This window comes from Streptomyces sp. NPDC030183, assembly GCF_055573455.1.
Genome location: NZ_JBVIBK010000016.1, coordinates 183,158 through 227,138 on the forward strand (window position 1 = coordinate 183,158; position 43,981 = coordinate 227,138).

At 72.7% G+C, this 43,981-nt stretch carries 32 protein-coding genes and 1 pseudogene; 26 read left to right on the forward strand and 7 right to left on the reverse strand.

Going from position 1 to position 43,981, the window contains the following annotated elements:
• Window positions 1-262 precede the first annotated feature (262 nt).
• The 7 genes from ACZ4Z2_RS20880 to ACZ4Z2_RS20910 all read left to right on the forward strand — a co-directional run bounded on the left by ACZ4Z2_RS20880 (window position 263) and on the right by ACZ4Z2_RS20910 (window position 10,558).
• Window positions 263-1,408 carry an ROK family glucokinase gene (locus ACZ4Z2_RS20880; protein ID WP_468078076.1) on the forward strand — a complete coding sequence of 382 codons (1,146 nt, stop codon included), beginning with the start codon at window positions 263-265 and terminating at the stop codon, window positions 1,406-1,408.
• Window positions 1,405-1,986 carry a sugar kinase gene (locus tag ACZ4Z2_RS20885; protein WP_468078078.1) on the forward strand — a complete coding sequence of 194 codons (582 nt, stop codon included), beginning with the start codon at window positions 1,405-1,407 and terminating at the stop codon, window positions 1,984-1,986. Before ACZ4Z2_RS20880 ends, ACZ4Z2_RS20885 begins: the two co-directional genes overlap by 4 nt.
• 137 nt (window positions 1,987-2,123) lie before the next feature.
• On the forward strand, window positions 2,124-5,000 hold the full coding sequence (locus ACZ4Z2_RS20890; protein WP_468078080.1) for a DEAD/DEAH box helicase: 2,877 nt from the start codon (window positions 2,124-2,126) through the stop codon (window positions 4,998-5,000).
• 287 nt (window positions 5,001-5,287) lie between these two features.
• Entirely contained in the window at window positions 5,288-7,423 is a 2,136-nt protein-coding gene (locus tag ACZ4Z2_RS20895; RefSeq protein ID WP_468078147.1) for an SWIM zinc finger family protein, read from the forward strand.
• 260 nt (window positions 7,424-7,683) lie between these two features.
• Complete coding sequence (gene pcaDC, locus ACZ4Z2_RS20900; protein WP_468078082.1) at window positions 7,684-8,985, forward strand: bifunctional 3-oxoadipate enol-lactonase/4-carboxymuconolactone decarboxylase PcaDC; 1,302 nt, start codon at window positions 7,684-7,686, stop codon at window positions 8,983-8,985.
• A gap of 95 nt (window positions 8,986-9,080) precedes the next feature.
• Window positions 9,081-9,716: an MBL fold metallo-hydrolase gene (locus ACZ4Z2_RS20905; RefSeq protein WP_468078148.1), complete on the forward strand. Its 636-nt coding sequence runs from the start codon at window positions 9,081-9,083 to the stop codon at window positions 9,714-9,716.
• A 62-nt stretch (window positions 9,717-9,778) separates the two neighbouring features.
• Window positions 9,779-10,558: an exodeoxyribonuclease III gene (locus tag ACZ4Z2_RS20910; RefSeq protein ID WP_468078084.1), complete on the forward strand. Its 780-nt coding sequence runs from the start codon at window positions 9,779-9,781 to the stop codon at window positions 10,556-10,558.
• Window positions 10,559-10,576: 18 nt separating this feature from the next.
• Here ACZ4Z2_RS20910 and ACZ4Z2_RS20915 read toward each other — a convergent pair whose 3' ends face one another.
• Entirely contained in the window at window positions 10,577-12,337 is a 1,761-nt protein-coding gene (locus tag ACZ4Z2_RS20915; RefSeq protein ID WP_468078086.1) for an SGNH/GDSL hydrolase family protein, read from the reverse strand.
• Window positions 12,338-12,502: 165 nt separating this feature from the next.
• On the opposite strand from ACZ4Z2_RS20915, the gene ACZ4Z2_RS20920 reads away from it, so the two are divergent.
• Together ACZ4Z2_RS20920 and ACZ4Z2_RS20925 are read left to right on the forward strand one after the other, a co-directional pair.
• The gene (locus ACZ4Z2_RS20920; RefSeq protein WP_468078087.1) at window positions 12,503-12,967 is read left to right on the forward strand and encodes a DUF6278 family protein; all 465 of its coding nucleotides are present in this window, start codon (window positions 12,503-12,505) and stop codon (window positions 12,965-12,967) included.
• Between the two features lie 172 nt (window positions 12,968-13,139).
• The gene (locus tag ACZ4Z2_RS20925) at window positions 13,140-13,883 is read left to right on the forward strand and encodes an amino acid ABC transporter ATP-binding protein (RefSeq protein ID WP_468078089.1); all 744 of its coding nucleotides are present in this window, start codon (window positions 13,140-13,142) and stop codon (window positions 13,881-13,883) included.
• Between the two features lie 156 nt (window positions 13,884-14,039).
• Here ACZ4Z2_RS20925 and ACZ4Z2_RS20930 read toward each other — a convergent pair whose 3' ends face one another.
• Together ACZ4Z2_RS20930 and ACZ4Z2_RS20935 are read right to left on the reverse strand one after the other, a co-directional pair.
• On the reverse strand, window positions 14,040-15,632 hold the full coding sequence (locus ACZ4Z2_RS20930) for a CocE/NonD family hydrolase (protein WP_468078091.1): 1,593 nt from the start codon (window positions 15,630-15,632) through the stop codon (window positions 14,040-14,042).
• A gap of 122 nt (window positions 15,633-15,754) precedes the next feature.
• On the reverse strand, window positions 15,755-16,507 hold the full coding sequence (locus ACZ4Z2_RS20935; protein ID WP_468078093.1) for a hypothetical protein: 753 nt from the start codon (window positions 16,505-16,507) through the stop codon (window positions 15,755-15,757).
• A 218-nt stretch (window positions 16,508-16,725) separates the two neighbouring features.
• Here ACZ4Z2_RS20935 and ggt point away from each other — a divergent pair, with 218 nt between their 5' ends.
• Window positions 16,726-18,534 (forward strand): gamma-glutamyltransferase, encoded by a 1,809-nt coding sequence (gene ggt / locus ACZ4Z2_RS20940; RefSeq protein ID WP_468078095.1) that lies wholly within the window; start codon window positions 16,726-16,728, stop codon window positions 18,532-18,534.
• On the opposite strand, the gene ACZ4Z2_RS20945 is transcribed toward ggt, so the two are convergent.
• Both ACZ4Z2_RS20945 and map read right to left on the reverse strand, forming a co-directional pair.
• Window positions 18,531-21,125 (reverse strand): ATP-dependent Clp protease ATP-binding subunit, encoded by a 2,595-nt coding sequence (locus ACZ4Z2_RS20945; protein ID WP_468078097.1) that lies wholly within the window; start codon window positions 21,123-21,125, stop codon window positions 18,531-18,533. The genes ggt and ACZ4Z2_RS20945 overlap by 4 nt on opposite strands.
• Before the next feature lie 273 nt (window positions 21,126-21,398).
• Window positions 21,399-22,166: a type I methionyl aminopeptidase gene (gene map, locus ACZ4Z2_RS20950; RefSeq protein ID WP_468078099.1), complete on the reverse strand. Its 768-nt coding sequence runs from the start codon at window positions 22,164-22,166 to the stop codon at window positions 21,399-21,401.
• 82 nt (window positions 22,167-22,248) lie between these two features.
• Between map and ACZ4Z2_RS20955 the strand changes: the two genes are divergently transcribed.
• From ACZ4Z2_RS20955 to ACZ4Z2_RS20995, 9 genes are all read left to right on the forward strand, one after another.
• The gene (locus ACZ4Z2_RS20955; RefSeq protein WP_468078101.1) at window positions 22,249-22,524 is read left to right on the forward strand and encodes a helix-turn-helix domain-containing protein; all 276 of its coding nucleotides are present in this window, start codon (window positions 22,249-22,251) and stop codon (window positions 22,522-22,524) included.
• 226 nt (window positions 22,525-22,750) lie between these two features.
• Window positions 22,751-24,304, forward strand: a complete 1,554-nt coding sequence (locus tag ACZ4Z2_RS20960; protein ID WP_468078103.1) for a hypothetical protein — start codon at window positions 22,751-22,753, stop codon at window positions 24,302-24,304.
• Window positions 24,305-24,503: 199 nt separating this feature from the next.
• Window positions 24,504-25,346, forward strand: a complete 843-nt coding sequence (locus ACZ4Z2_RS20965) for a nitrilase-related carbon-nitrogen hydrolase (RefSeq protein ID WP_468078105.1) — start codon at window positions 24,504-24,506, stop codon at window positions 25,344-25,346.
• A 61-nt stretch (window positions 25,347-25,407) separates the two neighbouring features.
• On the forward strand, window positions 25,408-26,694 hold the full coding sequence (locus ACZ4Z2_RS20970) for an aspartate aminotransferase family protein (RefSeq protein ID WP_468078107.1): 1,287 nt from the start codon (window positions 25,408-25,410) through the stop codon (window positions 26,692-26,694).
• 30 nt (window positions 26,695-26,724) lie between these two features.
• Window positions 26,725-28,287, forward strand: a complete 1,563-nt coding sequence (locus tag ACZ4Z2_RS20975) for a PucR family transcriptional regulator (RefSeq protein ID WP_468078109.1) — start codon at window positions 26,725-26,727, stop codon at window positions 28,285-28,287.
• 155 nt (window positions 28,288-28,442) lie between these two features.
• Window positions 28,443-29,285 carry a nitrilase-related carbon-nitrogen hydrolase gene (locus ACZ4Z2_RS20980; RefSeq protein ID WP_468078111.1) on the forward strand — a complete coding sequence of 281 codons (843 nt, stop codon included), beginning with the start codon at window positions 28,443-28,445 and terminating at the stop codon, window positions 29,283-29,285.
• A gap of 165 nt (window positions 29,286-29,450) precedes the next feature.
• Window positions 29,451-30,854, forward strand: coding sequence for a dihydropyrimidinase (gene hydA / locus ACZ4Z2_RS20985; RefSeq protein ID WP_468078113.1), 1,404 nt, complete (start codon window positions 29,451-29,453; stop codon window positions 30,852-30,854).
• Window positions 30,855-30,865: 11 nt separating this feature from the next.
• A complete protein-coding gene (locus ACZ4Z2_RS20990) occupies window positions 30,866-31,885 on the forward strand; it encodes a TIGR03842 family LLM class F420-dependent oxidoreductase (RefSeq protein ID WP_468078115.1) in 1,020 nt (339 codons plus the stop codon).
• A 158-nt stretch (window positions 31,886-32,043) separates the two neighbouring features.
• Window positions 32,044-33,597: an NCS1 family nucleobase:cation symporter-1 gene (locus ACZ4Z2_RS20995; protein ID WP_468078117.1), complete on the forward strand. Its 1,554-nt coding sequence runs from the start codon at window positions 32,044-32,046 to the stop codon at window positions 33,595-33,597.
• A 50-nt stretch (window positions 33,598-33,647) separates the two neighbouring features.
• Here the strand turns inward: ACZ4Z2_RS20995 and ACZ4Z2_RS21000 are convergent, their stop codons facing one another.
• Entirely contained in the window at window positions 33,648-34,319 is a 672-nt protein-coding gene (locus ACZ4Z2_RS21000; RefSeq protein WP_468078119.1) for a hypothetical protein, read from the reverse strand.
• 198 nt (window positions 34,320-34,517) lie between these two features.
• Between ACZ4Z2_RS21000 and ACZ4Z2_RS21005 the strand changes: the two genes are divergently transcribed.
• The 3 genes from ACZ4Z2_RS21005 to ACZ4Z2_RS21015 all read left to right on the forward strand — a co-directional run bounded on the left by ACZ4Z2_RS21005 (window position 34,518) and on the right by ACZ4Z2_RS21015 (window position 38,136).
• A complete protein-coding gene (locus ACZ4Z2_RS21005; protein WP_468078121.1) occupies window positions 34,518-35,228 on the forward strand; it encodes a DUF4232 domain-containing protein in 711 nt (236 codons plus the stop codon).
• Between the two features lie 130 nt (window positions 35,229-35,358).
• Window positions 35,359-37,185, forward strand: a complete 1,827-nt coding sequence (locus ACZ4Z2_RS21010; RefSeq protein WP_468078122.1) for a gamma-glutamyltransferase family protein — start codon at window positions 35,359-35,361, stop codon at window positions 37,183-37,185.
• 105 nt (window positions 37,186-37,290) lie between these two features.
• Window positions 37,291-38,136 carry an inositol monophosphatase family protein gene (locus tag ACZ4Z2_RS21015; protein ID WP_468078124.1) on the forward strand — a complete coding sequence of 282 codons (846 nt, stop codon included), beginning with the start codon at window positions 37,291-37,293 and terminating at the stop codon, window positions 38,134-38,136.
• Here the strand turns inward: ACZ4Z2_RS21015 and ACZ4Z2_RS21020 are convergent.
• Complete coding sequence (locus ACZ4Z2_RS21020) at window positions 38,072-38,674, reverse strand: hypothetical protein (RefSeq protein WP_468078126.1); 603 nt, start codon at window positions 38,672-38,674, stop codon at window positions 38,072-38,074. The two genes, ACZ4Z2_RS21015 and ACZ4Z2_RS21020, sit on opposite strands and share 65 nt — an antisense overlap.
• Window positions 38,675-38,805: 131 nt before the next feature.
• Between ACZ4Z2_RS21020 and ACZ4Z2_RS21025 the strand changes: the two genes are divergently transcribed.
• From ACZ4Z2_RS21025 to ACZ4Z2_RS21040, 4 genes and pseudogenes are all read left to right on the forward strand, one after another.
• On the forward strand, window positions 38,806-40,218 hold the full coding sequence (locus tag ACZ4Z2_RS21025) for a phytoene desaturase family protein (RefSeq protein ID WP_468078149.1): 1,413 nt from the start codon (window positions 38,806-38,808) through the stop codon (window positions 40,216-40,218).
• Between the two features lie 158 nt (window positions 40,219-40,376).
• The gene (locus tag ACZ4Z2_RS21030) at window positions 40,377-41,366 is read left to right on the forward strand and encodes an SCO3242 family prenyltransferase (protein WP_468078128.1); all 990 of its coding nucleotides are present in this window, start codon (window positions 40,377-40,379) and stop codon (window positions 41,364-41,366) included.
• Window positions 41,367-41,411: 45 nt separating this feature from the next.
• Window positions 41,412-42,260, forward strand: a complete 849-nt coding sequence (locus ACZ4Z2_RS21035) for a sugar phosphate isomerase/epimerase family protein (protein WP_468078130.1) — start codon at window positions 41,412-41,414, stop codon at window positions 42,258-42,260.
• Window positions 42,261-42,560: 300 nt separating this feature from the next.
• Window positions 42,561-43,810, forward strand: a pseudogene (locus ACZ4Z2_RS21040) (alkaline phosphatase family protein); the annotation flags it as partial.
• Window positions 43,811-43,981: the final 171 nt, after the last annotated feature.

Here is a 43,981-nt window from a genome sequence, read left to right on the forward strand (position 1 = left end):
GGACGAAACCCAACACGAAACCCCACACAACCGATCACAGAACCTGCACCCCCCCTTCGAGAAACCCCCCCCCCCCCCCCCCCCCCCCCCACAACCCCCCCCCCCCCCCCCCCTCCCCCCCCCCCCCCCCCGGGACTGTGACATATGCGGCTCCGCCGCGTGGGCGCGACCAGTCCCCACCGGACCCGCACCCGAGAAACAACCCGTGGCACCCCCCGCCCCCACGCCGCACCGAGCGGAGCGCTAAGGCAGAATCGGCCCGATGAGCACTTACCGCGACTTCACCCACCGCGGCTCCGCGCGGGCCACCGTCCTGCGTACCGTCGGCACGCGCGAGCGCCGCTCGCACCTGACGGCGCCCCGCGTCCCCACCGTCGGCATCGACATCGGCGGGACGAAGGTCATGGCGGGCGTCGTGGACGCCGACGGCAACATCCTGGAGAAGCTCCGCACGGAGACCCCGGACAAGTCCAAGAGCCCCCAGGTCGTCGAGGACACGATCGTGGAGCTGGTGCTGGACCTCTCCGACCGGCACGACGTGCACGCGGTGGGCATCGGCGCCGCCGGGTGGGTGGACGCGGACCGCAACCGCGTGCTGTTCGCCCCGCACCTGTCCTGGCGCAACGAACCGCTGCGCGACCGGCTCGCCGGCCGCCTCGCCGTGCCCGTGCTGGTCGACAACGACGCCAACTCCGCCGCCTGGGCCGAGTGGCGCTTCGGCGCCGGCCGCGACGAGGACCACCTGGTCATGATCACACTCGGCACCGGCATCGGCGGCGCGATCCTCGAGGACGGCCAGGTCAAGCGCGGCAAGTTCGGGGTCGCGGGAGAGTTCGGCCATATGCAGGTCGTGCCCGGCGGACACCGCTGCCCGTGCGGCAACCGCGGCTGCTGGGAGCAGTACAGCTCAGGGAACGCGCTGGTCAGAGAGGCCCGCGAGCTGGCCGCCGCGGACTCCCCGGTCGCCTACGGGATCATCGAGCACGTCAAGGGCAACATCGGCGACATCACCGGGCCGATGATCACCGAGCTGGCCCGCGAGGGCGACGCGATGTGCGTCGAGCTGCTCCAGGACATCGGCCAGTGGCTCGGCGTCGGAATCGCCAACCTGGCGGCCGCCCTCGACCCGTCCTGCTTCGTCATCGGCGGCGGTGTCTCGGCCGCCGACGACCTGCTCATCGGCCCCGCCCGCGACGCCTTCCGCCGCCATCTCACCGGCCGCGGCTACCGCCCCGAGGCCCGTATCGCCCGCGCCCAGCTCGGCCCCGAGGCCGGCATGGTCGGCGCCGCCGACCTCGCCCGCCTGGTCGCTCGCCGCTTCCGCCGCGCCAACCGCCGCCGGGTCGAGCGCTACGAGCGGTACGCGCGGTACGTGGAGGCCCGCCGCACCACCGAGGACTCCGCATGACCGCGTCCGTGCCCCGCCAGGGCACCTCACCCGAGGAACCCGGGCAGCCCGCCGAGGACCGCCGCCACAAGATCCGCCGGCGCGCGCTCACCCTGGCGATCATCGTGCTGCTCATCGGCGTCCCCGCCGGCTATCTGGTGATCTCCGCGAACCAGAGCCGGGACAGCGGCAAGGACAAGGAAGCGAAGTACTCGGCGACCGGCCTCACCGCGCACTGGCCCTCCCGGCTCCAGCAGCGCCTCTACGACGTCCCGGTCCCGCCGTACTCGAAGCACCTCGCGTACTACGAGACCAACAACTGGCGGACCAGCCGTCTGTACGTGCAGTTCTACACGAGCAACGAGGGCCTCGAACGCTTCCTCGACCAGATCGGCACCAGCACGGCGGCGCTGAAGAAGGGCGAGATGGCCATCCACGCCCGCGACCGGCGGATCGTCGGCTGGGACTTCGGCGGCCCCGGCCCCTGGTACGGCCTCGTCAACAAGCGGAAGAGTCCCGCGCCCACCCACGACATCGTCGTGAACCGGTCCAACCCGGACCATCCGATGGTGTACGTGGTGTCCCGGACCGTGCCCTGACCTGCGTGTATCCGGGCCCGCGCGGGCCCGCGCACGGTCGGCGGGACCGAATGTCAGACCCCGCCCGTAGAGTCGGAGACAGCTGATCGGAGCCGGAGACGGCTCATCCGACCATGGGCGGGGAGGTGACCGGACACATGTGGGACATGGCTGTTCCCGAGGCCGTCACGGCCGTTCCCGAGGCCCCTGCGGCCGTTCCCGTGACACCGGCCGCCACCGGTCCCCTGACCGTACCCGTCCGGCTGGCCGCCGTCTTCCTGCCGGCGCCCCTGCCCCGCCACAGCCGGGTCGCCTTCTGGGACCCGGACGGCGACACACCACCGCCGGGCCGCACCGAGGACCTCACCGTCGTCCGACGGCACGGCACCACCGGGGTCCGCAGAGGCGCCGTCCCCGCCCTGTCCCTGTCTGTCGCCGAGGCCCTGCCCCTGCTCACCCGGGCCCGCCGCGACCCGGCCGCCCACCCCGCCACGGCCTGCTGGGGCGCCGCCGCCCTGCACGCGCTGCGGCTCGTCGCACGGGGGCGCCTGCTGCCGGGGCTCACCGCCGACGGGTTCGACGCCTGGCGGGCCGGACCGCTCGACCCGGACGACATCGCCCACCTCAGGGCCGTCGCCGCCGCCCTGCCGTACGAGGGCCACGCCGTCCCACTGCCCGGCAAGGGCCCGCTCCGGCTGCCCGAACCGGAGGCGTTGATGCGGTCCTTCCTGGACGCCGTCGCCGACACCCTGCCCCGCGGCCCGGCCGCGCCGTACGTCTCCGGCAAGCCCTTCGCGGCGAGTTCGGGCCAGCGGCTCCCCGGCGCCCGCGACTGGGCCGCCGAGGTCGCCGCCGGCATGGACGCGGGCGTCCGGATCTCCCTGCGCCTCGACCTGTCGGCGTACGACCTGTTCGACGACAGCGAGGGAGGCCGCCGGGCGGGCGCCGCCGTGGTCCAGGTGCACAGCCTCGCCGACCCCACGCTCGTCGCCGACGCGGCGGCCCTGTGGGCGGGCGACGCGGACGAGGCGTTCGGGCCCCGCGCCCGCGTGGACGCCGCCCTCGCCGTACGCCGCGCGGCCCGCGTCTGGCCGCCCCTGGACCGGCTCGCCGACCAGGACGTCCCCGACGTCCTCGCGCTCTCCGAGGACGAGCTGTCCGACCTCCTCGGCGTGGCCGCGACCCGGCTGACCGCGGCCGGGGTCGCCGTGCACTGGCCCCGCGACCTCGCCCAGGACCTGAGCGCGCGGGCCGAGGTGCGCCCGGCGCCCGGCTCGGCCACGGACGGCACGGGCTTCTTCGACAGTGAGGAACTGCTCGGCTTCCGCTGGCAGCTGGCGCTCGGCGGTGACCCGCTCACCGACGCCGAGATGGACGCCCTGGCCGAGGCCCACCGCCCGGTCGTCCGCCTGCGTGACCAGTGGGTCCTCGTGGACCCGGCCCTCGTCCGCAAGGCCCGCCGGCGCGAACTGGGCCTGCTCGACCCGGTGGACGCCCTGTCCATGGCCCTCACCGGCACCGCCGACGTGGACGGCGAGACCGTCGAGGCGGTCCCGGTGGGCGCCCTGGCCGCGCTCCGTGACCGGCTGACGGCCGGTGTCGGCCCGGTAGACCCGCCCCCGGGCCTCGCGGCAACCCTCCGCGACTACCAACTCCGGGGCCTGGCCTGGCTGGACCTCATGACCTCCCTCGGCCTCGGCGGCTGTCTCGCCGACGACATGGGCCTCGGCAAGACCATCACCGTCATCGCCCTGCATCTGCGCCGGGCCCGCCCCGAGCCCACCCTCGTCGTCTGCCCCGCCTCCCTGCTGGGCAACTGGCAGCGCGAGATCACCCGTTTCGCCCCCGGCGTGCCCGTCCGCCGCTTCCACGGCCCCGACCGCTCCCTGGACGACCTCGGCCCCGGCTTCGTCCTCACCACCTACGGCACGATGCGCTCGACGGCACCCCAACTCGCCGAGCGGCGGTGGGGCATGGTCGTCGCCGACGAGGCCCAGCACGTCAAGAACCCCTACTCGGCGACGGCGAAGGCCCTGCGCACCATCCCGACGCCCGCCCGGGTCGCCCTCACCGGCACGCCGGTGGAGAACAACCTGTCCGAGCTGTGGGCCCTCCTCGACTGGACCACCCCCGGACTCCTCGGCCCCCTCAAGTCCTTCCGCGCCCGCCACGCCCGCGCCGTGGAGAACGGCGAGGACGAGGAGGCCGTGACCCGACTCGCCCGGCTGGTCCGTCCCTTCCTGCTCCGCCGCAAGAAGTCCGACCCCGGTATCGTCCCCGAACTCCCGCCCAAGACCGAGACCGACCACCCCGTCCCCCTCACCCGCGAACAGGCCGCGCTGTACGAGGCCGTCGTCCGGGAGTCGCTGCTGGCCATCGAGACGGCGGAGGGCATCGCCCGCCGGGGCCTGGTCCTGAAACTGCTGGGCGCCCTCAAACAGATCTGCGACCACCCGGCGCTGTATCTGAAGGAGGAAGCGGCCGGCCACGGAGACCGCCTGTCCGCACGCTCCGGCAAACTCGCCCTCCTCGACGAGCTGGTGGACACCCTGCTCTCCGAGGACGGCTCCGCCCTGGTCTTCACCCAGTACGTCGGCATGGCCCGCCTGATCACCGCGCACCTCGCCGCCCGCGCGATCCCGGTCGAACTGCTCCACGGCGGCACACCGGTCAAGGAACGCGAGGCGATGGTGGACCGGTTCCAGAGCGGGGCGACCCCGGTCCTGGTCCTCTCCCTCAAGGCGGCCGGCACCGGCCTGAACCTCACCCGGGCCGGCCATGTCATCCACTTCGACCGCTGGTGGAACCCGGCGGTCGAGGAGCAGGCCACCGACCGCGCGTACCGCATCGGCCAGACCCAGCCCGTCCAGGTCCACCGCCTGATCACCGAGGGCACCATCGAGGACCGTATCGCCGAGATGCTCGAAGCGAAGCGGGCGCTCTCCGACGCCATCCTCGGCTCCGGCGAGGCCGCCCTGACGGAACTGACCGACCGCGAACTGACCGACCTCGTCTCCCTGCGGAGGTCGGCATGAGCGCCGCCGGCCACCCCGCCCCCCGCCCCGCGGACGCGGCCCGCCAGGCGTTGCGCGCTGCCCGGGAACGGGCGCTGCGGGGCACGGACCAGGAGGAGGAGCCGACTGCTTCGACATCGGCGCCGGACAGCGCGGGGTCCACGCCCGGGGGAGGCGTCGGCGCGTCCGGTGACGCGGCGGAGGAGCTCGGGGGCGTACCGGAGGGTGGCGGCGCGACTTCCGCGCCGACCGCGGGTGAGGCCCGGGCCCCGCGCGGTGCCCGGCCGGGCGACGCGGCCCGGGAAGCGCTGTGGCGGGCCGCGGACGCCAGGGCGGCGGCCGTACCCGAGGGACCGTCAGGGCAGCGGGGCCCGCGGGCCCCGCGTGCCGCTGAGGCCGCGCGCCCCGGGGGGACGGTCGCGGCGGGCGGTGCCCGGCCGGGTGACATCGCCCGTGCGGCACTGCGCGCCGCACGGAGCGCGGCCGAGCGGGCCCGCTCCGAAGCGGAGGCCCCCGCCAGGCCCGGGGGAGCCGCAGCCGAGACCGGGACAGGGGCGGGGACAGAGGCAGAGGAAGAGACCGGGACAGGGGCGGAGACAGAGACAGGGGAAGAGACCGGGACAGGGGCAGGGGCAGGGCCAAGGGCAGGGACGAAGACAGGTGAACCCGAAGGCAGGCGCGGGGGCGCGCCCGTAGGCCGTGGCGCGGATGCGTCGCCGATCCGCCGCCCGGCGCGGCAGGAGCGGCCGGGCCGTCGCGCCGACCGGGGTGAGGGACACCACCGGGTCCGAGAGGTACGCGCCTTGCAGCCGGAACCAACCGAACCGGAAGCCGAAGCGCACGCCGAAACCGAAGGGCAAGCCGAAACCGAAGCACAAGCCGAAGCCCAAGCCCCAGTTCGAGCCCCAGCGGAAGCCGAAGCCCAGGCCCCAGTTCGAGCCCCAGCGCAAGCCCGAGCCGAAACCGAAGCCCTGGCCCCACCCCCAGCGCAAGCCCGTACCGGGACCCAAGCCGGAAGCCAAGCGGGAACCGCCCGACCCGGCGGCTCCGCCACCCCCCGCGTCCCCAGCACCATGGCCGCCCCGTCCCGTGACGGGGAACTCCGCCGTACCTTCCGGGCCTTTCCGCCCCGCAGCTCGGCCGGGGAGGCGTTCGCGGGGAGCTGGTGGGGGAACGCCTGGGTGACGGCGTTGGAGGAGGGCGCCCTGGACGCGGCCCGGCTCGTACGGGGGCGGGCGTACGCCGACAAGGGCCACGTGGACGCGATCACGGTCACGCCGGGGCTGGTGCTGGCGTACGTCCACGGCAGCCGCCCCCGGCCCTACCGGGTACAGGTCCGGCTGCGGACACTGGACGACGACGAGTGGGACCGTTTCCTGGACACGGCGGCCGAACGCCCCGCCGACATCGCCGCCCTGCTCGACAAGGAACTCCCGCAGTCCCTCGCCGGGACCGGCAGCGGTCCTGACACCGGCACAGGCACAGCCACAGCCACCGGCACAGGCACAGCCACAGGCACTGGTGGTGATGCCGCGTCCGTGTCCGGCGCCCGGAACCGTCGCGGGACGCGACTGCTGCCCGGCCCCGGGGAGTTGGAGCCCCATTGCAGCTGCCCGGACCGAGGGCACCCCTGCAAGCACGCGGCGGCGCTCTGCTACCAGACGGCACGGCTGCTGGACGAGGACCCCTTCGTACTGCTCCTGCTGCGCGGCCGGGGCGAGCGGGAACTGCTCGACGCGCTGTCGCGGCGCAACGCCGCGCGGGCGGCGCGTGCCGCCCAGGAGCAGCGGCCGGCGACCCTGCCCGGTGTCCGCGCCAGTGAGGCCCTCGCTCCCCGCGCGCTCCCGCCGCTTCCGGCCCCGCTGCCCCCGCCCCCGCACCCGGAGCAGCCGCCGGTGTATCCGGGGGTGCCGGGCGGCCCGGACCCGTTCGCGCTGGACCAGTTGGCCACCGACGCGGCGGCCCGGGCGCACGCGTTGCTCATTACCGGACGCGACCCGGTCGCCCAGCTGACGCTCTGGCAGGACGCGGTACGGCTGGCCGCGGCCCGCCCCGGCTCCGGGCTGACCGCCACCACCCGCGCCCTGTACTCGTCGCTGGCCGCCGCCACCGGCCGGACCCCCGCCGACCTGGCCCGCGCGGTCGCCGCCTGGCGCCAGGGCGGCCTCGAAGGGCTCGCCGTCCTGGAGGAGCCGTGGGACCCGCCGGCCGGCCGCTTCGACCGTGCCCGCCCGCTGCTCCTCGCCGCCGACCTCCCGGCGTTCCGCCCCTGGCGCAACCACCTCACCCACCCCCTCGGCCATGTCCAACTCCGCCTCGGCCGCGACGGCCTGTGGTACGCCTACGAGTCCGAACCGGGCCACGACGACTGGTGGCCGCGGGGGACACCGGACCTCGACCCGGTGGGCGCCCTGACGGGCCTGGGGTCGACGGACACCGGCTGACGCCCGCAGGCCCCCCGGGCGCCCCGAGCCAACCCGGAACCGCCCGAGCCGCACCCGCCGACGCGACCCCACGCAACGCACGACATGGTGGGAAGTTTGTTCGACGGATGGTCCGTCATCGTGCCCCGGCCGCGCGCCCGCGGCGTGACCTGCGCTTCGGTGAAGACGGTGTGGAAGTTGCCCGTCGATGTCCGGGAGCCGCACGGGCGGATTCCGGTCCCCGGGACAGAGCACCGGGGGCGGGACGTTAGCGTGTAGCGGTGAGTGAGACGACGACCCCCGCCCTCCAGTACCGCTTCGACGGGCCGGACGACGCCCCGGTCCTCATCCTCGGGCCCTCGCTCGGTACGACATGGCACATGTGGGACAGGCAGATCCCCGAGCTGACCAAGCAGTGGCGGGTCTTCCGGTTCGACCTGCCGGGCCACGGCGGTGCCCCCGCGTACCCCGGCGGTTCGGTGTCCGAGCTGGCCGCCCGGCTGCTGGCCACGCTGGACGCGGTCGGCGTGCAGCGCTTCGGCTACGCGGGCTGCGCGCTCGGCGGCGCCATCGGCGCGGAGCTCGCGCTGCGCCACCCCGACCGCCTCGCCTCGCTCGCCCTGATCGCCGCCTCGCCGCGCTTCGGCACGGCCGACGAGTTCCGCCAGCGCGGGGTGATCGTGCGGACGAACGGCCTCGACCCGATCGCCCGTACCTCCCCGGACCGCTGGTTCACCGCCGGGTTCGCGGCGGCGCAGCCCGCGATCACCGAGTGGGCCGTGCAGATGGTCCGCACCACCGACCCCGGCTGTTACATCGCCGCCTGCGAGGCCCTCGCCTCGTTCGACGTCCGCGCCGAACTGGGCCGTATCGGGGTGCCCACCCTGGTCCTCGTCGGCTCCGACGACCAGGTCACCGGGCCCGCCGAGGCCCGTACCCTCGTCGCGGGCATCCCCGACGCCCGGCTCGCCGTGGTCCCCAGCGCCTCGCACCTGGTCCCCGTCGAGCAGCCCGCCGCGGTCACCGACCTCCTCGTCCGGCACTTCTCCACGGCCTGGCAGCCCGCGTACGACTCGACCACCGGCCAGATCGCCATCCCGGCGGCGCCGGCCAAGCCGGCCCTCGCCGTCGCCGTGCCGCCGCAGAGCGGCCCCGTCGCCGAGATCGCCCCGGCCGCCCTCCAGCCTGAGGCGACGGGAAGACCGGACCCGTACGAAGCGGGGCTCAAGGTCCGCCGCGAGGTGCTCGGCGACGCGCACGTCGACCGGGCGCTCGCCACGGCGGACGAGTTCTCCGGCGACTTCCAGGAGTTCATCACCCGCTACGCCTGGGGCGAGATCTGGGACCGGCCGGGCCTCGACCGCCGCTCCCGCAGCTGTGTCACGCTCACCGCACTCGTCGCCGGAGGACACCTGGACGAACTGGCCTTCCACACCCGGGCCGCCCTCCGCAACGGGCTCACCCCGAACGAGATCAAGGAAGTCCTCCTCCAGGCCGCCGTGTACTGCGGTGTCCCGGCCGCCAACAGCGCCTTCAGGGTGGCCCAGCAGGTCATCCGGGAGGAAACCACCCCCGAGGAATGACCCCGGCAGCGGGCCCGCGAGGCCGCCGATCCGGCCGTGGGGCACCGGTGAGCGATCCCTCGGCCGCACCGCGGGGGCAGGATGGACCCATGACCTTGAAGCTCACGAAGAAGTCGCACGCCTGCGTCCGTCTGGAGAAGGACGGACGCACGCTCGTCATCGACCCCGGCGGGTTCAGCGAGGAGGACGCGGCGGTCGGCGCGGACGCGGTCCTGGTCACGCACGAGCACCCCGACCACTTCGACGAGGGCCGGCTCCGCGCGGCCCTGGAGGGCAACCCGGCCGCCGAGATCTGGACGCTGCGCTCCGTCGCCGAGAAGATCTCCGCCGCCTTCCCCGCCCGGGTGCACACCGTCGGTCACGGCGACACGTTCACGGCCGCGGGCTTCGACGTCCAGGCGCACGGCGAACTGCACGCCGTCATCCACCCCGACATCCCGCGCATCACCAACGTCGGCTACCTCGTCGACGGGGGCCGGGTCTTCCACCCGGGCGACGCCCTCACCGTCCCCGATCACGCGGTGGAGACGCTGATGCTCCCGGTCATGGCCCCCTGGAGCAAGATCTCCGAGGTCATCGACTACGTCCGCGAGGTCAAGCCGCGACGGGCGTACGACATCCACGACGCCCTCCTCACCGACCTGGCCCGCCCGATCTACGACCGCCAGATCGGCGCCCTGGGCGGCACCGAACACCTCCGGCTCGCCCCCGGCACCTCGGCGGACCTGTAGGGCCCTGGGGCGGGAGACCGGGCGGGGCGGCGCTGTCGGACCCGCCCGGTAAGTTGTGGGGCATGCGTATCGCCACCTGGAACGTGAACTCGATCACCGCCCGCCTCCCACGGCTCCTCGCCTGGCTGGAGAGCACCGGCACGGACGTGCTCTGCCTCCAGGAGGCCAAGATCGCCGAGGACGCCTTCCCCTTCGACGCGCTGCGGGAGAGGGGCTACGAGGCCGCGGTGCACGCCACCGGCCGGTGGAACGGCGTGGCGGTGATCTCCCGCGTCGGCCTGGAGGACGTCGTCAAGGGCCTGCCCGGCGACCCCGGCTACGACGGCGTCGTGGAGCCCCGCGCGATCTCCGCCACCTGCGGCCCGGTCCGCGTCTGGTCCGTGTACGTGCCGAACGGCCGCGAGGTCGACCACCCGCACTACGCGTACAAGCTCCAGTGGTTCGAGGCCCTGAAGGCCGCCGTCGCCGGTGACGCCGCCGGCAGCCGCCCCTTCGCCGTCATGGGCGACTACAACGTGGCGCCCACCGACGACGACGTGTTCGACGTCGCCGCCTTCGAGGGCGCCACCCATGTCACCCCCGCCGAGCGCGCCGCCCTCGCCTCCCTCCGCGAGGCGGGTCTCTCCGACATCGTCCCGCGCCCCCTGAAGTACGAGCGCCCCTTCACGTACTGGGACTACCGCCAGCTCTGCTTCCCCAAGAACCGCGGCATGCGCATCGACCTCGTCTACGGCAACGAACCGTTCGGGAAGGCCGTGAAGGACGCCTACGTGGACCGCGAGGAGCGCAAGGGCAAGGGCGCCTCGGACCACGCGCCGGTCGTGGTGGACCTGGACGTGTAGCGGCCCGCGGGCTGCCGCTCAGAGCAGCCGCAGATCCACCGACTCGGCCAGCGCGGCGAGTCCCGCCTCGCCCGGATGCAGATGGTCCCCGCTGTCGTACGCGGGGAGCATCCGCGCCGGCCGGTCGGGGTCGCGCAGCACCCGGTCGAAGTCCAGCACCCCGTCGAACGTGTCGGTGCCGCGGATCCACTCGTTGACCGCGACCCGGTGGGCGTCGGCGGCGGCCGTGCAACGGGCCTCGCCCTCGCAGGGCGCGATCGTCGCCACCAGCATCCGCAGGCCCCGCGCGTGACCCCGGGCGGCGATCTCCCGCAGCCCGGCGACGACCTGGTCCGCCGTGGCCCCCCAGCGGACGTCGTTGACGCCCTGGAAGACGACGGCGGTACGGGCGGAGGTCTGGGCGAGGACGTCACGGTCGAAGCGGTTGAGGGCGCTGACGCCGCCCGTGTCGGTGGAGACGCCGTCGCCCGGATAGCGGTCGGTGACCACCCGGTTCGCGGAGATCCCCTGGTTCAGGACCCCGTAGCGCGGGACCTCGCCCTGCCGCAGCAGCCGGTCGGCCAGGACGTCCGGCCAGCGGCGGTTGCCGCCCACCGTGGTCCTCTCCCCGTCGGTGATCGAGTCGCCGAGGAGGACGACCGACCCGGGCCCGCCCCCGACGTCGACGCCCGTCAGCAGCGGCCAGGTCGTGATCGTCGACGTGTAGGCCGCAGCCGAGCCGTCGCCCGCGTGATCGCCGGGTTCGCTGACGTACGAGGTCTGCTGGGCAAGCCGGTGCACCGGCGCGGCCGGCACCGTGCCGGGCAGATGGAAGCTGACCAGCAGATCGCTGTCCGGCGGCACCCCGAAGTCCAGCGGATCGCTGAACGCCTGCGCGCCCGCCGGGAGCTCGGTGCCCGTCCGGCCCTTGAACGACAGCGGTACCGGCGCGCCGACGGCGGCGGCTCCCTCCGCCCGCAACGCCACCGTCGCGCCGCCGACCCGTACCGGCGCCGACGCGAAGGTGTTGTCGAGCCGGATCCGCACGCGAGGCCCGCCCCCCGAGGTGTGCACCACCAGCCGCAGGGTGCGGTCGGTCCACGGGCCGACGGCGGTGTAACCCGAGGTGGAGGCCGCCCAACTGCCCGTCCAGCCCCGTGACTCGGGCCGCACCGACAGGGCGAACACATGCAGGTCCCGGTCGCGCGGCAGCGTCACGGACGCCACCTGACGACCTCGGAGCAGGGGCACGGTGACGACGTACAGCCGCGCCTTCTCGGCGAGTTGACCGCCGGGCGTGTTGACGTGGGGGAGGGCGACGGCCTTGGTGGCGAGCGGGCCGGTGCGCCAGTCCGGGGCGGTCAGCCGGTACGAGGAGCGGGCGCCGCCCGAGTAACGGACGGTGCCGGTCCCTGTCGCGTCGGCGCCGCCCGTCGCGGCGACGAGGAAGGCGAGGGCGTCGCCCCGGCCCCGTACCCGCACGGACTGGCCGTCGGCCCGTACGTTGTCCGGCTCGCCCGGAGCACGGTCCGGCCAGGTCAGACGGGCGCCCTGGACGGTCAGCGCACGGCCCGGAGTCCAGCCGGCGGCCGCCAGGTCCCGTGCCGGGAGCGAGCCGCCCGCGCCGTCGAAGTCGGCCTCGGCGGGCCGGGCGTCGTCACTGACGGCCCGGTTGTCGAACAGCCGTGCAAGCGGAACCGGTTCGCCCGCCCCGCCGGTGGCGGCGCGGGCGGAGGCGACGGGAGCGAACGCCGCCAACAGGCCCAGTACGACAGCCGTTCCCCAGACGCGTCGACGCACGCGCGACCCTCCCGTTCCCCTGATGACGACGGATGCGCCACGAAACTAAAGAGGCGTCAGGAACCCGTCAATGAGGCGGGCGGGAACCCCGTGCGAACTCCGGGCGAACAGGCGACTTCCGCGCGCCTGTGGTGCGAAGGCCGGTGCGAATGACACGCTGACCGCATGAACATCCCTTTCCTGGGCAGCTGGCGCAAGAAGCGTGGTCCCGCCCTGGGGGTCGCGGTGATGTCCGTCGGTGACGGCGAGGGGGACGACAACGGTCAGTCGCGCCACGAACGTATCGTCGAACTCCTCTCCGAATGCGAGCTGCTGCGTGCGCAGGCCCAGCAGGCCGGTGTGGAACTCGACGACTCCGCCGCCTCGTTGGAGGCGCTCGACCAACTGGTGCCGCGCTGGCGCGACGACGAGGAGACCGCCACCTGGCTGGGCAACGACGCCGGGCTCTACCTCGGCACGGTCGTCGTCCGCAGCGTCCCGGGCGCCCGCTGGGAGATCTGGCCCAACGGCCAACCCGTGGTGCGGCTGGCCTCCGGACGGGAGGTCGACGTCGTCGAGGCGGGACACGAGTGGGCCGACAACGGCGCACCGGAGCTGTCGCAGCTGTACGCCGAGATCGCGGAGGGGTGAGCGCCCGGGAGGGTGCCGGGGCGGCGAGGCCCCGGCTCGTGCCTGACATCCCGTGCCTGACAATACGGCTAATCCCCGCCGGTGCGTGTCCGCGTCCGGAGCCACCTTCCGTGCGGATAGTTTGCGGCACCTGCGACACGACACGGCCGAGAGCGAACAGGGCGGGCAGGGCATGGCTGTCGATCCGCTGATCGAACTGCATGGTGTGAACAAGTACTTCGGTGACCTGCATGTCCTCCAGGACATCGAGCTCACCGTCGGCAGGGGGGAGGTGGTCGTGGTCATCGGCCCCTCGGGGTCGGGGAAATCGACGCTCTGCCGGGCCATCAACCGGCTGGAGGCCATCCACTCCGGGGAGATCCTGGTCGACGGACAGCCGCTGCCGACGGAGGGCAAGGCCCTCGCGGCACTCCGCGCGGACGTCGGCATGGTCTTCCAGTCCTTCAACCTCTTCGCGCACAAGACGGTCCTGCAGAACGTGTCGCTCGGTCAGGTCAAGGTCCGCAAACGGAAGAAGGAGGACGCCGACAAGCGCTCCCGTGAACTCCTCGACCGGGTCGGCCTGGCCGACCAGGCGCCGAAGTACCCAGCTCAGCTCTCGGGCGGCCAGCAGCAGCGTGTCGCGATCGCGCGGGCGCTGGCCATGGATCCCAAGGTCATGCTCTTCGACGAGCCCACCTCCGCCCTCGACCCCGAGATGATCAACGAAGTCCTCGAAGTCATGCAGCAGTTGGCGCGCGAGGGGATGACCATGGTCGTGGTCACCCACGAGATGGGCTTCGCCCGTTCCGCCGCCAACCGCGTCGTCTTCATGTCCGACGGGCGCGTCGTCGAGGACCGCGCGCCCGACGAGTTCTTCACGAACCCGGACAGCGACCGTGCCAAGGACTTCCTGTCCAAGATCCTCAAGCACTGACCGCCGCCGCTGGACCGGGCGCGGGCCTCGACTACGATGAGCGGTTCCTCCACTTGGGGGTGACCGAGGCCGAGGACTCCATCCCGGTCACACAGAAAACGCTGCTGCCAGGCGCGCAGTAGCCAGGGGCCAGGCCCGCCCGGCGGCAGCCGGAGATCACTGCTCGCGCAGCGGGATCGACACGTACGACGGGTCGTTCAGCGGCGAGGAGAAGGTCAGCTGCGCGCCGGACGGGTTGTGCTCGATGTAGAGCGGGTCGACCGTGTCGACGACCAGGGCGAGACGGTGGCCCGCCGGAACGTCGTAGGCCGTGGAGCACAACTCCAGGTCCACGCCGAACGGCTTGCCCGGCGTCTCGCCGTGGAAGGTGTACGGCGCGTTGCTGACCAGCTTGCCGAGGCCGAGCGGGCCCACGTCGTACAGATAGGCGACGAGGGTGCCGCTCTCCTTGGTGGCCGTCACCGTGGTGTGCAGCTTGGCGGTGCCCCGCACCCGCTGCGAGGTCCGGTACTTCTCCGACTGCCACACGGCCGCCCAGCGGCGCGGCAGCAGCGGCATCGAGGCCATGGGCGGCAGTTGGACGACCTGGTCGAGGACGCTGGACAGGAAGACGACTCCGCCGTTCGCGCCCGAGTCGACGTTCGCGTGGATCGTGGTACCGCTCGCGAGGGCGATCTTCTTGCGGGTCGCGGTGACCGACTTCCAGTCCGGATACCCCTCGAAGGCGCCCCCGGTACGGGACTTGAGCTGGACGGGCTGCTCGTCGTCGATGCCGTTGTCCTGGCCCCGCAGATGGTGGTCGAACCAGCGCCGGGTGTCCGTCCACACGTCGTTGGGCAGCCCCAACAGGCCCGTCAGTTCGGTGGTGGCGTGGTCGCCGGGCCGCAGTTCGAGGCGCTTGGGGCCGGTCAGCTTCTCGTAGAAGTCGGCGTACTGGTTGGGCGGGAAGATCGAGTCGCCCCAGCCGTTGGCGAGCATGACGGCCGTGCCGTTGGCGTTGATACGGTCGACATAGGTCACGGGGGAACGTTTCTTCCCCCACTCGATCATGTCCTGCTCCTTGGCCAGGTTGGACGCGTAGAAGTTCTTGAAGATCTCCTGGAGTTCGGGGCCCTGGCGGCCGGTGATCCGGCCGGCGCCGTCCAGCAGACCGGCCGCCTGGAGGTGCTGGGTGCGCCCGGAGTAGATGGAGTCGATGAGATCGGCCCAGCCGCTGAGCGCGGCGACCGCCTTGACCCGCTTGTCGTGCGCGGCGGTGAGCAGACTGATGCCCGCGCCGTACGACAGCCCCGCCATCCCCACGCGCCGCGCGTCGGCCGGGGTGTGGGCGAGCGCCCAGTCGATCACCTCGGAGGCGTCGGCTATGTCCGGTGGCCCGGCCACTTCTATGTACCCGCCGGACTCCCAGAAGCCGCGCACGTTGTAACTGACCACGACGTACCCGGCCTTGGCGAGCTGCTGCGCCTGGGCCAGGTACTCGACCCGCGGAAGCCCCCAGCTCGTGGGGAGCACCAGCAGCGGGTACGTGCGGGAGGCGTCCGCGGGGGCGACGACATTGGCCTTGAGGACCGTCCCGTCGGCGCCCGTGATGTCGACGAAGCGGGTGGTGGGGGCGTCCGCCGCGGCCGCCTGGGCGGCGGGGGCGAGGCCGAGGGCGGTGCCGGCGACCAGGGTGGCCGACAGGGCTCCCACGGTCGTCGTGCGCAGGGTCTTGGCCGTGCGCGATGCGGTGCCGTGCGGGTGTCTCACGGGTCGCTCCTCACTCGTGTCAGTGCAAAGTGACCCGACGGTAACCGTGAGGGCTTACCAGAGGTAACTCCTCGGTAAGTTACGTGACGGTAACAGTTGAACGCGGCCCCGACCGCCCGCCCTCATGATGCGCGGTGCGACGCCGGGGCCGGAACCGGAGAGGCCGGCGTCTGGGCCGCGCGTGTGACGTCGGCCACGAGTTCCACCACGTCGGGGCCGTACGCCTGGGAGTTCACCACCTTCAGGAGCAGGACGAAGCTGCCCGTGCCGTACTTGCGGTGCAGACGCTCGTGATGGCGGGCCAGATAGCGGGTCGCCGCCTGGTTGTCGATCGCGCGCTGGCCGCAGAAGAGGAAGACCGGGCGGCTCCGCTCCTGACCCGTGGTCAGCCGGGCCAGGATGACGTGCTCGTTGACACCCGGCTCCAACCGGTAGCACTCGCCGCCGACATACAGGGCACCCCGGTCGGGACCCGGTTCGGGGCTGGGATTGAACCGTACGCCCGGGAGCAACGCCCCCAGGTGGGCCGCCACCCGGCGATTCGAGCCGGGCCCTCCCACGCAGAACTCGGTGCGTTCGCCGAAACCCTGCTGCGCGGCGTCCTGGGTGACGATCTGCGCGTGCGCGCCGCAGTCCTTGATCAGGGCGGACAGCTCCAGCAGGGCGAACACGTCGAAGCGGTGCACCGCCAGATCCGCGCTGGAGGGGTCGCGGTTGACCACCAGCAGCGACTCGGAGCTCTCGGGCAGCCCGAAGAACGCCTGCTTGCGGCGGAGCCTGCGCTTCCACAGATAGGTCCGGACGAACCAGCCCACCGAGGCACTGATGCCCGCCGCGATCACGCCGAGGACGATATTGCGCACGTCGTCATTCATGGCCGCGCATGGTAGCGGGCGCGACGGAACGCTGTCCGAATCCCTGTCCGATTCTGTGGACGGCCGCGTCCGGTCGTCCACTCGGTCACCTGTGCGGTTCTCCCCGTACGCCGTCCTCCGGCGGGCGGGTCGCGGGACGGCCAGTTGGCCGAGACGCCGCTGACGGGGGCGCGGCGGCCACGTTAGTCTGCGCGAACGGTCGTTGACTGGAGGTACTGATGCGTCTGCGTCGCCCTGTCGCGCGGAAACTGACGGTTCTGGCGGCGGTGTCCGCCGTGGTGTCCGTGGGGGCGGCGGCGCCGCCGACGTCCGCCGCGACCGACCCCGTCGAGAAGGTGCCGGTCGCCGTCGGCTACGGCGGTGCCGTCGCGAGCGTCGACCCGGACGCCTCGGCCGCCGGGATCGAGGTCCTCAGGAAGGGCGGCAACGCCGTGGACGCGGCCGTCGCGACCGCCGCCGCCCTCGGGGTCACCGAGCCGTACTCGGCCGGCATCGGCGGGGGCGGCTACTTCGTCTACTACGACGCCGCGACCCGCAGGGTCCACACCGTCGACGGCCGCGAGACCGCGCCGCTCAGCGCCGACGAGGGCCTCTTCCTGGAGAACGGCACGCCCATCCCGTTCGCCGAGGCCGTGACGAGCGGACTGGGCGTCGGCACGCCCGGCACGCCGGCCACCTGGCGGACCGCGCTGCGCAGCTGGGGCAGCAAACCGCTCGCCACCCTGCTCAAGCCCGCCGAGAGGCTGGCCCGCGACGGCTTCACCGTCGACGCCACCTTCCGCGCCCAGACCGCCGCCAACGAGGCCCGGTTCCGCAACTTCCCCGCCACCGCCGACCTCTATCTGCCCGGCGGACAACTGCCGGTGGTCGGCTCGACGCTGAAGAACCCCGACCTGGCCCGCACGTACGCCGAGTTGGGCCGCGAGGGCGTCGGCGCGCTGTACAAGGGCGAGATCGCCCGGGACATCGTCGACACCGTCAACAAGCCGCCCGTCGACCCCGCTTCGGGCTACAACGCCCGCCCCGGCGACCTGACCACCGCCGACCTCGCCGCGTACCGCACCAAGCGCCAGGCGCCCACCAAGGCGTCCTACCGCGGACTCGACGTCTACGGCATGGCCCCCTCCTCCTCCGGCGGCACCACGGTCGCCGAGGCGCTCAACATCCTGGAGCGGACCGACCTGTCGAAGGCGAGCGACGTCCAGTACCTGCACCGCCTCATCGAGGCGAGCCGCGTGTCGTTCGCCGACCGGGGCCGCTGGGTGGGCGACCCCGCTTTCGAGGACGTACCGACGAGGGAACTGCTGTCACAGCGGTACGCCGACTCCCGGGGCTGCCTGATCAAGGACGACGCGGTGCTCACCAGCCCCGTCGCTCCCGGCGACCCGCGCCACCCGGCGGCCTGCTCCACCGGCGGCACGGCCGCGCCCACCACCTACGAGGGCGACAGCACCACCCACCTCACCGTCGCCGACAAGTGGGGCAACGTCGTCTCGTACACGCTCACCATCGAGCAGACCGGCGGCAGCGGCATCACCGTGCCCGGCCGGGGCTTCCTGCTCAACAACGAGCTGACGGACTTCTCCTTCGCCCCGGCCAACCCGGCCGTGCACGACCCCAATCTGCCGGGGCCGGGCAAGCGGCCGCGCTCGTCGATGTCGCCGACCATCGTGCTGGACAAGCACGGCAGGCCGGTGGTGGCGCTCGGCTCGCCGGGCGGCGCCACCATCATCACCACCGTCCTGCAGAACCTCACCGGCTTCCTCGACCGGGGCCTGCCGCTGGTCGACGCCATCGCCGCGCCCCGCGCCAGCCAGCGCAACCAGACCACCACCGAACTCGAACCCGGCCTGTGGAACAGCCCTCTGAAGGGCCGCCTCGAAGCCATCGGGCACGCTTTCCGCCAGAACCCGGAGATCGGCGCGGTCACCGGCGTCCAGCGGCTGCCGAACGGCAAGTGGCTGGCCGCCGCCGAGACGGCCCGCCGCGGCGGCGGCTCGGCGATGGTGGTGCGCCCGACGCGTTAGCCCGCGTCTCGTCCACTCGGAGCAGAACCCCGGGCGGGCGGCGTCGTCGTACGGAAGGCGAGCCGCCCGTCCTCCGTCTCCACCCGCACCCTGCTGCCCGACGGCAGCCGGCCGTCGAGGAGGAGGCGGGACAGGGGGTTGTCGACCTCCCGCTGGATCGTGCGGCGCAGCGGCCGGGCCCCGTACTCCGGCTGGTGACCGTGGCGGGCGAGCCAGTCGACGGCCTCGTCGGTGAACTCGACGCCGACGCCCTGCGCGTGCAGCCGCTGCCGGGTCCGCATCAGCAACAGGTCGGTGATGCGCCGCAGTTGGTCGGCGGTGAGCTGCCGGAACACCACGATCTCGTCGATGCGGTTGAGGAACTCGGGTCGGAAGTGCTCCCTCAGCGGCCTGAGGATCCGCTCGCGCCGGTCCTCCTCGGCCGCCTCGGCACCGCCCGCCCCGAAGCCCAGCCCGGCCCCGCGGCGCGTGATCGCGTCCGAGCCCAGATTGCTCGTCATGACGATCACCGTGTTGGTGAAGTCGACCGTACGGCCCTGGGAGTCGGTGAGCCGGCCGTCGTCGAGGACCTGCAGCAGGATGTTGAACACATCCGGGTGCGCCTTCTCCACCTCGTCCAGCAACAGCAGCGAGTACGGGTGCCGCCGTACGGTCTCGGTGAGCTGCCCGGCCTCCTCGTGGCCGACGTAGCCGGGCGGGGCGCCGACCAGCCGGCTGACCGTGTGCCGCTCCTGGTACTCGCTCATGTCGAGGCGGACCATCCGGTCCTCGCTGCCGAAGAGGGCCTCCGCCAGCGCGCGGGCCAGCTCCGTCTTGCCGACACCGGTCGGACCGAGGAAGAGGAAGCTGCCGATGGGCCGGTCGGGGCTGGACAGCCCGGCGCGCGAGCGCAGCACCGCGTCGGCAACCGCGCCCACCGCCTCGTCCTGCCCGACGACCCGCCGGTGCAGGTGCTCCTCCAGCCCGAGCAACCGTTCCTTCTCCTCCTGGGTGAGGCTGCTGACCGGGATGCCGGTCTGCCGGGACACCACCTCGGCGATGTCCTCGGCGGTGATCGCCAGGCTCTGCCCGTCGTCGGCCCGGTCCTCCTCCCGGCCCTCGGCGACCCGCTCCTTCAACTCGGCTATCCGGTCCCGCAGTCGCGTGGCCTGCTCGTACTGCTCGCTCGCGACCGCCTGCTCCTTGTCCCGGGTCAGCTGCTCGATCTCCCGCTCCAGGGCGCGAACGTCCGTCCCCTTCGTGCGGGAGCGCAACCGCACCCGGGCGCCCGCCTGGTCCATCAGGTCGATCGCCTTGTCGGGCAGCCGCCGGTCGGAGAGGTACCGGTCGGACAGGTCCACGGCCGCCGTCAGCGCCTCGTCGGTGTAACGGACCTGGTGGTGGGCCTCGTACCGGTCGCGCAGTCCGCGCAGGATCTCCAGCGCGTCGGCGACGGACGGCTCGGAGACCAGCACCGGCTGGAACCGGCGGGCCAGCGCCGCGTCCTTCTCGATCCTGCGGTACTCCTCCAGCGTCGTCGCACCCACGACGTTCAGTTCGCCGCGCGCCAGGGCCGGCTTGAGGATGTTGCCCGCGTCCATCGCGCCGCTCTCGCCGGAACCGGCGCCCACGACGGTGTGCAGTTCGTCGATGAAGACGATCAGCTCCTCCGAGTGCGCGCGGATCTCGTCGACGATGTTCGTCAGCCGCTCCTCGAAGTCGCCCCGGTAGCGGGTGCCGGCGACCACCCCGGACAGGTCCAGGGCGACCACCCGGCGCCCGGCCAGCACATCGGGCACGTCGCCCTCCGCGATGCGCTGCGCCAGCCCCTCCACGATCGCGGTCTTGCCGACGCCCGCCTCGCCGATGAGGACCGGGTTGTTCTTGCCCCGCCGCGACAGCACCTCGACGGTCTGCTCGATCTCCTCGTCCCGCCCGATCACCGGGTCGATACGGCCCTGGCGCGCCTGCTCGGTCAGATCGCGCCCGTACTTGTCGAGGGTCGGCGTGGCAGCGCGGCGCGGCAGTTCGGACTGTGGGTACACGGGGCGCGGCAGGCCGGGCTGGGCACCGTTCGCCGGCGGCTCCGACGCCTCGGGCGGCAGTGACGCGGCCGACAGATGCGCGGCGTTCAGGATGTGCCCGGCCGCCGAGTCCGGGTTGGCGGCGAGGGCGCTCAGGACGTGTTCGGGGCCGATGTAACCGGAGCCGGTGGAGCGGGCCAGCTCGTGGGCGTCCAGCAGGGCCCGTTTGACCGCCGGGGTCAGGGCGAGCGACGCGGGCGCCGGCCCTTGGCCGGGTTTGTGCCGTGCCGGGCCCGACCGCTCGTCGATCTCGCCGGCGAGCGCGTCCGGATCGGCGCCCGCGCGGGCCACCAGACTTCGGGTCGGCTCGGCGGTGAGCGCGGCGCGCAGCAGATGCTGGGTGTCCAGGTCGCTGCTGCCGTGCTGCGCCGCGTACGCCGCCGCGTCCGCCACCAGCTGCCGGGCCTGGCCGCTCATCAGCCGGCCGATCTCGATGCGCTGGGGGCGGGGGCCGCCGAAGAAGCGTGCGAAGAACTCACTGAAGGGGTCCGGACCGTAGCCCTGGGGCCCCGGGAATCCGCTGTTCATTGGCACGCGAGTGCCCTGTCGCCGCGCGGCTACACCCCGGGGGCGCCGTTGGGGTGGGGGTGCGTGGGTCGGTTGCGGGTGGGTTGTGGCTGCTCGCGCAGTTCCCCGCGCCCCTGACGCGCAGTTCCCCGCGCCCCTGAAAAGCGACCGGGCTGCGCCCGTGCTTTTCATATGAAGGGCGGGCCGCAGGCCCGTTCCTTCAGGGGCGCGGGGAACTGCGCGAACAACCCCACGCACCCGCAACCGGAACCGCGTCGGTGGGCCCGCGGCGCTCTACCGTGCGGTCAGTACCCTCGGCCCCGCGTCCGTGACGGCCACCGTGTGTTCCACGTGGGCCGCGCGGGAGCCGTCGTCCGTGCGGAGGGTCCAGCCGTCCGGGGCAGCGTGGTACCCGTCCTGGCCGCCGCCGGTCAGCATCGGCTCGATCGCGAGCACCAGGCCGTGCCGCAGGGGCAGCCCCCGGCCGGGACGCCCCTCGTTCGGAACGGACGGGTCCTCGTGCATCTGGCGCCCGATGCCGTGCCCGCCGAAGCCGTCGGGGACGCCGTACCCGGCGGCCCGGCACACGGAGCCGACGGCGTGGGCGATGTCGCCGATCCGGTTGCCGACGACGGCGGCCTCGATGCCCGCCTCCAGCGCCCGCTCCGCGGTCTCGATCAGCCGCAGGTCGGCCGGGCGCGGCTCGCCCACGACGAAGCTGATCGCCGAGTCCCCGGCCCAGCCGCCCAGCCGGGCCCCGCAGTCGATGGAGACGAGGTCGCCGTCGCGGAGCCGGTAGGAGGTCGGGATGCCGTGCACGATCGCGTCGTTCACCGAGGCGCAGATCACCGCCGGGAACGGCGTCGGCGCGAACGAGGGCCGGTAGCCGAGGAACGGCGACGTGGCGCCCGCCCCACGCAGCACCCCGCGCGCCACCTCGTCCAGTTCGAGCAGGGAGACACCCACGTCGGCGGCCTTGCGCACCGCGGAGAGCGCCCGTCCCACGACCTGCCCGGCCTCGTACATCGCGTCGACGGACGCGTCCGTCTTCAGTTCCACCATGCCAATTACTATACCGGTCGATGCCCAATTCTAATGCCGGTCATCCGGGTCCGGGGGCGGGGCGCGGTATTAGAATGGGCGCATGGTGCGCACCCCTCTGACCCCCGAAGAGCGCGAACGCGGCGAGCGGCTCGGCCGGTTGCTGCGGGAGGCCCGCGGCGGTCGCAGCATGGCGGAGATCGCCGCGGGCGCGGGCATCTCCGCGGAGACGCTCCGCAAGATCGAGACCGGCCGCGCCCCCACCCCGGCCTTCTTCACGATCGCCGCCCTGGCCCGCACGCTCGGCCTCTCCATGGACGAACTCGCCGGACGCTGCACGCCGGTGGAGGCCGTGCCGCCGCCGGCGGCGGTGGCCTGAGCGGGCCGAGGCGCGCTCTTCGTGCGGGCACCTGGCTGGAGGCGCGCCCTTCGTACGGGCACCTGGCCGGAGTCCGTCCTCGCGTGGCCTGAAGCCCTCACGCACGGGCGCCGGACGGCCGCGCACAGCACTCCGCGTCCGGTCCGAAAACTCCGCGTAGCCTCCCTGTAACACGGCTGGTGTTTTCTGGGCGGCCGGGGCACTCCAGTCGGCCGGGGAGCGTGCGATGGCTGTGGATCAACTCCCGGTCGAGGTTCGGGAGTTCGCGGGATACCTGAACAAGCTGATGACGAAGCTGGACCAGGGCGGCGGCTGGTGCGCCGTCTTCTGGCGGCGCGACCCCGACGGCATGCGGGCCTGCCTCGACGGCCTGGAGGTTCCGCCGTGGGACGTCGTCGAAGCGCTGATGCACGACCTCCGCACCGCGTACGGTCCTGCGGCCGCCGTCCAGGAGACCGAGCGGGCCCGCGCCCTGCACAGCGCCTCGCTCGCCGCGTACGACGCCCGGCCCGGCGGCCGGGACGCCCTCGGCGACCGGCTCGACGTCATGCTCCGCGAGCAGCGCTACGCCGCCGAACGCACCGCCGAACTGAACCGCCGGCTCCCTGCGGCCACCACCCGGGAGGAGGCCGAGTCCCTCCGTCTCGACCTGGCCTGGGCCCACGACGACCACGAACGGGCCAGGGCCCGCTGCGCCGAACTGCGCGCCCGCATGGAGACCCTCGACCGTCGCGCCCCGCACCTGCCTGTGCGGGGCGCGACGCGCTTTCCGGACCATTCCCCCGGTGACGTCCCCCCGGAGGCGGAAGAGCGCGGGCCGGGCACGGCGGCACCCGGCGGCCGGACGTATGCCCACGCCCACGCCCACGCCTTCCCGGCCCCCGGCGGGCCCGCCCCGGACGGTGATCCCCTCTTCGGTGCGGCGCCCCATCGCCCCGCTCCCGAAGCCTCGACTCACGAATCGTCAGCTCCCGAACCGACCGCTCATGAAGCGACCGCCCACGAACCCTCCGCTCCCGACGCTGAGGAGGAGGCCCCCGTCAGGAAGCGGTCCAAGCGGCGCCCTCGTGGCGGTGCCCGTTTCGCGGGTGCCGTCGAGCCGGAGGAGGCGCCCGTCGTCGTGCCCGAGAGCGCGCCCGCGCAGGCAGCCGTACCCAAGCGCCGTGCGCCCCGGGGCGCACGCTACGCCGGGGCCGCCGAGAAGGCCGCGTCGCCGCAGCGGGAGGAGGGGCCGGCCCGGCAGCCGCTGGACGACGAGGCGCGGCGGGAGGTCGCCGGGACCGTCGAGCGGCTGCTGCGGCTGCGTCAGGAGGGGCGCAGCGGTCAGGCGCACGCCCTGCTCGTGGAGGTCGCCCACTGGCCCGCCGCCCGCTTCCCCCTGCTCGCGGCTGACATGCACCGGGCAGGACTGGCCGCCGACTGGGCGACCCTGCTGTGGGAGGCCGCCTCGCTGCCCATGGACGGGCTGGTCGCCGTCGTCGACGCCCTGAACGCCGTCGGGCGCGGCGCCGACGGCGAGCAACTGCTGCGGCAGGGCGTCGCGCGGCCCGCCGAGGAGATCGGCGAGGCGGCGCTCGAGCTCACCGAAGAGGGGCGCGAGCGACAGGCGCGTGCGCTGCTCGACGCATATGTACGCATGCGCACGCCCGAGGAAGCGGCGCGCGTCGCGGAGGCGCACCCGCAGCGGCTGACGCGTATGGTCGTGGAAGCGGCCCGCGCCGTGTCGCGGGACCGCCACCGGGACGTGGCGCACGCCCTGCGCGTCGCCGGACTCGCCTGACGGCCACCCGCGCCGCGGCGGGTCCTCCGCGCGGGGACGCGGAGGTGATCACCCACTGGAGTGCGAAACGTGATCGACTCGGCCGGTTAACGGCGATGGTCTTGCCCAGCCCGTCGGCGAGGCTTACTTTCGAGCCTCTACGGGCCCGCTTCTACGGGCGTAGAGGCTCTCTGACTTCCCGGTCGAAGGAGCAGCTGACATGGCCAACGTCGTACGCGCCGCCCTCGTCCAGGCGACCTGGACCGGCGACACGGAATCCATGGTCGCCAAGCACGTCGAGCACGCCCGCGAGGCGGCCCGGCAGGGCGCCGAGGTGATCGGCTTCCAGGAGGTCTTCAACGCCCCGTACTTCTGCCAGGTGCAGGAGCCGGAGCACTACGCCTGGGCGGAGCCCGTGCCCGACGGCCCGACCGTCACACGGATGCGGGAGCTGGCCCGCGAGACCGGCATGGTGATCGTCGTCCCGGTCTTCGAGGTCGAGCAGTCCGGCTTCTACTACAACACCGCCGCCGTGATCGACTCCGACGGCACCTACCTCGGCAAGTACCGCAAGCACCACATCCCCCAGGTCAAGGGCTTCTGGGAGAAGTACTACTTCAAGCCCGGGAACCTGGGCTGGCCGGTCTTCGACACCTCCGTCGGCAAGGTCGGCGTCTACATCTGCTACGACCGCCACTTCCCGGAGGGCTGGCGCCAGCTCGGCCTGAACGGCGCCCAGCTCGTCTACAACCCCTCCGCCACCCACCGGGGACTGTCCTCCCACCTCTGGCGGCTCGAACAGCCCGCCGCGGCCGTGGCCAACGAGTACTTCGTCGCCGCGATCAACCGGGTCGGCGTCGAGGAGTACGGCGACAACGACTTCTACGGCACCTCGTACTTCGTCGACCCGCGCGGCCAGTTCGTCGGCGACCCGGCGAGCGACCGGCACGAGGAGCTCGTCGTACGCGATCTCGACTTCGACCTGATCGAGAACGTGCGCACGCAGTGGGCGTTCTACCGGGACCGCAGGCCGGACGCGTACGAAGGACTCGTACAGCCCTGACGTGGGCACGTACAGCCCTGACACGTCACACCCGTACCGCCGTGAAAGGAGTGGTGCAGCCGTGACCGACGAACTGCTCGGCCGCCACAAGGCCGTGCTGCCCGACTGGCTCGCGCTCTACTACGCGGACCCCCTGGAGATCACCCACGGTGAGGGCCGCCACGTCTGGGACGCCGCCGGCAACAAGTACCTCGACTTCTTCGGCGGCATCCTCACCACGATGACGGCGCACGCGCTGCCCGAGGTCACCAAGGCGGTGAGCGAGCAGGCCGGGCGGATCATCCACTCCTCCACGCTCTACCTCAACCGGCCGATGGTGGAACTGGCCGAACGCATCGCCCAGATGTCCGGCATCCCCGACGCCCGGGTCTTCTTCACCACCTCCGGCACCGAGGCCAACGACACCGCGCTGCTGCTGGCGACGACGTACCGGCAGAGCAACCAGATCCTGGCCATGCGCAACAGCTACCACGGCCGCTCCTTCAGCGCCGTCGGCATCACCGGCAACAAGGGCTGGTCGCCGACGTCGCTGTCCCCGCTCCAGACGCTGTACGTGCACGGCGGCGTCCGCACCCGAGGCCCCTACGCCGACCTCGGTGACGCCGACTTCATCGCGGCCTGCGTGGCCGACCTGGAGGACCTGCTCGGCCACGTCCGCCCGCCCGCCGCGCTGATCGCCGAGCCGATCCAGGGCGTCGGCGGCTTCACCTCACCGCCGGACGGCCTGTACGCGGCCTTCCGCGAGGTGCTCCAACGGCACGGCGTGCTGTGGATCGCCGACGAGGTGCAGACCGGCTGGGGCCGCACCGGCGACAACTTCTGGGGCTGGCAGGCGCACGGCCAGAACGGACCGCCCGACATCATGACCTTCGCCAAGGGCATCGGCAACGGCATGTCCATCGGCGGTGTCGTCGCCCGCTCCGAGGTCATGAACTGCCTCGACAGCAACTCCATCTCCACCTTCGGCGGCACCCAGATCACCATGGCCGCCGGCCTCGCCAACCTCAACTACCTGGTCGAGCACGACCTCCAGGGCAACGCGCGCCGCGTCGGCGGGCTGCTCATCGAGCGGCTCCGGGCGATCACGGCGCAGGTCCCTGCGGTGAAGGAGGTCCGCGGGCGGGGTCTGATGATCGGTGTCGAGCTGGTGAGGCCGGGCACCGAGGAGGCGAACCCGGAGGCGGCCGCGGCCGTCCTCGAAGCCGCCCGCCGGGAGGGCCTGCTGATCGGCAAGGGCGGCGGCCACAACACCAGCGCCCTGCGCATCGCGCCTCCGCTCTCCCTGACCGTCGCCGAGGCGGAGGAGGGCGCCGACGCCCTGGAACGTGCTCTGAGGAGCATTCGGTAACGCCACAAGAGCAGATCTGGGGAACGCCGCATGACCACCGCCTTGGAACCCGTCCTGTCGGTACGCCAGGTCCTCAGCCTGGACCGGGTCCTCGCCGGAGAGCCCGAGGTGGTGGCCGGGGCCGGCCAGCTCGACCGGCCCGTGCGCTGGGTGCACGTCGCCGAGGCCCCCGACGTCGGCGTCATGCTCACCGGGGGCGAGATGGTCCTCACCACCGGGGTCCTTCTCGCCGGCGACGAGGAGGCGCAGGCCGAGTACATCCGCTCCCTGCACCGGGCGGAGGCCGCGGCCGTCGTCCTCGGTCTCGGCCGGGCCTTCCCGACGCCGCCCGACGTGATGCGCCGTGCGGCGGAGCGCTGCGGACTGCCCATGGTGGTGCTGCACCGGCCGTTCCCCTTCGCCGAGCTGACGGAGGAGGTGCAGTCCCGGCTCGTGCGGCGGAAGTTCGCCGCCGTGAGCCTCTCCGAGTCCGTACGGACCGCGCTGACCGGCCTCATCACGGCCGGCGCCCCCCTGCAAGGGCTGCTCGACGAAATCGCCCAGCACGCGGGCTGCCCGCTCGTCGTCACCAACCTCGCCCACCGCGTCCTCGCCACGGCGGGCGAGCGGCCCGCCGTCGACGACGTGCTGCGCGACTGGGAACGCATCTCACGCCAGGCGGGCGGCACCGAGGGCGACGGCTGGATCCGCGCCGAACTGGGCGGACGCGGAGAGCGCTGGGGCCGGCTCGTGCTGTGCGGCTACCGCGGCGACACGGCCACCGGGCGGCTCCTCGCCGACCGGGCCGCCGAGGCACTCGTCCTGCACCGCATGCTCGGCGGCACCGCCCACAGCTGGGAGGAGCAGTCCGCGCAGAGCCTGCTGACCGACCTGGTCTCCGGTGTCGTACCGGCCCGACAACTGCTGCCGAGGGCGCGGGCGGCCGGGCTGCCCGTCAACCGCCGGACGTTCGTGCCGCTCGTCGTGCGCGACGGCGACCCCGCCCAACTCGACCGCGTGCTGCGGATACTGGGCCTCGCCGGGCTCGTCGCCGAACTCGCCGAGGGCGCCACCGCCGTCCTGCTGAGCCTCGCCCGGGACCAGGACGCGCAGGCGCTCACCGCGCACTTCGCGACCCGGCTGCGCTCGGAGTCCGGGGTGCGCGGCACGGTCGTGGCGGCGGCCGAGCCGCGCATCACCTGGGAGGAGGTACCGGCGGGACTGCGCGAGGCGCGGCATGTCGCCGACGCCGTCGCCCAGTCGGCGACCGGGCTCGACCTGCCCGCCGTCGTACGGCTGCGGGACGTCCATCTACGGGGTCTGATCCGGCTGCTGCGGGACGATCCGCACGTCCAGGCATTCGCCGAGCGGGAGCTGGACGGGCTGCTGCGCGGTGACCGGCACGCGGAGCAGGATCTGCTGCCGGTCCTGCGGACCTATCTCGCCACCGGCCGCAACAAGTCGCACACCGCCCAGCTGCACCACGTCAGCCGGCCCGCGCTGTACCGCCGCCTCGAAGCGATAGAGGCCCGGCTGGGCGTGGACCTCGACGACTTCGAGCAGGCCGCGTCCGTGCACATCGCCCTCCTCGCGCACGACGCGCAACAGGGCTGAAACATGCCGCGACCTGGGAAAACGGCGGTGAAACATGCGCCCACGAAGAGGTGACACGGTGGAACGCGCGGCGGCTCCAGACGTGACACCGTGCAACTCAAACCCGATCTCCGGGCTTCCTAGTCTCGCTTCACACCGAGCGACCGGAGGTCCCGATGAGCAGAGTCATCCGCGCAGCCATCTTCCAGACGGCCTGGACCGGCGACAAGGAATCGATGATCCAGGTCCACGAGCAGGCGGCCCGCGACGCGGCGGCACAGGGCGCCCAGGTCATGTGCTTCCAGGAGCTGTTCTACGGCCCCTACTTCTGCCAGGTGCAGGACAAGGCGTTCTACGAGTACGCGGAGGCGATCCCCGAGGGCCCGATCGTCAAGCGCTTCCAGGCGCTCGCCAAGGAGCTGCACCTCGTCCTGGTGCTGCCGATGTACGAGGAGGAGCAGCCCGGCGTCCTCTACAACACGGCCGCCGTGATCGACGCCGACGGCACGTACCTCGGCAAGTACCGCAAGCACCACATCCCGCAGGTGCCCGGCTTCTGGGAGAAGTTCTACTTCCGCCCCGGCAACGCGGGCTGGCCCGTCTTCGACACGGCGGTCGGGAGGATCGGCGTCTACATCTGCTACGACCGCCACTTCCCGGAGGGCTGGCGGGCGTTGGGCCTCGGCGGAGCGGAGATCGTCTTCAATCCGTCGGCCACCTCGCGCGGCCTGTCCCGCTACCTCTGGCAGCTGGAGCAGCCGGCGTCGGCCGTCGCCAACGAGTACTTCATCGGCGCGATCAACCGGGTCGGCGTGGAGGACCTCGGCGACAACGACTTCTACGGCACGTCCTACTTCGTCGACCCGGAGGCCCAGTTCGTCGGCGAGGTGGCGAGCGACAAGGAGACCGAACTGGTCGTCCGCGACCTGGACATGGCCAAGCTCCGCGAGGTCCGCGACCGCTGGCAGTTCTTCAGGGACCGCCGCCCGGACGCGTACGGCCCGCTGACGGCGCCGTAGCGACGCACCCCCCGCGCCCCCGGCTCTTCCGGGGCGCGGGGCCGGGCATGACACGCGGCTTCCGCCGCGATGGGGGCCCCTCCCGCTCGAGCGGAGTCGAGAGCGGGGGAGCGACCAGCCACGAACAACCGGCACTTTCCCGACAACCGAACGGAGCGTGACCGAATGAGCGGCCGTACAGTCATCCGCGGCGGTCTCGTCATCACAGCCTCGGACGAGATCCACGCCGACGTCCTGATCGAGGACGGCCGAGTCGCCGCTCTGGCGGCGAGCGGTACGCCGGCCGCCGCGGCCTGGACCGCCGACCGCACCCTCGACGCCACCGGCAAGTACGTCATCCCGGGCGGCGTCGACGTCCACACCCACATGGAGCTGCCGTTCGGCGGCACGTCCGCCTCGGACACCTTCGAGACGGGGACGCGGGCCGCCGCCTGGGGCGGGACGACGACCATCGTCGACTTCGCGGTGCAGAGCGTGGGCCACACCCTGCGGGAGGGCCTCGACGCGTGGCACGCGAAGGCGGAGGGCAACTGCGCCATCGACTACGGCTTCCACATGATCGTCTCCGACGTGAACCAGGACACGCTCAAGGAGATGGACCTGCTGGTGGAGGAGGGTGTTACCTCCTTCAAGCAGTTCATGGCCTACCCGGGCGTCTTCTACAGCGACGACGGCCAGATCCTGCGCGCCATGCAGCGCTCCGCAGACAACGGCGGCCTGATCATGATGCACGCGGAGAACGGCATCGCGATCGACGTGCTGGTCGAGCAGGCGTTGGCGCGCGGCGAGACCGACCCCCGCTATCACGGCGAGGTCCGCAAGGCCCTGCTGGAGGCCGAGGCGACCCACCGGGCCATCAGGCTCGCCCAGGTCGCCGGCGCCCCCCTGTACGTCGTGCACGTCTCGGCGATGGAGGCGGTCGCCGAGCTGGCCAGGGCACGCGACGAAGGGCTCAACGTCTTCGGCGAGACCTGCCCGCAGTATCTGTTCCTGTCGACGGACAACCTCGCCGAGCCGGACTTCGAGGGCGCCAAGTACGTGTGCAGCACACCGCTGCGGCCGCGCGAACACCAGGCCAAGCTGTGGCAGGGCCTGCGGACCAACGACCTCCAGGTGGTCTCCACCGACCACTGCCCGTTCTGCTTCGTCGGGCAGAAGGAACTCGGCCGCGGTGACTTCTCCAAGATCCCCAACGGTCTGCCGGGCGTCGAGAACCGGATGGACCTGCTGCACCAGGCCGTCGTCGACGGGCACATCTCGCGCCGCCGCTGGATCGAGATCGCCTGCGCGACCCCGGCCCGCATGTTCGGCATGTACCCCAAGAAGGGCACGATCGCGCCCGGAGCCGACGCGGACATCGTCATCTACGACCCGCACGCCGAGCAGGTCATGTCCGCCGAGACCCACCACATGAACGTCGACTACTCGGCGTACGAGGGCAAGCGCACCACCGGCCGGGTCGAGACGGTCCTCTCGCGCGGCGAACCCGTCATCACCGAGCGGGAGTACACCGGTCACGCCGGGCACGGCGTCTACACCCCCCGCTCCACCTGTCAGTACCTCACCTAGGAGCGGAGCAGATGGACTTCGGACTCGTCCTGCAGACCGACCCGCCGGCCTCGCGCGTCATCGAGCTGATGAAGCGCGCCGAGGACAACGGCTTCAGCTACGGCTGGACCTTCGACTCCGCCGTGCTGTGGCAGGAGCCGTTCGTCATCTACAGCCAGATCCTGTCCCGGACCACGAGACTGAAGGTCGGCCCGATGGTCACCAACCCGGGCACCCGCACCTGGGAGGTGACCGCCTCGACCTTCGCCACGCTGAACGACATGTTCGGCAACCGCACCGTCTGCGGCATCGGCCGCGGCGACTCCGCGATGCGCGTCGCGGGCCGCAAGCCCAACACGCTGGCCCGGATCAGCGAGGCCATGAAGGTCATCCGTTCGCTGGGCAGCGGGGGAGAGGCCGACCTCGGCGGCACCGTGATCCGCTTCCCCTGGATCAAGGAGGACGCCGAACTCCCGGTCTGGATGGCCGCGTACGGCCCCAAGGCCCTGAAGATGACGGGGGAGGAGGCCGACGGCTTCATCCTCCAGCTCTCCGACCTGTACCTCACCGAGTACATGGTCAAGGCGGTCAAGGACGCGGCCGTCGCCGCCGGGCGCGACCCGTCCGAGGTGAAGATCTGCGTGGCCGCCCCCGCGTACGTCACCGAGGACGACTCGCCCGAGGCGCTCGCCCACGCCCGTGAGCAGTGCCGCTGGTTCGGCGGCATGGTCGGCAACCACGTCGCCGACCTCGTCTCCAAGTACGGCGAGCACTCCGCGGCCGTACCGGAGGAGCTCACGGACTACATCAAGGCCCGCGAGGGGTACGACTACTCCCACCACGGGCGCGCCGACAACCCCGACACCGCGTTCGTCCCGGACGAGATCGTCGACCGGTTCTGTGTCATCGGCACCCCCGAGGCGCACATCGCGAAGCTGAACGCGCTGCGGGACCTCGGCGTCGACCAGTTCGCCGTGTACGACATGCACGACGCGCAGGAGCGGGTGATCGACGTGTACGGCTCCACGGTCATCCCCGCGCTCACCGGCTGACCAGGGGATTCCCTCCCGGGCCGGCTCCTGCCACAATCCGGAACGCTCCACTCCGCCACGACCCCCCACACCTTGACTCCCTCCCCGCTCCCCCGGGGAGGGGCACAAGGCCCCGCACGGCCTTTCTCTCCCGTCCCGCCTCCTTGATTGGCCTGCCCATGACCGAAACAGTGCCCCCGGGGTCGCCGATGGCCCAGTCCGCCGACTCGTCCGGCCGGATCGAACTGGCCCCCGGGGCCTTCCCCGCCGACAGTCCCTTCGCCAACGAGGACCTGCGTCCCGTACCCGTCTCCGAACGCAAGTGGACGACGTACAACTTCGCGGCGCTGTGGATCTCCATGGCCCACTGCATCCCCAGCTGGACCCTGGCCTCCGGCCTGGTCGCCCTCGGCATGGACTGGAAGCAGGCCGTCTTCACCATCGCCCTGGCCAATGTCATCGTGCTGCTGCCGATGCTGGCCACCGGGCATGCCGGACCCAAGTACGGCATCCCGTTCCCGGTGCTCGCCCGTGCCTCCTTCGGTCTGCGCGGGGCGAACATACCGGCCATGATCCGGGCGGCCGTGGCCTGCGGCTGGTTCGGCATCCAGACCTGGATCGGCGGCAGCGGCATCTTCGCCCTCGGCTCCAAGCTCACCGGCGGCCAGTGGGAGACCGCGGGGAAGATCGCCGGCAACCCCTGGCCGCTGTGGCTCTGCTTCATCCTCTTCTGGGCACTCCAGATCGCGATCATCTACCGGGGCATGGACTTCCTGCGGCACTTCGAGAACTGGGCCGCGCCCTTCGTGATCGTCGGAGCCTTCGTGCTGCTGATCTGGATCGCGGTCAAGGCGGACGGGTTCGGCGCGCTGCTGGACCAGCCGTCCAAGCTGGGCTGGGGCGCCGACTTCTGGCCGGTCTTCTTCCCCTCTCTCATGGGCATGATCGGCTTCTGGGCCACGCTCTCGCTGAACATCCCCGACTTCACCCGCTTCGGCGCCAGCCAGAAGGCGCAGACCTGGGGCCAGTCCCTCGGCCTGCCGACGACGATGACGCTCTTCGCGATCCTGGCCGTCCTCGTGACCTCCGGCTCCGAGGCCGTGTACGGCGAGGCCATCTGGGACCCGGTCACCCTCGCCGCCAAGGCCGACAGCACCTTCGGTCTGCTCTTCGCTCTGATCACCGTGCTGATCGCGACGATCTCCGTGAACATCGCGGCGAACGTGGTCTCACCGGCGTACGACCTCGCGAACCTCGCGCCGAAGCTCATCAACTTCCGTACGGGCGCCCTGATCACCGGTGTCGTCGGCGTCCTGATCTTCCCGTGGAAGCTCATCTCCACGCCCGAGTTCTACATCTTCACGTGGCTCGGCCTGGTCGGCGGACTGCTCGGCACGGTCGCGGGCATCCTCATCGCCGACTACTGGATCATCCGCCGTACGGTCCTGCATCTCGCGGACCTGTACACACCGGGCGGCCGCTACTGGTACTCCTCCGGCTGGAACTGGCGGGCCATCGCGGCCTTCCTGGTCGGTGGCGTCCTCGCGGTCGGCGGCTCGTACTCGACGGTGTCCCCGGAGGGGGTCTCCTCGGGTCCGTTCCCGGAGGACGGACTCATCCCGTTCCTCAAGCCGCTCGCCGACTACGGCTGGGCGGTCGGCCTCGCCGCGTCGACGCTGGTGTACGTGGCGCTGATGGCGGGGGAGGGGAAGAAGGAGCGGGCGGCCGTCTGAGCCGACGCCCCTGACCGTGACGGCGGTGGGCGCGTGCGGAGCGCGTACCCCTACCGGGAGCCCTCCAGCGCGGCCACCGCCTCCTTCGCGGCCTTGATGGCGCCCTTGTTGATCTCGTCGGTCCCGGGCGCCTTCTGCGACTCGAAGTCGCTGCCGTTGTAGGTGACGACCACCAGGGCGTTGGCCACGCGCGCGTACACCACGCCCTCGCGGGTCTGCTGCTTGTCCTCGGTGGTGAGGTTCACGACCGAGTAGGCCCCGTCACCGAGACCGGGCACCGCGCCGCCGCCGCTCTTCTGCGATATCCGTTCCTTGTAGGTGGTTTCGGCCTTCGCGTCCGTTTGGTGAATCTCGTACGAGATGTCGAGCCAGCGGTAGTCGTAGCCCTTGAGCGCGTTCCAGGAGCAGGTGCGGCGTACGGACTGATCGGTGGACGCTATTTCCTTGCCGGCCGTCTTGGCGCCCGGAACAAGGGATTTGACCGTTTTCGCTGTGATGGCGGCGCAGGGCGAGGGCGCTTTCGCGTACGTCTTGGTCGCGGCGGACGTGGCCGGGGCGGACTCGGAGGTGGAGATGGGCCCGGACGCGGTGTTCGGTGCGGACTCCTTCCCCGCCGGGCTCGTGTCCGACGGACCGGACGACAACGCCCAGCCTGCCGTGGCGAGTACGGCGACCGGAAGCAGACGCACGGTGAGGGCGAGCGGCAGAGGGAGATCACGCACAGCGCACTTCTCGGGGTCGAGGCGGCGGTACCGCCGGTCGGTGGGGTACGTCAGTGTCACACGACTGCCTGTGGGGCGAAAGTGCGACCTCGCTCTGTGTATACGCGGTGACCGGCCCCCACCGTTCAACCGCGCGGCGACTTCGGCGCCTTTCCGGAGTCCCGCCTTCCACCGGACGCGCGTGCCAGGATCGGACCCGTGATCCCGATACCCCGCCGCACCGCCTCCCGCGTCGCCGTTTCCGCCGCGCTGATCCTCGCCGTCGGCGGCTGCGGACTCGGGGAGGAGATCGAGCGCGAGGTGAACCCCGGCCGCGACACGCCCTCGACGGCCGACGCGTCCTCGACAGCCGACGCGTCCTCGGGGACCGAACCCCCGAGCGGTGTGCACGCCGACGAACTGCCCGGGGGAATGCCATCGGTGCCGCAGGCGCGGCCCACCGGGGCGCCGTCGGCCGACCCCGCCGACGCCTGCCCGTCGTCCGGGGCGCGCATGCTGCCGGGGCTCGTCGAGGCCGCGATGGGACTGCGTGCGATGACGGTGACGCTCACCAACTGCGGTACCAAGCCGTACGCGGTGAACGGCTATCCCTTGGTCCAGGTGCTCGACGAGGACCGCGAACCCGTCGACGTGAGCGTCCTGCGCGGCCCGGAGAGGATCACCACGGGTGTGCCCGACCCGGGCCCGCACGAGCTGACCCTGAAGCCCGGCGAGTCGGCGACCACCTCCCTGGTCTGGCGCAACACCGTCACCGAGGCGAACGTCCCCGCCGTCAACGCCGCCCACCTGCGCATCGCCACCGCGAAGGGCCGCCCCACGCAGGTGCTCACCCCCGAGGGCGGCCTCGACCTCGGCAACACCGGACGCCTCGCCACGACAGCCTGGACCAGAACCCCGCAGGGCTCTTGACCGGTCGCGGGGCCTCGAACGACTGTTACCGCGGCCTCTGTCAACGGGCGTCCGTCGCAGCGTTTCCGAGGGCGGCTTCGGCTGCTGCGTACGATCGGTCGACGATCGTCGTGCTGTGAGGAGTTCGCCTGTGTTCACCACTCGACCGACGCTCCAGGGGACCTTCGGCATGGTGGCCTCCACGCACTGGCTCGCGTCGCAGTGCGCGATGGCCGTTCTGGAGGAGGGGGGCAACGCCTACGACGCGGCCGTCGCCGGTGGGTTCGTCCTGCACGTCGTCGAGCCGCACCTCAACGGGCCCGCCGGGGAGGTCCCCATCATCCTGGCGACCGCGGACGGCGAGGTGCGGGTCCTGTGCGGGCAGGGCGTCGCGCCCGCCGGGGCGACGATCGAGCACTACCGGGGCCTCGGTCTGGACCTCGTCCCCGGTACGGGCCCCCTGGCGGCCGCCGTGCCGGGCGCGTTCGACGCCTGGATGCTGCTGCTGCGCGACTACGGCACCAAGGACCTCGCCGACGTCCTGAAGTACGCCATCGGGTACGCGGAGAACGGGCACGCGCCCGTGGAGAACGTCGGGGCGGCCGTCGAGTCGGTGCGCGACCTCTTCGAGAAGGAGTGGGTGTCCTCGGCGGAGGTCTACCTCCCCGACGGACGGGCGCCCCGCCCCGGCGCGCTGTTCCGCAACCCCGCCCTGGCCGCGACCTGGCGGCGCCTGCTCGCCGAGGTCGAGGGGGCGGGGGACCGCGCCGCCCGTATCGAGGCGGCGCGGGAGGTGTGGCGCTCCGGTTTCATCGCCGAGGCCCTGGTACGCCAGGCCGGGCGGCCCACCCTCGACACCAGCGGCGAACGGCACGCCGGCACCCTCGGCCTGGCCGACCTGGCCGCCTGGTCCGCCGCCTACGAGTCCCCGGCGACCTGCGACTGGAACGGCTGGACGCTGTGCAAGGCGCGCCCCTGGAGCCAGGGCCCCGTGCTCCTCCAGCAACTCGCCCTGCTGCCGCGCGAGCTGCCCGCGTACGGGTCCGCGGACTATGTGCACCTGCTGATCGAGGGCTGCAAGCTCGCCATGGCCGACCGGGAGGCATGGTACGGCGACGCGGCGCCGGTGCCCCTCACCGAGCTGCTGTCCGACGCGTACAACACCGAGCGGCGGACGCTCGTCGGCGAGCGGGCCTCGTACGAACTGCGGCCCGGCAGCCCGGTGGGCCGCGCCCCGCGACTGAGCGCCCACGCGCGCGTGGTGGCCACCGACGAACCCGGGTTCAACCCCCTGGGCGCCGGCGAGCCCACCGTCGCCAAGAGCCCGCGGTCGCCGGTGCCGGGGGAGCCCGAGATCGGGGCGGACGGCGGCACCCGGGGCGACACCTGCCATCTGGACGTCGTCGACCGCTGGGGCAACATGGTCGCGGCCACGCCCAGCGGCGGCTGGCTCCAGTCCAACCCCGTCGTGCCCGAGCTGGGTTTCCCGCTCGGCACCCGGCTGCAGATGGCCTGGCTGGACGAAGGGCTGCCGAACTCGCTCACCCCCGGGCGCCGGCCCCGCACCACCCTCACCCCCTCGCTGGCGCTGCGCGACGGGGTGCCCGTGATGGCGTTCGGGACGCCCGGCGGCGACCAGCAGGACCAGTGGCAGCTGCACTTCTTCCTGGGTGTCGCCCTGCGCCCACCGGTGCGGGGCGGGCTCGACCTCCAGGGCGCCATCGACGCCCCGAACTGGCACAACGACGGCTTCCCCGGCTCCTTCTACCCGCGCGGCATGCGCCCCGGCAGTGTCACCGTCGAGTCCCGCATGCCCGCGGAGGTCGTCGAGGAACTGCGCCGCCGCGGCCATGACGTCACCGTCGGCGAACCCTGGTCCGAGGGCCGCCTCTGCGCGGTCGCGCGCGACCCCGAGACCGGCGTGCTCTCGGCGGCGGCCAACCCGCGGGGCACGCAGGGCTACGCGGTCGGACGCTGAGCGGGAACCACCGCGCGGCCCCACCGGACCCGCTGTTCATGGTGATTCCATGCGGAGTGCACCCTCCCGGTGGGGATTGTCAGTGGTGCGTGCTGTGATGGAGGCATGATCGAAGACAGCGAAACCATCGACGAGTTTCTCGCCCGGCACGCCTCCGACGTCGAAGAAGCGATCCGCAAGGCGGCCGCCGCCGAGATCATGCCGCGCTGGCGGCAGCTCGCCGCGCACGAGGTCGACCAGAAGAACGGCCCCCACGACCTCGTCACCGACGCCGACCGCAAGGCCGAGCTGTATCTGACCGAGGCGCTGCCCGCCCTGCTGCCCGGCTCCGTCGTGGTCGGCGAGGAGGCGGTCCACGCCAACCCCGCGTCGTACGAGGCGATCCACGGCGACGCGCCGGTCTGGATCGTCGACCCGGTGGACGGCACCCGGCAGTTCGTGCACGGCGAGCCCGGCTTCTGCACGCTCGTCGCCCTCGCCCTGGACGGCGTGGTGCGCGCCTCCTGGACGTACGCGCCCGCGCTCGACCGGCTCGCCGTGGCCGTCCGGGGCAAGGGGGCCACACTGGACGGCGAGCCGCTGCGCGCGGGGTCACCGGAGCCCGGCCGTGACCTCGACGTCGCCACCTCCCACCCCGACTACACCACGGAGGAGCAGAAGGCGGCGCTGCTCGGCCTGTGGACGGAAGGCGTCGCCCCGCGCCCGTGCGGATCGGCGGGCCTGGAGTATCTCGCCATCGCCCAGGGGCGGTTGGACGCGGTCGCGTTCTCCTGGGAGGCGGCCTGGGACCACGCGGCGGGCCTCCTCCTCGTCGAGGAGTCCGGCGGCGCCCACCTCACGCTCGCGGACGAGCCCTTCCGGATAACCGGCGGCAACACCCTGCCGTTCACCGCGGCACGGGACACGGCCACGGCTCACCGGGTGCGGGGGTTGCTGTCGGCCGGAGCCTGAGCTGGCAGCCGCCGTTGCCCATGCGGATGTCGATCACCTCGAACACGGCGGGCGTGCTCTCCGGCGGCCACTGACACCCGGCCCGCAGGAGGATCAGCGCGTCGACGAAGCCGGGCACGGACAGACCGAGGTCCACGAACACCCCGGTGACGCCGGGGCCCCACGGGGAGACGGTGAACCTGCCGGGCAGACGCCCGCCGACGGGGACGGGGCCGCAGTCGTGCCGGACATCGCACTGGCGGTGGCTGCGGGCCCGGCCCCACGCCAGGTCGAACTCCCGCTCGGTGACCGGCACCGCGTCCACCGGTTCCGCGACGGGCCCCGGCCGGCCCGTGCCGTACACGACCTCGTACAGCTGGACGCCGAGCTCACCACCGGCCCGCCGGACCTCCGCCCGTTCCGCCGGGTCGGCGGCGACCAGGGCCGCCCGTTCCCCGCCCCGGAACGAGATCTGCCGCAGTACGCTCCCGTCGTCCCCCACCTCGAACCAGTGCCGAAGGCCCTGCTCGGGGTCGGTGAAGCGGAACCGGCGCGTCATGCGGCGCAGCCTACCCATGCCGTGGCTGTCGGTGGTCGGGCATATCCTGAGCGCAGGTTCGCCGCCGGGCGGAAGCCCGTCCGCGGCGCTCGATGGCCATCGGCTGACGAAGGGGTCCGAACGTGCCGGCGATGCTCGACGCGGTGGTGGTGGGGGCGGGGCCGAACGGCCTGACGGCTGCCGTGGAGCTGGCCCGCCGCGGATTCTCCGTGGCGGTGTTCGAAGCCAGGGACACGGTCGGCGGAGGCGCCCGCACCGCCGAGCTGACCCTGCCCGGCTTCCGGCACGACCCGTGCTCGGCGGCCCACCCCCTGGGAGTCAACTCGCCCGCGTTCAATGGGATGCCGCTCGCCCGCTACGGCCTGGAGTGGCTGCACGCGGAGCTGCCCATGGCGCACCCGTTCCTCGACGGCTCCGCGGCTGTGCTGTCGCGCTCGGTGGGGGAGACGGCGGCCTCGTTCGGGCCGCGGGACGCCGGCGCGTACCGCCGACTGGTCGAGCCGTTCCTGCCCAAGTGGGACACCCTGGTACGGGACTTCATGTCGCTGCCCCTGTCGGCGCTGCCCCGCGACCCGGTCACCCTCGCCCGCTTCGGCCTCGCCGGGCTGCCCCCCTCCACCTGGCTGATGCGCCGCTTCAAGGACGAGAAGGCCAAGGCGCTGTTCTCCGGACTGGTCGCGCATGTCATCGCCCCGCTCGGCGGTCTCGCCACCGGCGCCGTGGGCCTGGTCTTCGCGCTGGCCGCGCACGCCGCCGGCTGGCCCCTCGCCCGGGGCGGCTCCCAGGCCGTCTCGGACGCGCTCACCGCCTACCTCAAGGACCTCGGCGGCACCGTCCACACCGACTACGAGGTCAAGCGGCTCGACGACCTGCCGCCCGCGCGCGCCTACGTCTTCGACACCTCGCCCACCGCCCTGGCCCGCATCGCGGGCTTCGGGAGCGCCTACGCGTCGTACCGGTACGGCGCGAGCGTCTTCAAGCTCGACTACGCGCTGGACGGCCCCGTGCCCTGGACCGCACAGGAGGCACGCGCCGCGGGCACGGTCCAGGTGGGGGCGAGCAAGGCGGAGATCAGCACCGCTCTGGACGCCGCCTCCCGGCACGGCCACGCCCCCGACCGGCCCTTCCTGATCACCGTGCAGCCCAGCCTCGTCGACCCCAGCCGCGCCCCCGAGGGCAAGCACGTCTTCTGGGCGTACGGGCACGTCCCGAACGGCTGGACCGGGGACTTGACGGACGCCGTGGAGCGCCAACTGGAGCGCTTCGCACCGGGGTTCCGCGACCGGATCCTCGCCCGCGCCACCGCAGGCCCGCCCGAACTCGCCGCGCACAACGCCAACTACGTCGGCGGTGACATCGCCTGCGGTGCCGCCTCCGGGCTCCAGCTGCTGCTCCGCCCGAAGCTCACGCTCCACCCGTACCGGACCCCGCACCCGGCCGTGTTCCTCTGCTCGTCGGCGACCCCGCCCGGCCCCGGGGTGCACGGAATGTCGGGGCACAACGCGGCCAAGGCGGTATGGCGGAGACTGCGCCAGGAACTCTGACAGCCAATAGCACGCAGGTGAGTTCACCGATAGGCATTATCAAGTCACGAAATGACAAAGTTCTTCACGTTTCCTCCACATGAATGTGCGGACGGCGGAGGTAGGTTGCCGCCATGAAAAATCGGAGATGGGATGTCCGCTCCGGTTCACGGCCAGCCGTGCGCCTGGCGGATCTCGCTCAACTCGTACGCGCGCCCGCCGCGTTGAGTGTGCCGGGTGACCTACTCGCCGGGGCCGCGGCGGCAGGACGCCCGCTCAGCGCACAGACGCTGGGAGCCATGGGATCATCCGTCTGCCTCTACTGGGCCGGCATGGCTCTCAACGACTACGCCGACGCCACGATCGACGCCGTCGAACGCCCCGAGCGGCCCGTCCCCTCGGGCCGCGTCCCCCGGGGTACCGCCCTCGCCGTCGCCGGCGCGCTCACCGCCGCGGGGCTGGGGCTCGCCGTGGCCTCGGGCGGTCGCCGCAGCCTCCTGGCAGCGCTGCCGCTGACCGGCGTCATCTGGGCCTACGACCTGAAGCTCAAGTCCACCCCCGCCGGAGCGGCCGCCATGGCCTCGGCCCGGACCCTGGACGTGCTCTCGGGCGCACTGGCCGCCGGGCGTCCCGGCGAAACCGGCAGGGCACTGCTGCGCGGCGCGCTCCCGGCCGCACTGGTCGGCGCCCACACGTACACGCTGTCCGCCCTCAGCCGCCATGAGATCTCCGGCGCCCCCGCCCGCGTGCCCGCCTCGACCCTCGCCGCCGCCACGACCACGGCCCTCGCGACGGCGCTGCCCGCCGTCCGCACGGCGATCGTCTCGGCACGGGCCGGTGAGGCGGCACCGTCCCCCGGGCGCACGGCAGCGTCCGCAGCCCAGCGGCACCCCGGCAGCCATCCCACCACTCGGTCGGCCGTCACCCGGGCCGCCGTCGTCGGCGCCGGAGCCCTCGCCTACCTCGGCACCTATGGCACCGCCCAGATCCGTGCCGTACGGGAGCCGTCGGGCGAGAACGTACGGCGGGCCGTCGGGGCCGGAATCCTCGGGTTCCTGCCCCTGCAGACGGCCCTGACCGCGCGCAGCGGAGCCACGGTCGCGGCGGCCGCCCTCGGCGTCGCCCACCCCCTGGCCCGGCGGCTCGCCCGGCGTGTCTCCCCCACCTGAACCACCCCCTCGACCAGCACAGACCTCCGCGGGAGGAACGCCGGCATGACCGTGCCCCCCACCCCCCTCAGATTCGGTTACGGCACCAACGGCTTCACCAACCACAGCATCGCCGACGTCCTCACCGTCCTCGCCGACCTCGGCTACGACGGAGTCGCCCTCACCCTCGACCACGGACACCTCGACCCGTACGCCCCCGACCTGCCCCGACGGGTCGCCGAGATCGCCCGGGACCTCGACCGGCACGACCTCGACGTGACGCTGGAGACCGGCGCGCCCTATCTCCTCGATCCCTGGGGCAAGCACCACCCGACCCTGATGTCCGACGCGGCGGAACAGCGGATCGACCTGCTGCGGCGCGCCGTACGGATCGCCGCCGACCTCGGCTCGCCCACCGTCCACCTGTGCAGCGGCCCGGCACCGGAGGACGGGCTGCCGCGACGGGACGCCTGGAAGCGGCTCGCGGCGGGCGTCGAGACCGTCCTGGAGACCGCCGAGGAGTACGGCGTTTCCCTGGCCTTCGAGCCGGAACCGTACATGTTCGTCGACACCGTCGAACGATGCCTGGAACTGGCGGAACTCATCGGCGGACACGAGCTGTTCGGGATCACCCTCGACGTGGGGCACGCCCACTGCGTGGAGGAGCGGACCCTGCTGGAGTGCCTGCGGCTCGCCGCGCCGCGCCTGCTCAACGTGCAGATCGAGGACATGCGGCGCGGCGTCCACCAGCACCTCGAATTCGGCGCCGGCGAGATCGACTTCCCGCCCGTGCTGGCCGCCCTGCGGGACCTCGGCCACCGCGGACTGGTCTCCGTGGAGATCCAGGGCGGCTCCCTCGACGCCCCCGACGTGGCCCGCCGCTCCCTCGAGTTCCTGCGCGCCGCGGCGGCCTGACCCCCTTCGGCACCTTCCTCTCGCTTCCCTTCTCTTCTCCTCCTCTCGTGTTCCCCTCGCTCCACCCCCCACCGGAGGCTGTTCCGGCCTCGGCCTCAAGGAGGAACACCAGTGAGCACCCCGCCCAGAAGCACCCCGCCCGCGACCGCGTCAGCGGGCCCGCCGCGCGTGAGTGGCGAGTCGGCGAGCACGCCGACCGCGAGTACCGCGTCAGCGGGCGCGTCCCCGGCCGGCACCCCGCCTGCGAACCGGCTCGTCGTCCTCGACATCGTCGGGCTCACCCCGAAGCTGCTGAGGCACATGCCCGCCGTCGCCGCCCTCGGCGAGCGCGGCTTCCGGGCCTGCCTCGACCCCGTCCTGCCCGCCGTGACCTGCACCGTCCAGTCCACCTTCCTCACCGGCGAACCCCCTTCCGGGCACGGCGCGGTGGGCAACGGCTGGTACTTCCGCGACCTCGGCGAGGTACTGCCGTGGCGGCAGCACAACGCGCTCGTCGGCGGCGAGAAGATCTGGGACACGGCCCGCAGGACCGTCCCCGGCTACAAGGTCGCCAACATCTGCTGGTGGTACGCGATGGGCGCGGACGTCGACCTCACCGTCACCCCCCGCCCCGTCTACTACTCCGACGGCCGCAAGGAACCCGACTGCTACACCTGGCCCCCGTCCCTGCACGACGAACTCACCGACCGGCTCGGTCCGTTCCCGCTGTTCACCTACTGGGGCCCAACGCCGGGATGCCCTCCACCCAGTGGATCCTCGGCGCCGCCCGCCAGGTCTTCGACGAGCACCGGCCCGACCTCACCCTCGTCTACGTCCCCCAACTCGACTACGAGCCCCAGCGATCCGGCCCCGACTCGCCGGAGACGACCGCGAGCGCCCGCCGGCTCGACGAGGCGCTGCGCCCGCTGATCGACCACCTCCTGCGCGAGGGCGCCACGATCGTCGCGCTCAGCGAGTACGGCATCACCCCCGCCTCCCGCCCCGTCGACATCAACCGCGCGCTGCGCCGCGCCGGACTCCTCGACGTGTACACCCAGGACGGCATGGAGTACCTCGACCCGTGGACCTCACGGGCCTTCGCCGTCGCCGACCACCAGATCGCCCACGTATACGTCCGCGACCCGGCCGACGCCGCCCACGTCGCGGGGCTCCTCGCCGAACTCGACGGCGTGGACGAGGTGCTGGACGCCGAGGGCAAGAAGGCCCACGGCCTGGACCACGAGCGCTCCGGCGAACTGGTGGCGGTCACCGCCCCCGACGCCTGGTTCACGTACTACTACTGGCTGGACGACGCGCACGCGCCCGACTTAGCCCGCCAGGTCGAGATCCACCGCAAGCCGGGCTACGACCCGGCCGAGTTGCTGTACGACGACACCGTCCCGGCGGTGAAGCTCCGCGCGATCGGCCAGGTGGCCCGCAAGAAGCTCGGGTTGCGCTACCGCATCAGCACCGTCCCACTGGACCCCTCCGGCGTCAGCGGCAGCCACGGCCGGCTGCCCGCCCACCCGGACGACGGCCCCGTCCTGCTGTGCTCCGCACCGGACGAGGCAGCACCTGTTGCTGACCCTCGCGGGCCTCTCCGCCACCGACGGGCCCACCTAGGCCCTGTCGTCAAATTCCCACCTGCCCCGCGACGCCATGCACGCGCTCTCGACGCACCGGGCCCTGACCCGAGTACGTCCAGTACACGGGTCAGGGCCCGGCACGCCGAGAGCACGCAC

What these genes read in the sequence shown, in the direction of transcription:
- ACZ4Z2_RS20880 (WP_468078076.1), top strand. Translation starts at nt 263, where the DNA reads ATGAGCACTTACCGCGACTTCACCCACCGCGGCTCCGCGCGGGCCACC.
- ACZ4Z2_RS20885 (WP_468078078.1), top strand. Translation starts at nt 1,405, where the DNA reads ATGACCGCGTCCGTGCCCCGCCAGGGCACCTCACCCGAGGAACCCGGG.
- ACZ4Z2_RS20890 (WP_468078080.1), top strand. Translation starts at nt 2,124, where the DNA reads ATGTGGGACATGGCTGTTCCCGAGGCCGTCACGGCCGTTCCCGAGGCC.
- ACZ4Z2_RS20910 (WP_468078084.1), top strand. Translation starts at nt 9,779, where the DNA reads ATGCGTATCGCCACCTGGAACGTGAACTCGATCACCGCCCGCCTCCCA.
- ACZ4Z2_RS20920 (WP_468078087.1), top strand. Translation starts at nt 12,503, where the DNA reads ATGAACATCCCTTTCCTGGGCAGCTGGCGCAAGAAGCGTGGTCCCGCC.
- ACZ4Z2_RS20925 (WP_468078089.1), top strand. Translation starts at nt 13,140, where the DNA reads ATGGCTGTCGATCCGCTGATCGAACTGCATGGTGTGAACAAGTACTTC.
- ACZ4Z2_RS20935 (WP_468078093.1), bottom strand. Translation starts at nt 16,507, where the DNA reads ATGAATGACGACGTGCGCAATATCGTCCTCGGCGTGATCGCGGCGGGC.
- ggt (WP_468078095.1), top strand. Translation starts at nt 16,726, where the DNA reads ATGCGTCTGCGTCGCCCTGTCGCGCGGAAACTGACGGTTCTGGCGGCG.
- ACZ4Z2_RS20945 (WP_468078097.1), bottom strand. Translation starts at nt 21,125, where the DNA reads ATGAACAGCGGATTCCCGGGGCCCCAGGGCTACGGTCCGGACCCCTTC.
- map (WP_468078099.1), bottom strand. Translation starts at nt 22,166, where the DNA reads ATGGTGGAACTGAAGACGGACGCGTCCGTCGACGCGATGTACGAGGCC.
- ACZ4Z2_RS20955 (WP_468078101.1), top strand. Translation starts at nt 22,249, where the DNA reads ATGGTGCGCACCCCTCTGACCCCCGAAGAGCGCGAACGCGGCGAGCGG.
- ACZ4Z2_RS20960 (WP_468078103.1), top strand. Translation starts at nt 22,751, where the DNA reads ATGGCTGTGGATCAACTCCCGGTCGAGGTTCGGGAGTTCGCGGGATAC.
- ACZ4Z2_RS20965 (WP_468078105.1), top strand. Translation starts at nt 24,504, where the DNA reads ATGGCCAACGTCGTACGCGCCGCCCTCGTCCAGGCGACCTGGACCGGC.
- ACZ4Z2_RS20975 (WP_468078109.1), top strand. Translation starts at nt 26,725, where the DNA reads ATGACCACCGCCTTGGAACCCGTCCTGTCGGTACGCCAGGTCCTCAGC.
- ACZ4Z2_RS20980 (WP_468078111.1), top strand. Translation starts at nt 28,443, where the DNA reads ATGAGCAGAGTCATCCGCGCAGCCATCTTCCAGACGGCCTGGACCGGC.
- hydA (WP_468078113.1), top strand. Translation starts at nt 29,451, where the DNA reads ATGAGCGGCCGTACAGTCATCCGCGGCGGTCTCGTCATCACAGCCTCG.
- ACZ4Z2_RS20990 (WP_468078115.1), top strand. Translation starts at nt 30,866, where the DNA reads ATGGACTTCGGACTCGTCCTGCAGACCGACCCGCCGGCCTCGCGCGTC.
- ACZ4Z2_RS20995 (WP_468078117.1), top strand. Translation starts at nt 32,044, where the DNA reads ATGACCGAAACAGTGCCCCCGGGGTCGCCGATGGCCCAGTCCGCCGAC.
- ACZ4Z2_RS21015 (WP_468078124.1), top strand. Translation starts at nt 37,291, where the DNA reads ATGATCGAAGACAGCGAAACCATCGACGAGTTTCTCGCCCGGCACGCC.
- ACZ4Z2_RS21020 (WP_468078126.1), bottom strand. Translation starts at nt 38,674, where the DNA reads ATGACGCGCCGGTTCCGCTTCACCGACCCCGAGCAGGGCCTTCGGCAC.
- ACZ4Z2_RS21025 (WP_468078149.1), top strand. Translation starts at nt 38,806, where the DNA reads ATGCTCGACGCGGTGGTGGTGGGGGCGGGGCCGAACGGCCTGACGGCT.
- ACZ4Z2_RS21035 (WP_468078130.1), top strand. Translation starts at nt 41,412, where the DNA reads ATGACCGTGCCCCCCACCCCCCTCAGATTCGGTTACGGCACCAACGGC.